We start from the raw sequence: 55,211 nt of genomic DNA on the forward strand, positions 1-55,211 counted from the left end.
TTCCATAGAAACTTTTTGAAAACCTTTGAGAGCCTCTGCAGCGACATTGTAAGCTCCAGCATGTTGCATCATCAGCCCTGTATATTTTCCAGAGCCATAAGTTTCTAAATTAGGATTTGCTATATAGGTTTTTACTCGTTGTTCAGCTTTTAATTGCTTTAAACGTTCATTGAGCAATTGGCGATGGCTAAATGCGGTGTTAATTAATGCCTCCCCATTGTTTTGTTTTTCAAAGACATTTGCAATAAGGCGAATTCCTTTTTTTAACCCTTCATTATAAGCATCGTCTTCATTTGACAAAGTTGGATTAAGTTTAGAAGCTTCTTGAGTATTATCTTTGCGTAGTGAGATTGCAATAACAGGAATACCAACAGAGGTGATTTTCTCTATATTATCTTGTGGAAAATAATTAGTTACAAAGACCACATCAGGTTTTAAGCTTAATAAGCTTTCTATATTGACGGTTTTTAAGTCTCCAGGTGTTGCGAGTTTTGTTAATTCTGGTGCTAATCTCGCAAATCCTTTGCCTAAAGCACTGTCCCATTTATCTAAAATACCTACAATTTGTTTAGTGGCATCTAGCTGAACCGCAATATTTAAGGTTTGATGTTGTAAGATGACGGCTCTCTCAATATGATCTGGAATGATGACTTGGCGATTTAATTGGTCGGTAATAGTGCGGTTTGCAAGAGTTACATTGCTTACTAAACAAGCGAGCAAACCTAAAATGAGTGAAGGTTTAAACATAGTGAATCCTTTGCGTTAGGAAGATGAAATTTCATTATATACTTGAATATATTTTGCTAAAAGAAATTTTTATTTATGGTTTATGAGCAAGCAGATATAGGGTGAAAGTCATATGTTCGAATACTGAAAAAGTGCGGGTTAATTTAATAAATTTTTGAAAAAATTGTATGGTAACTGTGATTATTAATTGTCATTCTTTCAGAAAGTAAGATAAAATGCGTAAGATTATTTTTTCATAATAAACATACACTAAGTGTTGTTCAGGATACTAAACCATGACAGAAATTCAAACAAACCTTCAATTTGAATCGCAAAAATTAACAAATAACAAAGATATCATTGCGTATTTAGCCGAAAAATTTCCGCTATGTTTTTCAGTTGAGGGGGAAGCGAAACCACTTAAAGTTGGTCTTTTTCAAGATTTAGCTGAAGCATTAAAAGATGATGAACGAGTAAGTAAAACACAACTTCGTCATGCATTACGTCAATATACGTCAAATTGGCGCTATTTACATGGCTGCCGTTTGGGGGTGGAACGTGTCGATTTACAAGGAAATCCAACAGGTGCATTAGAACAAGAACATGTGGATCACGCACAACAACAATTAGCTGAAGCAAAAGCTAAATTTGCAGAGAAACGTGCGGCAGAAAAAGCTGCGAGTCCTAAACCAACTAAAAAACGCCCAATGCGTAAACCTGCAGATAAAGCAGATAAAATGGCTCGTAAATCGGCGAAATCAAAAACTACCGAACGTCAACCTAAAGTGGAATTGAAAGCGCTTGATGTAGCAAGTTTACAAAAAGGTAAACAAGTAAAAGTAAAAGTTGGGGATTCTGCTAAATCAGCGGTGATCCTTGAAATTGTAAAAGAGAGTGCTCGTGTTGAATTAGATAATGGTCTAGTTTTAACGGTTACTGCAGATCGTTTATTTGCATAATTGATCTCAATTAGCGTCGCATATTTAATGCGACGCCATAAATACATCCCGAGTTTTACTCATGAGATGTTTTTCTTTTATTAGGAAAGTCTAAATGAAGTTGAATAAATCTAAAACTTATCTAGCCGCCTTGATTGTTGGTTCATTAATTGGCATCAGTGGGAATGCGTTAGCTGTACGTCCAACATTAAAAGCAACAGATATTGTGATACCAACCCCGACAGAAGAAAATAGTTTGGCAACTAAGCGAGCAACCACAAGGCTCACGCAATCACATTATCGAAAATTTCAGTTGGATGATGCATTTTCACAGAAGATCTTTGCGCGCTATTTAGATTTTTTAGATTATAGTCATAATTTATTTATTCAATCTGATATCGATGATATGCGTACTAAGTATGTGAATCTATTGGATGATGAATTCAATGAAGGTAAGTTAGATGTGGCATTTAGCATGTATCAATTAATGACAAAACGTCGTTATGAGCGTTATGAATATGCCCTTTCTTTATTAGACAAAGAACCTAGCTTAACTGGTGATGATCAAATTGAGATTGACCGTAAAAAAGCAGCTTGGCCTGTGACCACGGAAGATGCTAATAAGCTTTGGGAACAACGTGTCAAAAATGATATCATTGATTTAAAACTAAAAGATAAAAAATGGTCTGAAATTAAGAAAACATTGACGAAACGTTACAATTTAGCGATTCGTCGTTTAACACAGACTAAGCTTGATGATATTACTCAATTGTTCTTAAACGCATTTGCTCGTGAAATTGATCCTCATACAAGTTATTTAGCACCTCGTACGGCGAAAAGTTTTAATGAAAGTATGAATCTTTCATTAGAAGGGATTGGCGCAACTTTACAACAAGAAGATGATATTACTGTGATTAAATCCTTAGTCGCAGGTGCGCCAGCTGATCGCAGTAAAAAAATTAAAGCAGGTGATAAGATTATTGGTGTTGGTCAAGCTAAAGGTGAAATTGAAGATGTCGTTGGCTGGCGTTTAGAAGATGTGGTTGATAAGATCAAAGGTAAAAAAGGTTCAACAGTCCGTTTAGAAATTGAACCTGCTAAGGGCGGAAAAACAAAAATTATTACCTTAGTACGTGATAAGGTTCGTATTGAGGATAGTGCGGCTAAATTAACAGTAGAAAAAGTGAATGGAGAGAATGTTGCCGTTATTAAAATTCCTACTTTCTATATTGGTTTAACTGCGGATGTACGTAAATTGTTAGCTCAAATGAATGCTAAAAAGGCGACTTCATTGATTATTGATTTACGTGAAAATGGTGGTGGTGCATTAACTGAAGCTGTTGAATTAAGTGGTCTGTTTATTAAAGATGGTCCAGTGGTACAAGTACGTGATGCTTATAACCGTATTCGTGTACACGAAGATCCTGATAATGCTCAAGTCTATTCAGGTCCTTTATTAGTGATGATAAATCGTTATAGTGCTTCAGCATCAGAAATTTTCTCTGCCGCTATGCAAGACTATAACCGTGGTATCATTATTGGACAAAATACTTTCGGTAAAGGTACTGTACAACAAAGTCGTTCATTAAACTTTGTTTATGATCTTGATCAAAAACCTCTAGGCTTTATTCAATACACTATCCAAAAATTCTATCGTATTAATGGTGGTAGTACCCAATTAAAAGGCGTTGCAGCAGATATTGATTTTCCTGCGATTATTGATGCAAAAGAAAATGGTGAAGAGAAAGAGGATAATGCATTACCTTGGGATAAAATTCCTTCTGCAACCTATTCTCAAGTTGCTAATGCCCGCAATGCTGTTGCGTTATTAAAAGCTAAACATGAACAACGTATAGCAAAAGATCCTGAGTTTATTGCATTAGCTGAGGATTTAAAAGTTCGTGATGAGCGAAGAGAACGCAAGTTCTTATCGTTGAATTACGATAAACGCAAAGCAGAAAATGATAAAGATGATGCACGACGCTTAAAGGCATTAAATGAACGTTTTGCTCGCGAGGGTAAAAAATCATTAAAAGATATTAATGATTTACCTAAAGATTATGAAGCACCTGATTTTTTCTTAAAAGAAGCGGAAAAAATGGCTGTAGATTTAGTGAAATTTGAAGCTGAAAATGCGACAGAGACACCTAAATCTGAGGGGCAAGATAATCCTGAAAAAACAACAACGGATGTAAAAGCTGAAAAGGAAAACGCAGCAGATAAATCAACGGATGATAAACCTTCAGACAATAAATAATTTCTACCCGATTAATAGGAATGTTGGCTATGATTCCTATGAGTATTGTTATTGATCATACAAAGATCATTTAAAGGAACTCTAATGTATAGAAAATCTACGTTGAAATTAGCTCAGTTAGCAATTTTAATTTCAGGTTTATGTTCAAGTTGTGCAATTAATGACTATATCCATCCGAATATCTCTGATAAAGACAGTATCGATGTGGATTTAGCAAATAAACAAATTGAACAACAAAAAAAAGCAGAAGAAGCACTTATTGCAGCTGAAAAACAGCAGCAAGCTGAGGCTAAATTAACAGAGCTGTTATGGCCACGTGAAATTCAATTTAAGTCATCGGTAGCAAAGATTTACGCAGATAATGAATACGAATTGCTATGGGCTGATAAGGCGGCTGAGCAATATTTCTTAAAGGAATATGCGCTTATGGTGGCAAGTGGAATTTCTTCTCACTCAGCACGTTCCTTAGATACAATCAGTTTGACAGATCCAGCGGATAAACTTGCTTATGATGTTTTATTGACTGATGCTTTTTTAGATTATATGTACTATGCTCAGAATGTTTCTCATTCCGCGCAAAGCTGGCTCTATTCAGTTAATGCTTATAAGCCAAGTCAACCTAATGAAGAACAAATTATGGTATGGCTAAGTGCGGTTAAAAATAATCAAAATTTAAATTATTTGCATGGATTAAACACAGATAATTCGCTATATCGTCAAACTATAGATAAGCTTGTATCATTAGTTTCTACAAACAAAGCTTCATTAGGTACAGAAAATCTTTATAAATTAGCAATTAATGTACAACGGTTACGTATTATTCCTAATTTTAATAATGGTATTTTTGTTAATATTCCAAGCTATCAACTTAATTATTACCGTGACGGTAAATTAATTCTCAACTCACGTGTGGTGGTAGGAAAAAATGAACGTCGCACACCTGTAATGTATAGTAAATTAAGTAATGTAGTAGTGAATCCACCATGGAATGCACCGATACGTTTAATCAATGAAGATATTGTGCCTAAAATTAAACGTAATCCAGGCTATTTAGAAAGCCATGGCTATAGCATTATTGATAGTAATGGTAATAAGGTAAATCCAAGCAATATTAATTGGGCAAGTATTGGCAGTAAATTCCCTTATCATATTCGTCAAGATGCTGGTGATAATAGCGCTCTAGGGCGTTTTAAGTTTAATATGCCAAGTAGTGATGCTATTTATTTACACGATACCCCAAATCATAGTATTTTTGATAAAAAAGATCGTGCCTTAAGTTCTGGTTGTGTACGTGTTGATAAATCCAACCAATTAGCAAGTATTTTGCTAAAAGAAGCGGGCTGGTCAGAAGAGAAAAAACAAAGTGTATTAGATAGTAAGAAAACAACGTCAGCAACAATTCGATCGGATAACCCTGTTTATTTGTATTATGTAACTAGTTGGGTTGAGAATGGAAAAATAAATTTATTACCTGATATTTATGGCTATGATTCTATTCGACAACCAAGTTATGTGAATTGGAATACGTTGAAAAAATATCTTCATTAATATTTTAATCGCACTTTTTCATATTTAAAAAGTGCGATTATTTTTACCCTTTTATGAACTTATAAACGAGACTTTGGTCGAAATTTTGTTAAATAATAAATCAAAGAGAAATTTAAAATGAGCAATGTTAATCATAGTCGCCGTAAATGGCTATCTTTAGGTGGCGTTGTTATAGGGGCAACAATGTTACCAAATTCAGTGTTAGCGATTTCTTCTACGCCAGCTCCACGGCTTTTGCGTCTTAGAAATGTTAATACTGGAGAGGTTTTTAATTCTGAAATGGGTTCAGGAAGAGAGCTTTCTTCATCTGCATTGCATAAGTTAAATTGGTTTTTACGTGATAAATATACCTCTCAAGTTCATCCGATGGATCCCCAGTTATTTTCAAAACTTTATGATATCCAAAGTAATTTAGGATTACGGAATACCGAAATTCAAATTATTTGTGGTTATCGTTGTCCATCTACTAATGCTAAAATGCATCGTCGTAGCCGTGGTGTAGCGAGTAATAGTTATCATGTTAAAGGTCAAGCTATTGATTTCCGTATTGATGGCGTTTCCTTGGCTAAAGTAAAAACTGCTGCTCAAAGTCTTAATAATGGTGGGGTTGGTTATTACCCTGTCAGTAATTTTGTTCATATTGATACGGGACCAGTAAGAACTTGGTCTGGAAGTTAATCCAAAAAAATGGTGCCATAAGGCACCATTTTTATCTTCATCCATTTATTAATTGAATTGAGTTAATTACAATAGAGAAATAAATTTTAATTCGTTGAGCAACACATATATGAATATTGATATTATTCCTGTTACTACTTTCCAACAAAATTGTTCATTAATTTGGGATGATGATAAGAATGCCGCTATCATTGATCCTGGCGGTGAAGCGCAAAAATTAATTAAAAAAATTGAAGATGATGGCTTAAAACTGCAAAAAATTCTTCTGACTCATGGGCATTTAGATCATGTGGGAGCTGCATTATCTCTGAAGAAGCATTTTAATGTGGATATTATTGGTCCTCATGAAGATGATGTATTTTGGTTTGAAAGCTTACTGACTCAATCAGAACAATTTGGGCTGTTTGGATCAGAATCTTTTTTACCTGATAGATGGTTAAATCAAGAACATGAAATCATTGAAGTGGGTAGTTTACAGCTAGAGGTTATTCATTTACCAGGACATACACCAGGTCATATTGGTTTTCTAGAACATAGTAATACAGTTGCGTTTACAGGTGATGTACTGTTTCGTAATAGTATTGGTAGAACTGATTTTCCAGGCGGTAGTCATGAAGATTTGATGTCTTCTATTAAAGAAAAATTATTACCACTGGGAGATGATTGGATTATTATTGCAGGTCATGGTCCTTATACTACCATTGGGGCAGAAAGAAAAAGTAATCCATTTTTGAAATAAATAAGTTAATTTGAAGGCGACATAATAGTTGCCTTTTTCTTTATTATTATTTTGATCAATGATTGGAACTTAAGATAACTAATATAGTCTTATAGTTAAGCAATTTAGCTTGGTTCTCGAATAATTTCGAGATAGTTAATTATTATTATCAAGGATCTTCAATGAAAGCTCTTAAATCAATTTTAGCATTAAGTTTAGGTTTAGCCTTATCAACTTCAGTATTGGCAGCAGAGTCATCAAGCAATGTATTTTCTGATGCTAAAGATGTCGCTAAAACGACAAAAGAACAAGTCGTCTCTGTAAAGAAATCAGCAGCAGATAAATTAGCTTCATCAAAATCATCTACTGCAGATTCCACAATGGATAAAGTGAATTCGGCAAAAGAAAAAGCCAATTTAGCTAAAAATTCTGTTACAGATAAAGCATCTAGTGTAAAAGAGAAAGCAGGCTCTATGAAAGAGGCTAATGCAGAAAAAGTATCTGTAATTAAAGAAAAAGCAAGTTCTATGAAAGAATCTGCGACAGAGAAAATGAAAAACATGAAAGATAATGCGACTGAACATAAACATTCAAGTGTAGAAAAAGTGAGTAATCAGAAAGAAAAACTCACCTCAAGCACTAAAGTAAGCCCATCTTCTAAAATTAATATCAATACAGCAGATGCTGAAACTTTACAAAGCTTAACAGGTATTGGTGAAGTAAAAGCTCAAGCCATTATCGATTATCGTAAAAAAGTAGGTAAAATTAAAAATGCCTCCGAATTATCTAACATTAATGGGATTGGTGAGGTAACGGTAGAAAAAATCGCCCCTTATCTCAGTTTCTAATTTCTATTATGAATAATTAATTCATTAAAGCTCGCAAAGTGCGGGCTTTTTTTTATAAATTTTGCTAGATTTAGAATGGGATGAGATAGGGATATTATGTCAAAGTATTTTTACTTTTTTATGAATTGAAAAGTAAAGCTTTATTAAATTTGTGATGTATGTTGCATTTTTGTAAAAAAATCAATAAGAATAGGAAAAGTCTCTATTTTTTAAGTATGATGTTTAGTATGCTAAAAGAAAACATATTTCTTGGCTAATCCCATGTATAATAAATTATTCCGCTAAAAATACTTAATGAAGTGGAATTTGAAATTTGTATTGTTAAGTCTTTTTAGCATTTATAAAAAGTAAAAGCGTTAAAATAATTAACAGGTGTTTTATGCAACAGAATAGTCCATTTTATGAGTGGTTAGCGACAACAGCTTTAGGTGGCGCAAACCAGTCTTATATTGAAGAACTTTATGAAGATTATCTTCATGATCCTAACAGTGTCGAAGAAAGTTGGCGTAATACTTTCGATGCCTTACCCAAATCCTCCACAGCTGAACAATCCCATTCTCAAATCAGAAGTTATTTTCAAGAACTCGCTCGAGATAATTCTCAATTAGGTATTACGAGTGTTGTTGATCCTGATGTCAGTAAACGATTTGTTAAAGTATTACAGTGGGTGAATGCTCATCGTAATCGAGGTCATTTACATGCTAATCTTGACCCATTAAATTTATGGCAGCGTATGGATGCGCCTACTTTAGATTATAAATTTTATGGCTTTACGGATAATGATTTAGATGAAGAATTTGATTTGGGTCAGTATGTTTATAATAAAGAGAAAATAACGTTACGTGAATTAGCCTATGCATTAAAGAATACTTATTGTACAACTATTGGTCTAGAATTCATGCATGTTAATGATCTAGAAGCACGCACTTGGTTACAGCGTAAAGTTGAAAATTTATTAAATAAACCTTTATTTTCTAAGCATGAACAAGTTAAATTTCTTGAAGAACTTACCGCAGCAGATGGTTTAGAGCGTTATTTAGGCGCAAGATTTCCAGGAGCTAAACGTTTTTCTTTAGAAGGGAGTGATGCTTTTATTCCTTTAATGAAAGAAATTATTCGCCATGGTGCAAAAAATGGTGTGAAAGAAATAGTCATGGGAATGGCTCATCGTGGACGTTTGAATATGCTGGTAAATGTCCTAGGTAAGAAACCCGCTAATTTATTTGATGAATTTGCAGGAAAACATCATGGTAATGGTACTGGCGATGTGAAATATCACCAAGGTTATTCCTCTGAATTTATGACTGAAAATGGTTTGGTACATTTAGCTTTAGCTTTCAACCCTTCTCATCTTGAAATTGTTAGTCCTGTAGTAGCAGGCTCAGTGCGAGCAAGGCAAAAACGTATTGGTGACGATAAATTTACAAAAGTATTACCAATAACCGTACATGGAGATTCTGCGGTTGTGGGACAAGGTGTGGTACAAGAGACTTTAAATATGTCATCCACACGAGGTTATACTGTAGGTGGCACGATTCGCATTGTAATTAATAACCAAATTGGATTTACCACTTCAAATACAAGAGACACTCGTTCTACAGAATATTGTACTGATATTGCTAAAATGATTGAAGCTCCAGTGATTCACGTGAATGGTGATGATCCTGAGGCTGTAGCTTATGCTGCACGTATGGCGGTGGAATATCGAACCTTATTTAAACGGGATATTTTCATTGATTTAGTTTCTTATCGTCGTCATGGACACAATGAAGCCGATGAGCCTTTGGTGACACAACCTGTAATGTATAAATTGATCAAACAACACCCAACACCTCGAGAAGTTTATGCAGAGCGTTTAGTCACTGAAGGTATTATTGATCAAGCTAAAGCTACAGAGTTAATGAATAATTATCGTGATGCTCTAGATCGAGGAGAATGTGTTGTACCCGAATGGCATCCATCAAATATAGAACGTTCAGATTGGAATCATTTCTTAACACAAGAATGGACAGCATATGAGGGGCATTTTGATCCAAAACGTTTCAAAGATCTTGCCAATAAAGTATGTGAATATCCTGAAACTCATCCCGTACATGCTCGGGTTGAAAAAATTTATGCAGATCGTTTATTAATGGCCAGTGGTGAAAAATTATTTGACTGGGGAATGGCTGAAACCATGGCTTATGCTACTTTACTCGATGAAGGGCATAGCATTCGTCTTTCAGGGGAAGATTCTGGACGGGGGACATTCTTTCACCGATTAGCTGTTTTGCATAATATTAATGAGCGTAAAGCCTATATTCCATTAATGAATTTACATAAAGCTCAAGGGCATTTTGAAGTATGGGATTCTGTTCTTTCTGAAGAAGCGGTATTAGCCTTTGAATATGGTTATGCCACCTCAGCACCAAAAACCTTAACGATTTGGGAGGCACAATTTGGTGATTTTGCAAATGGTGCACAAGTAGTTATAGACCAATTTATTAGTTCTGGAGAACAAAAATGGGGCAGAATGTGCGGACTTGTTTTATTATTACCCCATGGTTATGAAGGGCAAGGTCCAGAACATTCATCTGCTCGTGTTGAGCGTTATTTACAATTATGTGCACAACAGAATATGCAAGTTTGTGTACCTTCTACACCGGCGCAGATTTATCACTTACTGCGTCGCCAAATGTTACGAACTGTACGTCGTCCACTAATTGTGATTACACCAAAATCATTGTTACGTTACCCATTAGCGGTGTCTTCAATGGAAGAACTGGTCAATGGCACTTTCCAAAATGTCATTCCAGAAATAGATAATTTAGATCCAAAACAAGTCAAACGAGTGGTGTTCTGTGCAGGTAAAGTTTATTACGATTTGTTAGAACAACGCCGTAAAAATAATCAAGTAGATGTAGCGATTATTCGTATTGAACAGCTTTATCCTTATCCGCATGAAGAGATGCAAGAAATCTTAAAGGATTATGCTCATGTGACTGATTATATTTGGTGTCAAGAAGAGCCATTAAATCAGGGTGCTTGGTATTGTAGTCAACATAACTTTATTGCTAATTTGCCTGCGACAGGTAAATTACGTTATGTTGGACGTCCTGCTTCGGCATCTCCAGCGGTTGGCTATATTACATTACATAATGAACAACAAAAAGCGTTAGTGGCAGAAGCATTAGCGATCGAATAAAAATAAAGAATAAGGAATATAAAATGAGTAATTTTGAGATTATCACACCAGATTTACCAGAATCTGTAGCTGATGCTACGGTTGTGAAATGGCATAAATCAGTTGGGGATAAAGTACAACGTGATGAAGTATTAGTTGAAATAGAAACTGATAAAGTGGTGTTAGAAGTGCCAGCTTTGGCGGATGGCATTGTCGAATCAATCTCTGAAGCGGAAGGTGCAACAGTGGTAAGTAAGCAACTATTAGGTCGAGTAAGTGCTTTACCCGTAGGAGAGGTAACCGTGTCAGCAACTTCTCCTAAAGTGACTGAATCTAAAGAAGTAAGCCTTGATGATGTAGTCGCTTCAACAGATACCATCGGGCCCTCTATTCGTCGCTTATTAGCTGAACATGATTTAAAAGCAACGGATATTAAAGGTACAGGCCCTAATGGACGAATTACACGTGAAGATGTTGAGGCTGTACTTGCTAAGGATCATCAAACTACGCAAACTGCGGTACGAAAAACAGAAATTTCTGCGCCAAGCACAAGTGATATGGTAGGGAGAACAGAAAAACGAGTTCCAATGACGCGTTTACGTAAACGTATTGCGGAACGTCTTTTAGAAGTAAAAAATACAACGGCAATGCTCACAACTTTTAATGAAGTTGATATGCAACCAATTATGAGCTTACGTAAGAAATATGGCGAGAAATTCGAAAAACAACATGGTGTTCGTTTAGGATTTATGTCTTTTTATGTTAAGGCGGTTGTAGAAGCCTTAAAACGTTACGCCCAAATCAATGCGTCAATTGATGGAGACGATATTATTTATCATAATTATTTTGATATTAGTATTGCTGTTTCAACACCTAGAGGTTTAGTTACTCCAGTTATTCGTAATTGCGATAAACTTAGCATGGCTGAGATTGAGAAGGAAATTAAACTACTGGCAGAAAAAGGTCGTGATGGTAAATTGACAGTAGAAGATCTTACTGGTGGAAATTTCACTATCACTAATGGTGGTGTATTTGGTTCCTTAATGTCCACTCCAATTATCAATCCTCCACAAAGTGCAATTTTAGGAATGCATGCAATTAAAGACCGTCCTGTGGCAGTTGATGGGCAAGTCGTGATTCGACCGATGATGTATCTTGCGCTTTCTTATGATCATCGATTAATTGATGGTAAAGAGTCAGTAGGATTTTTAGTGGCGGTAAAAGAGTTACTTGAAGATCCAACGCGTTTATTATTAGAAATTTAATATTAGTATTTAATAAAGCAATCACATGTAAATGATGATTGCTTTTCGCTATCTACAAAAGTTTATAAAAACTTAATTTAAGCGTAAAAAAACTGGCGTATAGAATAAAAAAGCAAAAGGACGTTAAATGAATTTACATGAATACCAAGCAAAACAGATTTTTGCACAATATGGACTCCCTGTTAGCGAAGGCTATGCTTGTGATACCGTAGATGATGCAGTGCGTGCAACTCAGCGATTGGGTGGCGAACAGTGGGTGGCTAAATGTCAAGTTCATGCAGGTGGACGAGGAAAAGCTGGTGGGGTTAAAGTGGTCAAATCTGTAGATGAAGTGCGGTCTTTTTGTGAAAAATTTTTAGACCAACGCTTAGTCACATTTCAGACCGATAGCCATGGACAGCCTGTAAATTGTATTTATATAGAAGCCTGTGCCAATGTAAAAAAAGAACTTTACTTAGGTGCGGTGCTTGATCGTAGTTCGCAACGAGTAATATTCATGGTGTCTACGGAAGGTGGCATGAATATTGAAGAAGTTGCTGATAAAACTCCACATTTGCTACATAAAGTTGCTATTGATCCATTAGTGGGCGCTATGCCATATCAAGGTCGTGAACTCGCTTTCAAATTAGGTTTGCAAGGAAAACAAATTCAACAGTTCTCTCAAATTTTTTGTCAGTTAGGCAAACTATTTGTAGAAAAAGATCTCGCTTTACTGGAAATTAATCCATTAGTCATTCTTGATAATGACCAACTTCATTGTTTAGATGCTAAAATTGTCGTAGATAGTAATGCCTTATATCGCCAGCCAGAATTAAATGCTATGCGTGATATGAGTCAAGAAGATCCTCGTGAAGCCGCAGCAGAAGCATGGAATTTAAACTATGTTGCTTTAACAGGAAATATTGGTTGTATGGTGAATGGCGCAGGTCTTGCAATGGGAACCATGGATATTGTTAAATTGCATGGTGGGCAACCTGCTAATTTCCTTGATGTTGGCGGTGGAGCAACGAAAGAACGAGTCTCCGAAGCATTTAAAATTATTCTTTCTGATCAATCTGTTAAAGCCATTCTAGTGAATATTTTTGGTGGGATAGTTCGTTGTGACTTAATTGCAGAAGGTATAATTTCCGCAGTAAATGAAGTTGGCGTGAATGTTCCTGTTGTGGTTCGTTTAGAAGGAAATAATTCAGTATTAGGACGTGAAATATTGGTGAAAAGTAGCTTAAATATTATTGCTGCAACCAGTTTAACAGATGCTGCTATACAGGCAGTTAAGGCAGCAGAGGGTAAATAATATGGCGATTTTAATTAATAAAGATACGAAAGTCATTTGCCAAGGGTTTACAGGGGGACAAGGTACTTTTCATAGTGAACAAGCACTTGCCTATGGAACAAAATTAGTGGGTGGTGTTTCACCAGGTAAAGGCGGTACAACACATTTAGGTTTGCCAGTGTTTAATACTGTACGTGAGGCGGTTGAAAATACAGGCGCAACAGCTACAGTTATTTATGTGCCAGCACCTTTCTGTAAAGATGCGATTTTAGAAGCCATTGATGCAGGTATAGAATTAATTGTTTGTATTACAGAAGGCATACCTACTTTAGATATGTTACAAGTTAAACAAAAACTCAATCAAAGCAAGGTTGTTATGATTGGTCCAAATTGCCCTGGTATTATTGTCCCTGAACAGTGCAAAATCGGTATTATGCCTGGTAATATTCATCGAAAAGGTCGAGTAGGAATTGTTTCTCGTTCTGGCACGTTAACCTACGAAGCAGTAAAACAAACTACAGATCAATGTTTGGGGCAATCGGCTTGTGTTGGTATCGGTGGTGATCCGATTCCAGGTTCAAGTTTTATTGATATTTTAAAATTATATCAAGAGGATCCAGAAACTGAAGCAATAGTGATGATTGGAGAAATTGGTGGTTCGGCAGAAGAAGAGGCGGCTGAATTTATTAAAGCGCATATCACTAAACCGGTTGTTAGCTATATTGCTGGGATTACTGCGCCAAAAGGTAAACGTATGGGACATGCAGGCGCCATTATTAGCGGAGGAAAAGGTACTGCTGATGAGAAAATTGCGGCATTATCTTCAGCGGGAGTAACCTGTGTGAAAAGCCTTGCGGATATAGGCTCAACACTGAGTAAATTGCTGAAATAACTGAGAGTGTTCATATGTGCGGGTGAAATTTTTCAAATTTTGCCCGCACTTTATTTTGGTGAATTTCTCAATTACTGTTATGATAACAAAATTTTTAGTACTAGCTGTAACAAGTAGAAAAGGGAAGATATGTTAAAAAAAGTACTGTTAATGAGTTTTGTCATGGCTGCTGTGAGCTGTAGTTCTATTCAACAAGCACCTATTCCTGCTCAATTTGCTGGGGCAGATTATCAACTAGAAGATGTTGATGCAAAAAAATGGGTGGTTTTAGGTAATCAGGCTGAAAGTTGTATTTATCCAAATCTTACTCGTATTCAGCAGGAGCATTTTGCCAAAGAAGATGCTTATATTTATTCTCAATATGTGTTCTTCTATCCGCTTGAAGAGATTATCGGTAAGGATAATGTGAAAATTATCCAAGATGATACTAAATCAATGGATTATGTGACTTATCAATTTAAGAAATTTAGAGATAGTAAAGATTTACCGACAATAGATAAATTAACATCAGCACAATGTGAGGTGTTAAGAACTAAAGCTCGTAATGATCTTGCTGTGGTGAAAGGTCAGCACATTTCAGCTATGGTGGAAGAGCCGAAAACGACGACAGAAGGTAAATCGGGAGCCAAAGTGGGTACCGATGATAATAAATTCTTTTTTGATATCATTAAATGGGGTTCTGCCTTATTGCTTTAATGAAAAAGTATAAAGAAAAATGCGGTAAAAATTTTTAAAATTTCTACCGCACTTTTTTAGTTTATAAAGCGAGATAAGTTTATTCAACCCATTGAATGACATCTTCTGCCGGTTTTCGATATTTTTTCTTAAGCTCTTTGCTACGATAACCAAAAGTTACCATACAAGATACGCCATATTCTTTGGCATCAAACACGCCCTCTTCCGCTAAAATACGATTAACTTCATCATAATCAAAGCCTTCAATTGGGCAGGAATCAATGCCAATCATTGCCGCACCTGTCATCATATTTGCCAAGGCAATATAGGTTTGCTTGCTACACCAATCGAATAAGGTACGTTCACTTTCTAAGATTTTAATATCATGTTGTTGGAAATTTTTATAACGGGCTACGGTAGCTTGCAATTGTTCTTCCGTTAATCCTCGTTTTAGCAAGGAATCCCGTAAAAATGCTGAATCATAACGTGCATTTTTTTTCGCAAGAATAATTACTAAATGGCTGAGTTCATTCATTGGGTGCTTGATTCCCCAAGTCACAGGATGGAGTTTTTCTTGAATTTCATGATTTTGTAAAACCACAAATTTCCAAGGTTCAGACCCCACCGAACTTGGAGACAAACGACCTAATTCTAAAATATATTCCATATCCTGTTTAGAAATCTTTTTATTTGGATCGTAATAACGACATGCACAGCGGAATTTAAATGCATCTAAAACTTGTTGTTTTGTAATATTAGCCATAATGTTCTCTTTTTATTAACTTGTTCTTGCATAGGGCAAGAAAATGAATATTGCTTATAATTATAGCAAACTGCGGTGATTTTTTCGTAAATTTTATTGATAAAAAGGGTACATATTGTACCCTAAAATTATTTCATCCGATTCAAAATGAGGTTTGCTAAACATTCGATATGTTCAGGTGAATCATTTAATGCTGGAATATATTGATAACTTTCACCACCATGAGATAAGAAGGTTTCTTTATTTTCTTGTTCGATCTCTTCTAAGGTTTCTAAACAGTCTGAAGCAAAACCAGGGCAGATAATCGTAATTTTTTTGATGCCTTGTGAAGCTGCATTTTCTAGAAACTCATCAGTATAAGGTTGTAACCAAGGTTCTGAACCAAAACGAGATTGGAAAGTTTGTTTATATTGCTGCTCATTTAGATCCAGTTGTTTAACTACCGCTTGAACCGTTTCTTCACAATGTTGGCGATAGAAATCGCCTTGTCTTTCATAGCGTTCAGGAATTCCATGGAATGAAAAGAGTAGGGTTTCATCTGCTTGTAATTTTGGTTTAATGCTATTGGCTAAAGCATTAATATAAGCAGGATCAAGATGATAAGAATGAATAAATTCAAATGGCACAAGATAACGATGTGCTTTTAATGCATGAGCAAAAACATCTAATACGGGTGCTGTGGTCGTGCTACTATATTGAGGATAAAGTGGTAGTACGATAATTTTATCGACTTGTTGATTGAGCAAATTATCCACTGCACTTTGCATTGATGGATTACCGTAGGTCATGCCTAGTTCTACAACCACATTATCATAACGCTGTTGAATATATTCGGTAATTAATGCTTTTTGTTTTAATGAAATATCCAGTAATGGTGAACCTTGCTTAGTCCAAATTGCACGATAATTTTTTGCAATACGTTTTGAACGTAGTGGCAGAATAATGCTATTTAGTAAAGGCAACCATTTCCAACGGGGTAAATCTACCACCCGAATATCGCTTAAGAATTCCTTTAAATAACGACTTATCGCTTTTGGTGAAGGGCTATCTGGTGTTCCTAAATTAGCGAGTAAAATTCCAATTTTTGCTGATTTCATTATGATTTATTTATAATTGATAGGGTTAAACGAGTTGTACAACAAAGTTTATTTTCATCATTACTGATATCGATCTGCCATACTTGTAACGTTTTTCCTAATTTAATCGGAGTTGCTCGTGCTGTCACTAACCCAGAATAAGTAGGTCTTAAATGGCTTGCATTAATTTCACTCCCCACAGCAACTTGATGAGGCTCAAGACAGAGATTGCCAGCTAATGAACCTAGGCTTTCTGCTAAAGCGACGGAAAGCCCGCCATTGAGCAAGCCAAAAGGCTGTTTTGTTCGTTGATCTACAGGCATTGTTGCTTCAATCCAATTATCTCCGAATGCAGAGATTTTGATCCCCAAATGAGAGAGTGAATTATTTTCTCCAATTTGGTTAAGTTGCTTAAGGGAATAATCTGTTGTCCAAATACCCATAGTTATCCTTTTATAATGTGGCTAACACAATTTGTTCTGGATCTATATATAACCAGCGTGTTTCATTTAATTTTACATTTTCAGATTTTAAACAAGTTGCACAGAAATCCATTTCATTGTTTAGAGATAATTCAATTTCTTCCACATCGCCTTTATCTAGAATAGATGAAACGGTCGATTTGAAGTGATTTAATTTATCTTCAGGCTCTTCACGTTGTGTTTTTACCCAAGGTGCTTTAATCATCACCATCACTTCTTTGCCTAAAAATAATTTTAAACGAACCGCACTTTTTTCAGTAATAGAAGCGACTAATGGCTGACCTAAACCATTAATTTGGATTTCTACCCAACAGCGCACACCATCAATAGTTAATTTGCTGACTTTACCAAACAATTGATTACGTGCACTACTTTGTAATGAAAAACGTGCTGTTGCGGTTAACAAATTATCAAGTGGAATAGATTCATCTTTGAGAATAGCAAACGCCTTATCTTGGGTCTGTTCGAGCAAATCATAAAGTTGTAGTAAGCGTTCAGCATAAGTAGTTAACACGGTACCTCCGCCATTTTTCCCTCCGACATTACGTTCAAGTAATGGTTTAGGGCTAATTTGATTCATGGCTTCTAAGTGATCCCATGCACTTTTATAGCTTACTTTGGCATTTTTAGCGGCTTGGTTAATGGAATTGCATTTTTGAATTTCTTTAAGTAAGCGAACACGTTTAGGATCCACAAATAAGGTTTGATTTAATTTGATGGTCAATAAGATTTCAGTATTTAGCATATGAGTATTCTCTAGTGTGCCTAAATAAATAGAGGTAGTTTAACCATTTTAATAGAAAGTTAAATATTTATGTAGCTTTTATTTTTTTATTCATTATATAATAAATTAAATAGCGTTAACTTAAGGGGAGATTTTCCAATGCTAAAATTAAAAAATATTGTTGTGGGACTTGCACTTAGCTGTGCTGCGATTTCATTTTCTGTTCAAGCAAAAGTGACTGTTTTTGCGGCAGCTTCAATGACTAATGCTTTACAAGAAGTAGCCACTGAGTATAAAAAAGTAAAACCGACTGAAGATGTGGTATTTTCTTTTGCTTCATCTTCAGTTTTAGCTCGTCAAATTACCGAAGGTGCACCAGCAGATATGTTTATTTCTGCAGACCAAAAATGGATGGACTTTTTAGCAGAGAAGAATGCGATTGTTCCTGAAACTCGAGTTGACCTCGTAGGCAATAAATTAGTGATGATTGCACCTAAAGATAGCAAAACCGATAAAGTCGATTTAACCAATGATAAATGGCAAACTGCTTTAAATAACACCTATTTATCCGTGGGAGATCCTGAACATGTGCCCGCAGGGATTTATGCAAAAACAGCATTCACTTATTTAAAACAATGGGATGCATTAGAAAATAAATTAGCCCGTGCTAAAAACGTACGTGATGCATTGCGTTTAGTTGAGCAAGGTGAATCACCATTAGGTGTGGTTTATGCAACTGATGCAGCGATTAGTGAAAAAGTGAAAGTTGTAGCAACATTCCCAGCAGAATCTCATCCACCTGTTGAATATCCAATGGCATTAATCAAAGAACACGATAATCAAGATACACGTGCATTTTTAGATTATTTAAAATCAGATACTGCGAAAGCCGTATTCAAAAAATTTGGTTTTTCAACAAAATAATCATTAAACTAATATAAGTGGGTTTTAATCGCCCACTTTGTGTTTAAAAATTTTTATTAAAATGACCGCACTTTTAAGTGATTTTCATCTATGTTCGAATCAATTATTAATTATTTCCAATTTTCTCAGTCTGAGCTTAATGCTATTTCATTAAGTATTAAAGTCGCTGTAGTGGCAATAATTAGTAGTTTGCCATTTGCGATTTTCATTGCTTGGTTATTGGCTCGTAAAGAATTTTGGGGAAAATCCATTCTTAATGGTATCGTTCATTTACCTTTAGTTTTACCCCCCGTAGTGATTGGTTATTTACTTTTAGCAAGTATGGGGCGTAACGGAATTATTGGTAAGCATTTATTGGAATGGTTCGGTTTCACTTTTGGATTTAGTTGGTATGGCGCTGCGTTAGCTTCAGCTGTGGTGGCTTTTCCATTAGTCATGCGCTCAATTCGTTTAGCACTAGAAAGTGTCGATTTTAAACTTGAACAGGCAGCACGAACGTTAGGCGCTTCTTCTGTTCGGGTATTTTTCACGATTACTTTACCCTTGTCTTTACCAGGCATTTTAGCGGGTGTAATTCTTGGGTTTGCTCGTTCATTAGGTGAGTTTGGCTCAACCATTACGTTTGTATCTAATATTCCAAATGTCACTCAAACTATTCCGCTGGCTATGTATTCCTATATAGAAACACCAGGAGCGGAAGATTCAGCCGCACGATTATGTATTATTGCTATCATTATTTCGTTAATTTCTTTATTGTTATCAGAATGGCTAGCAAAACGAACACAACAAAAATTGGGGCAAACCGCAAAGTAATATCGTAACAAAAAAGGACGCATCAGGCGTCCTTTGAGTTTTAGTGCTGATTAGGCTAGTTTTTTAGCCAACATAGTGACAAATTTCATTTTATAGCGATTACCATGTTCATCAGTTTTATGTAATTCACCCATATCTTCATTATATTCAATAAATTCCCAACCTGCATAATAGTCTTTCAATTCATTTTCAGCGAAAGTAAATGAGAACGGAATCGGGCAAGGCACTTCAGGTGTGGACATAGCTGCCACAATAAGATTATAACCACCAACATTGGTATGTTGTTGCATATTGGCAAGAATATTTGGCACTGCTTTACGATCTAAGAACATAAATACTACAGTAGATAGGATAAAATCATAGTTTTCTTGAATATTAGCACTGTTAATATCATAAACTGCGGTTTGAATTGACAAATTTTCTTTTTGTGCGGTATCAATCAGAAAACCAATACTATCAGTATTATGATCCCAAGAGGTCACATCATAGCCTTTTAGCGCTAAATAAAGTGAGTTACGACCTTGTCCACAGCCTAAATCTAATACTTTACAAGGTGCGATGAGCTTAGCTGCATCTACCACATCACCATGTGTCGCAGTCATGTTATATTTTTTACTGAAATAATCTTCTTGAGTACAGTAAAATTCTAAATAGCATTCTAAGTCATCGGATAATGCTTCTACACGATGCCATACTTGAGGTTCAACAAAGGGTGTTTGATTGTTTGCTGTGAAAATATGTTCACTGACTACTGAGCCATCTTCTTTAAGCACATAAAATTTTAATTTACCCTTTAATACAGTAAGTTTTCCCCAAGTACCAACTTTAGTATTGTGTTTTTCTTGAAACATTTTAGGAAGAGAATCTTTTGTCCAAATGGGCATTTTTTTGTAACAAATAAGTTCTTGTGGCATAACGGCATATCCTTAATTAAGACAAGTAGAAATAGTTGATTAATATAGTAAGGTATTTGGTTGGGGATAGCAATACTGAAATAAATTGAAAAATAGTTTGGAAAAGTTTGTTTCATTATCATGATAGTGGGCGAGATTCAGCTAAAGTCTACTTTTAATAAATGATATCTTTTTGATATAGAATGATTTTTTATCTATGATCAGAGATGAAATCAAAATTTTTATTTTAAAAATGTGATCTGAATCACTAAATGAGGATATAAAAATTTAAATTCTATTGACTCATATTTTTTTCTTTGGCAAGATACGTGTGCTTCAAAGCGAGTTTTGACCTTTCTATGATGAGAAAGTTCAATCTAAATAATTAAACAAATTCTCAAAAGGAATTAAATTATGAAAAAGACATTAGTAGCATTAGCAGTAGCTGCAACAACTATCGCAGCAACAGCACCAGCAAGCGCATTCACCGTTTATGAACAAGACGGTGCTAAAGTTGAATTAAGCGGTTCATTCCGTGCGTTTTTAGGTCGTGTTGGTGACGATAATCGTGGCGACTTAAAAAATGACGGTTCACGTATCGTAATTAAAGCTAGCCAAGATTTAGGAAATGGCTTATCAGGTTTCGCAGGTTACCAAATCCGTTTCGAAGATAAAACGAATACAAAAACCAATAAAGAAGCAAGCTCAGCTAGCAGCTTCGGGAGCCCAACTACTCGTGAATTATATGCAGGTTTAGCACATAAAGATATCGGTGCATTAAGCTTTGGTCGTCAAGCAACAAGTGCTGACGGTATGGTGTTAACAGACCAATATTACTACCGTTCAGGTGAATTCAACCCATTAACAACTCGTGCTGATAAATCAATTAAATTTAAATCAGCAGATTGGAATGGTTTCGGTTTCAGCGTTGATTACTTATTTGGTAATGAATATAAAGATAATGCTTCAGCTGATTACAAACATGGTTATGCTGCTGGCTTAACATATACTTATGACATCAGTGACGTGACAGCATTAAACTTTGCTGCAGGTTATAGCTATGATGCAAAAGATAAAGCGACTGGTAGTGCAACTGGTGCAGAAAAAGATGCATGGGTTGTTTCTACAGAATTAGCTCATGGTCCATTTAGCTTATCAGCTGCTTATGGTCAAACAACAGACGAAGGTTATGAATATGCTGATGCTGATGGTCGTTATATCAGTGTAGGTGCTCATTACCAAGTGATTGAACCATCAAAAATCTACTTACAATGGGAACGTTTAAGTGTTAAAGATAACAATACTGGTGATAAAGATATTAGCAATCGTTATTTAGCTGGTGTTGATTATAAATTCCACAAAAACGTAGTAACTTACGTTCAATATGAACATGTAACTGATAAAACTGAAGGTGAACGCACTAAAGATAACGTGTTCGGCGTTGGTTTACGTGTATACTTCTAATTTTAGTTAGTGTTTTTATAAAACCCGGCCTTTGGTCGGGTTTTTTTATTCTATTAAACTATATTGAGTTTTTTTAACCAGTTTCATGGTAAATAAATTTCTCTTTATTTTTATAAAGATTGATTTAAACCTTAATTTATTAGGGCAAGAGCCTATTTTCTGTACTGAAATAATAATTTTTACTATCTTTTAATCAAAAAATTTAATAAAATTTACATCATTTGTTAAAAAAATGTAAAGTTTGCTTCGGGCTATTTTGTGTTTTTTTAATTTACTTGTTTTCGATATGTCACATGGTTATTGTGTTACTATATTAATTTAAAACCATTTATCGAAAGCAGTTATCTCGGGTTATATTGGCTTTTAGATGTTAAAGGCAGATATAAGCATCACTATCCACTAACTTAAAAGGAAAAGACTATGTCACAGATGATTAATGACGTAGATCCAATCGAAACTAATGATTGGCTGTTAGCAATCGATTCTATTATTCGTGAAGAAGGTGTAGAAAGAGCTCAATTTATTATTCAAGAGTTAATGCAACATGCTCGTAATAAAGCAGTATCTTTACCAACAGGAACTACTACAGAATACATTAATACTATTCCTGTGTCTGAACAACCAACCTATCCTGGTAATCTTGAAATTGAGAATCGTATTACTTCAGCTATTCGTTGGAATGCGATTATGGCAGTTCTACGTGGTCAGAAAAAAGACTTAGAGTTAGGTGGACATTTATCGACGTTCCAGTCTGCTGCTACTATGTATGACATGTGTTTTAACCACTTCTTTAAAGCAGCTACAGAAAAAGATGGTGGTGACTTAGTATTTTTCCAAGGTCATGCTGCACCAGGTATCTATGCTCGAGCATTTATTGAAGGGCGTATTACCGAAGAACAAATGAATAACTTCCGTCAAGAAGCCTTTGCTAATGGGCTTTCTTCATATCCGCATCCAAAATTAATGCCTGAATTCTGGCAATTCTCAACAGTATCTATGGGGCTAGGTCCTGTTAATGCCATTTATAATGCACGTTTCTTAAAATATTTAGATAACCGTGGTTTAAAAGAGACTAAAGATCAGAAAGTCTATGCATTCTTAGGCGATGGTGAGATGGATGAAATCGAATCTAAAGGTGCATTAACATTCGCAGCTCGTGAAGGCTTAGATAACTTAATCTTTGTGATTTCTTGTAATTTACAACGCTTAGATGGACCAGTAAATGGTAACGGTAAAATTGTTCAAGAATTAGAGGGCTTGTTTAATGGGGCTGGTTGGGAAGTGATTAAAGTCCTTTGGGGTACAACTTGGGATAAATTATTTGAAAAAGATACTTCAGGTAAATTAATTCAGTTAATGATGGAAGTGGTTGATGGTGACTACTTAACATTTAAATCTAAAGATGGTGCTTATGTTCGTGAACACTTCTTTGGTCGTTACCCTGAAACCGCAGCGTTAGTTGCCGATATGACAGATGATGAAATCTGGGCATTAAAACGTGGTGGTCATGATACACAAAAAATGTTTGCAGCCTTCAGTAAAGCACAAAAAGCAGGCAAACCAGTGGTATTATTAATTCAATCTGTAAAAGGTTATAAAATTCCAGAAGCAGAAAGTAAAAATACTGCACACCAATCTAAAAAAATGTCACAAGACAGTCTTAAAGGTTTCCGTGATCACTTCAAACTTCCATTAACAGATGAACAAGTGGAACATTACGAATACATTAAATTCGAGGAAGGCTCTGAAGAACACAAATATTTACATGAACGTCGTAAAGCATTAAATGGCTATCTTCCACAACGTTTAGCGAAATTCACTACCGAATTTAAAGTGCCTGCATTAGAAGATTTCTCTCAATTATTAGAGGCGCAACCTCGTGCAATTTCAACGACAATGGCATTTGTTCGCGTATTAAATACTTTATTAAAAAATAAAGATATTGGTAAAAATATTGTGCCAATTATTGCGGATGAAGCTCGTACATTTGGTATGGAAGGTTTATTCCGTCAAGTGGGTATTTATAATCCACACGGTCAACAATATGTACCATCAGATAAAGATTTAGTTGCATACTATCGTGAAGCTAAAGATGGTCAAGTATTACAAGAAGGTATCAATGAGTTAGGTGCGACTGCATCATGGTTAGCCGCTGCAACTTCATATTCTGTAAATAATTTACCAATGATTCCATTCTTTGTTTATTACTCAATGTTTGGTTTCCAACGTGTAGGCGATATGATGTGGGCTGCGGGTGACCAGTTAGCTCGTGGTTTCATGATTGGTGGTACTTCTGGACGTACAACATTAAATGGTGAAGGTTTACAACATGAAGATGGACACAGCCATATTCAAGCAGGTGTTATTCCTAACTGTGTGACTTATGATCCAGCTTATGCTTATGAAGTTGCAGTAATCATGCAAGATGGTATTAACCGCATGTATGGTGAAAAACAAGAAAATGTATTTTATTACATCACCACATTAAACGAAACTTACGATCAACCAGCAATGCCTGTCGGTGCTGAAGAAGGTATTCGTAAAGGTATCTACAAATTTGAAACTGTGGGTGATGGTGAAACAGCTATCCAATTATTAGGTTCAGGTGCAATTTTCCGCCATGTACGTGAAGCTGCACAAATTCTTGCTAATGAATATGGTATTGCTTCTGATGTGTATAGTGTGCCTTCATTTAATGAAGTTGCTCGTGAAGGTGCAGATGCAATTCGTTGGAATATGTTACATCCAACTGAAACGCCTCGTGTACCTTATGCATCTCAAGTAATGAATGATAAACCAGCAGTAGCGGCAACAGATTATATGAAACTTTATGCAGATCAAATTCGTGCATTTATCCCAACACAAAGCTATCACGTATTAGGAACTGACGGTTTTGGTCGTTCAGATAGCCGTGAAAACTTACGTAGTTTCTTTGAAGTGGATGCTCACCACGTTGTAGTTGCTGCACTTTCTGAATTAGCAAATCAAGGTAAAGTGACTAAACAAGTGGTTGCAGATGCGATTGCTAAATATGCTTTAGATGCAGATCGTATTAACCCATTATATGCATAATTAACCCTGAAAAGTGCGGTGTTTTTTCAGAAAATTTTCTAAAATTTGACCGCACTTTTAAGTAGTTTATTTGATGGGTGGAAGCCTATCTTAAAAGGAATATAACATGTCGAAACAAATTCAAATTCCAGATATTGGTAGTGATGAAGTTACAGTAACCGAAGTCATGGTGAAAGTTGGTGATACTGTAGAAGTTGATCAAAGTATTATTAATGTGGAAGGTGACAAAGCCTCAATGGAAGTGCCTTCACCAGAAGCTGGCGTAGTAAAAGAATTATTAGTGAAAGTCGGTGATAAAGTTTCAACTGGCACACCAATGTTTGTATTAGAAGCAGCAGGTTCAACGCCTGTTGCTGAGGCTCCAGCAGCACCATCTGCTACACCAGCAGCAACTGCATCAAGTGCACTCGTTGAAATTCATGTTCCAGATATTGGTAGCGATGAAGTTAATGTTACTGAAATTATGGTTAAGGTCGGTGATTCAGTTGCTGAAGAACAATCTATCATTAATGTGGAAGGTGACAAAGCTTCAATGGAAGTGCCTGCTCCACAAGCTGGTATTGTAAAAGAAATTCTGATTAAAGCGGGCGATAAAGTTTCAACAGGTTCATTGATCATGAAGTTTGAAATTGCATGTTCTGCTCCAGCGGTTACTGCTCCTGCTTCAGCTCCAGCTCAAGCACCTGTCGCAGCGACAAGTGCAGTGAAAGATGTGAACGTACCTGACATTGGTGGTGATGAAGTAAATGTGACTGAAATCATGGTCAAAGTAGGTGATACTATTTCAGAAGAACAATCATTGATTACAGTTGAAGGCGACAAAGCTTCAATGGAAGTACCTGCACCATTCGGCGGTGTAGTAAAAGAAATTCTAGTGAAATCAGGCGATAAAGTTTCAACAGGTTCATTGATTATGCGCTTTGAAGTCGCGGGTAGCACTCCAGTATCCGCACCAGTAGCAAGTGCTCCAGCGCCAGCGACAACACCAGCACCACAAGTCGCGGCACCTGCTGCGCAATCTGTAGTGCCAGTTAATCAAGATAGCATTGCTTCAACAACCAGTTATGCTCATGCAACTCCTGTTGTTCGTCGCTTAGCTCGTGAATTTGGTGTGAACTTAGATAAAGTGAAAGGTACGGGTCGTAAAGGTCGTATCTTAAAAGAAGATGTTCAAGAATATGTTAAAAATGCACTTAAAGCTTTAGAAAGTGGTGCAACAGCTTCAACTGGTGCTGCAAATGGTGCAGGTTTAGGCTTATTACCATGGCCAAAAGTGGATTTCAGCAAATTTGGTGAAGTAGAAGAAGTTGAATTAAGTCGTATCAATAAAATTTCTGGCGCTAACTTACATCGTAACTGGGTGATGATCCCTCATGTAACTCATTTCGATCGCACGGATATCACAGACTTAGAAGCATTCCGTAAAGAACAAAATGCTTTAGCTGAAAAACAAAAACTTGGCGTGAAGATTACGCCTGTAGTATTTATCATGAAAGCAGTAGCGAAAGCATTAGAAGCCTATCCTCGTTTCAACAGTTCAATTACTGAAGATGCACAACGCTTAATCTTGAAAAAATATATTAATGTTGGTGTGGCAGTAGATACGCCAAATGGTTTAGTTGTGCCAGTATTTAAGGATGTTAACAAAAAAGGCATTATTGAACTTTCTCGTGAATTAGCTGAAGTTTCTAAGAAAGCTCGTGATGGCAAGTTAACAGCTTCTGATATGCAAGGTGGTTGTTTTACAATTTCAAGTATTGGTGGCTTAGGAACAACTCACTTCGCACCAATTGTGAATGCACCTGAAGTGGCTATTTTAGGGGTTTCTAAATCAGAAATGGCACCTGTATGGAATGGTAAAGAATTTACACCACGTTTAATGCTTCCATTATCATTATCGTTTGACCATCGTGTGATTGATGGTGCTGATGGTGCACGTTTCATTACCTTTATTAACGGTGTATTATCTGATTTACGCCGTTTAGTCATGTAATAAGTGCGGTGAGATTTTTTTAAATTTCAATCGAAACGATATTTAATAAGGTGGTGCTTTCGCCCACCTTTTACCAAAGCATAGGTAAAAATATGAGCAAAGAAATTAAAACACAAGTTGTGGTATTAGGTGCCGGTCCTGCTGGCTATTCAGCTGCATTCCGTTGTGCTGACTTAGGTTTAGAAACTGTATTGGTTGAGCGTTATTCAACTTTAGGTGGTGTATGTTTGAACGTGGGTTGTATTCCTTCTAAAGCATTATTGCATGTTGCTAAAGTGATTGAAGATGCAAAACATGTTGAACATCATGGTGTCGTATTTGGTGAACCAACTATTGATTTAGATAAAGTACGTGAAGGCAAAGAAGCTGTAGTAAGCCGTTTAACTGGTGGCTTAGCGGGTATGGCGAAAATGCGGAAAGTGACAGTGGTTGAAGGTCAAGCAGAATTTGCAGATAGTCATACTCTTGTTGCCAAAGATCGTGAAGGTAATCCAACAACGATTAAATTTGATAATGCGATTATCGCTGCGGGTTCTCGTCCTGTACAATTACCATTTATTCCTCATGAAGATCCACGCATTTGGGATTCTACCGATGCTTTAGCATTACGTGAAGTTCCAAAACGCTTATTATTGATGGGCGGTGGTATTATCGGTTTAGAAATGGGGACAGTATATAGTGCATTAGGTTCGCAAATTGATGTGGTTGAAATGTTCGACCAAGTCATTCCAGCAGCAGATAAAGATATTGTTAAAATCTTTACTAAACGCATTGAGAAAAAATTCAACTTATTGCTAGAAACCAAGGTGACTGCAGTAGAAGCAAAAGACGATGGTATTCATGTTTCTATGGAAGCCAAAGATGGCAAAGTAACCACTCAAGTTTATGATGTGGTATTAGTGGCGATTGGTCGTACACCAAATGGTAAGCTTATTGGTGCAGAAAAAGCGGGTGTAGAAGTGACAGAGCGTGGTTTTATCAATGTAGATAAACAAATGCGCACGAATGTACCGCACATTTATGCGATTGGTGATATTGTTGGTCAACCAATGTTAGCTCATAAAGGTGTGCATGAAGGTCACGTAGCGGCAGAAGTGATTGCAGGGAAAAAACATTACTTCGATCCTAAAGTTATTCCTTCTATTGCCTATACAGAGCCTGAAGTTGCTTGGGTAGGTAAAACAGAAAAAGAATGTAAAGCTGAAAACTTGAACTTTGAAGTAGCAACATTCCCTTGGGCGGCTTCAGGTCGTGCAATCGCATCAGACTGTGCAGATGGTATGACTAAATTGATCTTTGATAAAGAAACTCGCCGTATTTTAGGTGGTGCTATTGTAGGTACTAATGCGGGAGAATTATTAGGTGAAATTGGTCTTGCTATTGAAATGGGTTGTGATGCAGAAGATATTGCATTAACTATCCATGCGCATCCAACTTTACATGAGTCTGTGGGCTTGGCCGCAGAAGTTTTTGAAGGTTCGGTAACAGATTTACCTAATCCAAAAGCGAAGAAAAAATAAATTGAGATAAAATAAATAAAAGCCTTTTTGCTTAATGTTTGCTGCTTAATTAGTTAGTATTTCAATCCAACTTTTTTAGTATGCGCATTACTTAAAAAGGCTTTTTTATTGCATAAATCTAATAAAAATGTGATTTTATTCACATAAAATAAATAGAAAGTGCATAAAAAGTGAATTAGTGATGGTAATTTACACAGAAATCATGTAGGATTTAGCTCGTTTATATTTTGATGTTTAGATTTTAATATGATGATTAAAAAATTATTAGTAATTGCGGGAGCATTATTTTTAGCCGCTTGTTCAAGTGCTCCTAGGCAGAGTTCGATGATTTATCCTTCAGCAGATGAAAGAGATGATACTCAATTGACTGCTTTAATTGGTTCATTAAAAACCAATAAACCCCAATATGGAGCTCGCTCAAATTTCAATTCAGCTCAACATGCACAAATTAATAATAAGCAACTTATGAAAGTGTATAATGAATGGGCTGGAACGCGTTATCGTTTTGGTGGTACTACGAGTCGTGGTATTGATTGTTCAGCATTTATGCAAGAAGCATTTGCAAGTGCATTTGGTATTAGTTTACCTCGCTCAACTTCTGAACAACAATCAGTAGGTAGAAGAATTCAAAAAAATGAACTTCAACAAGGTGATTTAGTATTCTTCCGTGGTAACCGTCATGTGGGTGTTTATTTAGGTGGAAACCGTTTCATGCACTCAAGTACTACTGAAGGCGTAACCATTAGTTCGTTGGATGAAGCATATTGGTCAAGAACTTATACCCAATCACGCCGAGTTTTATAATTTTAAAATTTGATAAAAAAGAGCGATATTTTTATCGCTCTTTTTTTATAGTTTTTATTCTCTATTCTCTATAAAAGCCTGTTTGTATTCGCACACTTAGTTGTTTTCTAAGTTTATGTTTATTCGTCTTATTTTGTATAGCTTTGAGTAATATATTGATGGAGAAATATTATCACAGTATAAACTGCGGTTAATTTTTGAAAAATTTATTTGATTGAGTATTGTAGTTAGCATGATTAGCTTTATATAAAAAGTGGAAAAGGACGCAATTAAGCGCCCTTTGAAAATTTTGTACAAAATTAGTTATGCAGCAAAACGTATACTGTTTTTCTTTGGTTTCATTTGATGAATCGAGTTAGTTACTGTGCCAACAATGGAAAGCATTGTCCAATTATCAGTTCTAATATTTTCAACTTTTGAACTTAAGCTAAAGAAAACAAATTTACCATTATCATGAGCAATAAATTCAAATATTTCTAATTTATGATTTACTTCAATAACGACTAGATCGCCAATTGATAAGCTGTCATTTTTTTCAACAACTAACATATCACCTTCTTCGATACCCCAAGCAAGCATATCTGGATTTTGTACACGAATAAAACAAGTTTGTTGTGGACGTTTAATGCAATATAAGTTGAGATCTAATCTTTTGCTAAAAGTAGATGATTGTTGCAAATCTTCGTATAGTGGCATTGGATGATAAGAGAATACATTGCTGTTTGCCGGCTGTGCATTGTCGTTTGCGAAAGTTACATAATTCATCATCGTTTTCCTTAGGATATAACCCTGTTTTTTTATACATGCATAATATACTGTATAATTAAACAGTGAGTCAAATATTTTTTTGTATAATAGAATAAATTCTAAATTTAGTATTTCCTTTATATAAAAATTGCGATAATCTCTAAAAACTATTCTTTTTTATTGATTAAACGTTGTCTTATCGTTTGGAAGAATAGTGATACAGGAAGATCTTATTTGATCTATTCGTAGTTCATTCGCAAGTTCTGCTTGCATAACCTAAGTTATCAATTTATGAATATTTCACGTTTATTTGCATTTTTTTTCCAAGGAAATTTGGTAAAAAGAATTTTCATTGGTTTAATACTCGGTATTATTGTGGCGTTGATTGCACCTTCTTTAGAAGCAATGTTAGGGTTTAATATTGCTGAGAAGGTCGGTGTGCTAGGACAAATATTTGTTAAAGCACTACGTGGCGTTGCCCCAATTCTAATTTTCGTATTAGTGATGGCTGCACTTGCAAGTCGCAAAGTAGGCTCAAAAAGTAATATGAAAGAGATTATTGTGCTTTATCTGATTGCAACTTTCTTAGCAGCAGTTGCCGCAGTAATTGCCGCATTTCTATTCCCGACAGAAGTCGCACTTGCTAAAGCAGAAGATACCAGTACTGCACCGCAAGGGGTTTCTCAAGTTTTATTAACGCTTGTGCTAAATGTAGTGGATAACCCTCTAAATGCGATTTTTAAAGCAAACTTTATTGGCGTATTAGCTTGGTCAATTGGTTTAGGTTTAGCATTCCGTCATGCTTCAGATGCGACTAAAAATGTCCTTTCTGATTTTGCCGAAGGTGTTTCTAAAATCGTTCATGTGATTATTGCCTTTGCCCCATTTGGTGTATTTGGTTTAGTAGCTGAAACATTAGCAGCAAAAGGATTAGAAGCATTAGCAGGTTATAGCCAATTATTAGTAGTGTTAATTGGCACAATGTTATTCTCTGCATTTGTTATTAATCCAATTCTGGTGTATTGGAAAATTCGTAAAAATCCATACCCATTGGTTTGGATGTGTACTCGTGAGAGTGGATTAACGGCTTTCTTTACTCGTAGTTCTGCAGCCAATATTCCAGTGAATATTAGTTTAGCAAAACGTTTAAATCTTGATGAAGAAACTTATTCTGTGTCTATTCCATTGGGTGCGAATATTAATATGGCGGGTGCGGCAATTACCATTACGATTTTAACCCTAGCAGCGGTTCATACCCTAGGAATTGAAGTTTCGTTCACAAGTGCTATTTTACTCAGTGTGGTAGCTTCATTATGTGCTTGTGGTGCATCTGGTGTTGCTGGTGGCTCATTATTATTGGTTCCGTTAGCTTGTAGTTTATTTGGTATTACTGATGATGTTGCGGCACAAATGATTGGTGTTGGTTTTGTGATTAGTATTTTACAGGATTCTACTGAAACAGCACTTAACTCTTCAACTGATGTATTATTTACAGCTGCAGTTTGTATGGAACAAGAACGTAAAAATAGTTAATTTTTGCGTTAATTGATTAAAATTATGAAAGCGCTTTCTTTAGCAATAGAGAAAGCGCTTTATTTCATTTAAATATGCATAAATTATGTGATCAATAAATTAAATAAATAGAAAGGTTAAGCAGTTTTATTAAGTAACTCATATTAATTATTTATTTTTAAAATAGGCTAAATGGAATTAAGCATCTATGTTAATTTGTTTCTGAGAATCATGGTTATTCTTATGTACAAAGTGCGGTGTAATTTGTTATATTTTTGTAAATTAGTCAGTCTTTAGTATTTATAAGGAGAAAATAGTATGGATATTCTTGAAGGACTTCCAATTGCGGTGATTGTTTTTATTGTGCTTGTAGTACTTGTTGTTTCTTCAGCACTTAAAACTGTACCACAAGGTTTCAATTGGACCATTGAACGTTTTGGTCGTTATATTAAAACCTTGAGTCCAGGCTTAAACTTTATTATACCTTTCGTAGATCGTGTCGGTCGTAAAATTAATATGATGGAACAAGTCATCGATATTCCATCACAAGAAGTGATTTCAAAAGATAATGCTAATGTATCTATTGATGCAGTATGTTTCGTGCAGGTTGTTGATGCCCGTAGTGCGGCTTATGAAGTGAATCATTTAGAGCAAGCCATTGTCAATTTAGTCATGACTAATATACGTACTGTATTAGGCTCAATGGAATTAGATGAAATGCTTTCACAACGTGATAATATCAATGGTCGTTTACTTTCTATTGTCGATGAAGCAACCAATCCTTGGGGGGTAAAAGTGACACGTATTGAAATTCGTGATGTTCGCCCACCTCGTGAACTAAGCGAAGCGATGAATGCACAAATGAAGGCTGAAAGAAATAAACGAGCAGAAATTTTAGAAGCTGAAGGGATTCGTCAAGCTCAAATCTTACGAGCTGAAGGTGAGAAACAATCTAAGATTCTCAAAGCTGAAGGTGAACGTCAAGAAGCGTTCTTGCAAGCTGAAGCACGGGAACGTGCTGCTGAAGCAGAGGCAAAAGCAACACAAATGGTATCTGAGGCTATTGTTGGCGGAGATACCAAAGCGATTAATTACTTTATTGCTCAAAAATATACAGAAGCTCTTAAAGAGATTGGTGGTTCAAGTAATAGTAAAGTGGTGTTAATGCCACTTGAAGCAGGTAACTTAATTAGTTCTGTGGCAGGGATTGCGGAATTATTAAAAGGCGATAAAAAGTCATAATATGAATAATTAGGCAGGATTTTTCCTGCTTAATTTCTCTTATTGAAGGAGTCGAAATGGATTGGTTAACAACTTGGTCAGTATGGCATTGGATGATTTTAGGATTCATATTATTAATTGGTGAAATAATACTTCCTGGCATTTTTCTGTTATGGTGGGGGATTGCGGCTATTATTACTGCGGCAATAATGGCGTTAGTACCTAGTATAAGTTTGACGATATTAGGCATTTTTTATGCTATTTTGGCATTTATATTAAGTCTTGTTTGGTGGAAATACCAACATCGAAAAGATGCTTATGATGAAGCCCAAACTGTTTTAAATCAACGTCAACATGCAATGTTAGGAGCAACAGGTATTGTGCAAGAATTTGCAGATACTGGTGTTGGGCGTGGTTATTTTGGTGATACCACTTGGCGAATTCAAGGAGTTGAGTTGCAAGTCGGTGATCGTATTGAAGTTGTTAGTGTACAAGGAATTACACTAAAAGTACGTAAGTTAGGGAAAATTTAATGAAGCATTTAGTTATTTTTGCTCATCCAAATACAAAAAATAGTTTTAATAAAGCCATTCTAGAGCGTGTTTTACAGGCGAGTAAAAAAGCCAATGTAGAAACTGTTGTCAGAGATCTTTATAGCATGGAATTTAACCCAGTGATTTCATGGGAAGAATTATCAGGCACATTTCAAGGGATCATTGCATCTGAAATTAAATATGAACAAAAACTGATTTCAGAGGCAGATTTAATTACTCTAGTTTATCCATTATGGTGGATGGGATATCCTGCGATCTTAAAAGGTTATTTAGAGCGGGTATTAACAGCTGGATTTGCTTATCAAAGTAATGAAAATGGCACAGTAGGACTACTCACAGGTAAGCAAATGCAGCAATTTATTACTCTTGGTAATGGTGTTGAACGTTATCAAAAAATTGGCTTTGCAAAATCATTAGATGATACTTTGGTCAATGGTTTATTTAATTATGTTGGAATTAATGATATTGAGCATAGCTTTTTAGGGGATATTCATATTATTGATGCTCAAGCTCGTCATAAGATGTTAGATGAAGTTGAGGCAAAAATTTTTGAAAAATTGACCGCACTTTTAGGAGCTAAAGTTAATGTCTGAGTTACAAATTAATAACTTTTCTCTTATTAGTCGTTTATTTGGAAATCTATTCTATCGTTCTCCCGAGGAGCCAGTTCTAGAAGCGGTATTTCATTGGTTACAACAAAAAGGTTTAGAACAAGTTTGGGCATTAGATGCTGATGATGAAGTTTTACAAGCACTTGAAAACATACAAATGCCTATTGCAAAAGAGGTTTTAGCTGAAGAATATTATCGCTTATTTTTAACGGATATGCCGAAAGTTGATAGTAAACTTTCTTCTTATGGCATTGATGTAAATGAATTTATGAGTTTTCGACAAGAACGTGGCATGCCAGCTGTAGAATCTGCGGATCATTTTGCTTTACTTTTACTCACAGCCTCTTGGATTGAGGATAATCTAGATTCTATTAATGCACAACGAACTCTATTTGAAACCTTTTTATTGCCTTGTGCCAGCAAATTCTTAACAAAAGTAGAAAGCCACGCATCGCTACCTTTCTATCGTTCTTTGGCATTATTGACGAGAGAAATTTTAGCTGCCATGGCAGATGAGCTAGAAGAAAGCTAAAATAAGCCTAGCAAAAGATAAGCCTCAAACTCTGTTGAGGCTTTTTTCTATGCATTACGTTGATTTTCAAATTCTTTTTCTGCTCTATGCTGACGGGCTAATTGAGCCATCTCTTTGGGCACGACACGTTGACCTACAGGAAATAAAGAAATGCCTGCGAGTTTAAAATGGGCTAACCCAGTTGGAATCCCAATGATCGTAATACATTGTGCAATACCAGTCAGAATATGCAATAAGCACAACCACCAGCCAAAAAGAATAAACCAAAGTAAATTTAAAACAGAACCTAAAGAATTTGCTAATGAACTTTTAGGTTCAAGATATTTTACATGGATAATATCATTACCAAATGGCATAAGGGACATTTTAGTAATTTCCCAACAGCTACGTGAATAGGGAAGTGTGATAATTAATATTGCACTTATGAGAGTCGCAATTAACCAGCCAATAGTTGTTGCAAAACCCCCGAGTACAAAATTAAGAATATTGAGAATGAATGCCATTGTTTTTAACCTCTATTTCAAACGTTCTTGCAAATATCCTTGGTAATCAGGAATGCGAATTTTAATATCTTGATTAAAGAGGCTAGAATTAATTAAGAAATCAGCTGTAGCAATATTCATTGCATGAGGAATATTCCACACAGTAGCAATGCGTAGTAAAGCTTTTACATCAGGATCATGAGGTACGGCATCCATTGGATCCCAAAAGAAAATCATCATATCTATTTTATTTTCAGCGATCAATGCACCTAGTTGTTGATCGCCTCCCATTGGACCACTTAATAAGCTATTTACCGATAATCCAGTTGCATCAGCGATCAAATGCCCAGTCGTGCCAGTAGCATATAATTCATGAGGGGTTAATTGTGCTACATGCTGGCTACACCAACTGATTAAATCCTTTTTGCAGTGATCATGAGCGACTAAAGCAATATGTTTGCGGACGGTAACGTTACGAAAAATGTTATTCATCGTTTTTTCCTTCTATCAAATGTTAATATTATATTGCTATATGAAAAAAGTGCGGTAAAGATACCGCACTTTTGGAATAGTAAGCATAAATTAAAAGCTTCCTTATTGTTTTTTAGCCCAATTTAAGAAGCGGGTTTGAGTTTCTTTATCAGCTTGTTGGAACCAGTATTGCAACATTTGTTCTGCAGCATTTTCACCTTGTACAACGACTTTTGATTTTGCTACTTTTCCTGCAGTTGTTCCCATTGCAGTAGTCATTGTTGTACTTGCTAAGGCTGGAACTGCTGCTTTAGCGCCTGAAGTATTGTAGCTCGATAGATTATCTACCAAGTTTACGCTAGGTAAGAACCCTTCTTGCATTAAATATTCTTGTTGATTAGCAACGTCGGCACCAGCGCTAGTTTTTACAATAATTTTTGGTGATGCTTTAAAGTTTTCAATATCACGTTTATTTTTTAATGATGGAGCACTAAGTTGAATATCTTCGCTTCTGCCATCAAATGTCACAACAATAGGATCTGATTCAAATAAACCTGATTCTGCACCACGAAGAATTTCAGATACACGCACAACCACTTGATGTTTTTTGGTATCATTAATTTCAAATGATTTTGCTTGTTTTAAAAGTGATTTATTTGCTTTTTGACCATCAATTGCAACAAATTCAACATTTGATGAGGTGGTTACAACACCAGCAATCGTTGCTGTAGAAGTTAATAAAGCGGTCATTGCTAATGCAGTAAGACGAAGTTTCATATGAGCTCCTTTCTGTTAAGAAGTATATTAATAGATTTTGTTCTTTTTCACGTTGCGAATAGAATAACTCCCAATGAAAAGAGTAAATCTATTTCAAGTGCTTTTTCTATCCTATGCTAATTTCACTAAAATGGAAATAGGTAATATGAAAAAAATCTATTTATATAAATTAAATCAAGGAGTAAGGGAGATTTTTCAATGCAAAAAAGACAATTTCTGATTTATGGTATTGTACAGGGAGTTGGCTTTCGTTACTTCACTTGGAGAAAGGCGAAAGAAATTGGTTTGAAAGGAATGGTAAGGAATTTACATGATGGATCCGTTGAAGCAATTATTTATGGTAATGAACAACAATTATCTGTTTTCCGTACTTGGATAGCACAAGGCCCCGCGCATGCTAAAGTTGATAAAGTGATTGAACAGACTTATCTTGGTGAGCAGGATTTTACTGATTTTTATGTACATCACTACAGATGATGGTTTAAAAGTGCGGTATAAATTTAAAAAAATTACCGCACTTTTAATTTATTGTAAGCTAATGCAAAACTGAAGAACACAACTTGTACAATAATAATACAAGGACCAATATCGGCATTGATGTGATAGCTTACTAAGGTTCCCATAAAGCTTGAAATAATAGAGCTTATGATGGCGAACAATAGCATGTAGTCGAATCGTTTGGTTAGTAAGTATGCGGTAATACCTGGAGAGATTAACATTGCTACCACTAAAATAACACCGACCACTTGCATTGCTGTAATAATGGTCAAGGACAAGAGAATTAGCAAACCATAATATAGTAGTTTAGGAGAGAGTCCTACAATTCTTGCTTGGCTAGGATCAAAGCAATATAGCAATAAATCACGTCTTTTGAGGAGAACAATAAAAAACACAATACAAGAAATGATTGCTGTTTGAATCAATTCTGAATGACTAACTCCTAATAAATTCCCGAATAAAATATGTAATAAATGTTGGTCTGTTTCAACCTTGGTAAATAATACTAAACCCAAAGCAAACATACCTGAAAAAACGATTCCCATCACCGTATCTTCTTTGATACGACTATTTTCTTTGAGATAACCAACGCCTAAAGAACAGCAAAGACCAGAAAAAAAAGCACCGATCATAAGAGGTAAACCCAACATATAGGCAATCACAATGCCAGGTAAAACGGCATGAGAAATGGCATCGCCCATTAATGACCAACCCTTTAGCACTAAGTAACAAGATAGAAGGGCACAGATTGTTGCCACAATGATTGCTGTAAAAAGAGCATTTTGCATAAAGGGAAAACTTAGCGGAACAGTAAACCATGCGATTAATGTATTCATTTTGCTTCCCTTGAAATTTTTTCAATATCTACCGCACTTTTTAATGCAGTAACTCGTTTTTGGTTGATTAAGCCATATTTAGGTGAGAAGAAAAATGCACATAAAAATATCAGTGTTTGCAGGCAAACAATTAAGCCTCCTGTTGCGCCATCTAAGAAATAACTGATATAGGCACCTATTGAGCTGGTTAGTGTTCCTAATATCATCGCAATAATGAGCATTTTACTAAAACGATCCGTCAGTAAATAAGCTGTAGCACCAGGAGTAATAACCATTGCAATAACGAGAATGGCACCAACAGTTTGTAGTGCGGCGACAATACAAGCACTTAGTAAGGTAAAAAAGAGAATTTTATATTTTGTTGGAGATAATCCGACGGCTACCGCTTGAGTTTCATCAAAGAACACAAGTAATAGATCTTTCCAAAAGAAAAATAAAAAAATCAAACAGATAATAATGATTAGTGCCACTTGTATGACATCTTCATCAGCAATACCAAGGATATTCCCCAAGATAATTTCTTGCACATTCACTGAAGTTGGATTCAGCGAAATAATGAGTAAACCAATAGCAAAAAATGTGGTGAAAATAAAACCAATAACAGCATCTTCTTTTAATGTTGTCATAGATTTCACCCATAAAATAGAAAGTGCGGCGAGAATGCCTGAAAAGAATGCACCTATAGCATAGGGAAGTGATAGAGCATAGGCGATGGCGACGCCAGGTACAACAGAATGCGACAATGCATCACCAATTAATGACCAGCCTTTTAACATTAAATAGCAAGAAAGAAAAGCACTAACGCCTCCCACTGCCGCACTGATCACAATTGCCTTCAACATATAATTATAGCTAAAAGGTTCTAGTAAAAGTTCTAACATGATGAGATTAGCCTTTTGATAAATAGTCTTTTACAATTGGTGCGGGTGGATCATTTTTTGTTTGTCCATAGAACACCGCTGGGCGTTCGTCATGATCCGTTAATACGGTGACGGTACGTTCATCTTCATCATCATGCAGATCTCGTCCTAATAATTTAATATGGCGAAGTACTCCACCAAAGACAGCTTCAAGATTTTGTTGAGTAAAGGTAGTTTCGGTTTTACCTGAAGCAATTATCGTACGATTAATCATAACTACTTGATCACAATAATCAGGCACACTGCCTAAATTATGGGTAGACACAAGAATTAAGTGACCTTCTTGACGCAATTGGCTTAGCAATTCAACGATGGCATTTTCAGTTTTAACATCTACACCAGTAAAAGGCTCGTCTAATAAAATCACTTGGCTTTGTTGTGCTAATGCTCTAGCTAGAAATACTCGTTTTTTTTGACCGCCAGATAGTTCACCAATTTGTCTGTCTAGCAAATGTTCAATATTAACACGAGCCATCGCTTCTTGGACTTTTTGTTTGTCTTTTTGGCTAGGAATACGTAAGAAATTCATATAGCCATAACGACCTTGCATTACAACATCATATACAGAAACAGGAAATTGCCAGTCTACATCTTCACTTTGTGGGACATAAGAAATTAGATTTTGTTTGAGGGCTTTTTCGATAGTAAAACCACAGAGGCGAATATCGCCTTGCTGTGGTTGTATTAAGCCCATCAGACTTTTAAATAATGTTGACTTACCACTGCCATTCACACCGACTAGTGCACAAGTTGTGCCACCTTCTAAATGAAAAGACACATCATGAATAGCCGTATGTCCATTGTTATATCGAACAGTAACGCCTTCGACATAGATTGAGGCAGGGTAAGTTGAGTTCATTATTTTTTAAATCCTTTTACAATAGTTGAAACAGTTGTTTGTAATAAATCAATATAAGTTGGAACTGGACCATTTTTTGCAGAAAGTGCATCTACATAAAGTACGCCACCGTATTTTGCACCTGTTTCTTTTGCCACTTGTTGAGCAGGTTTTGGTGAAATAGTACTTTCACTAAATACTACTGGAATATGATTTTTACGAACCACATCAATAACATGGCGAACTTGTTTTGGAGTACCTTGTTGTTCTGCATTAATTGGCCATAAATAAGCTTCTTTAAAACCATAATCTTTAATCAGATAACTAAATGCCCCTTCACTTGTGACTAACCAACGTTTGTCTTCAGGAATTTGATTAATTTTTTCACGTAATGGTTTATCAAGTGCTTTGATCTTGTCTGCATAAACTGCGGCATTTTTTTGATAAATTTCGCTGTTTGCTGGATCGTATTTAATAAACGCATTTTTGATGTTTTCAATATAGATTAAGGCGTTACTGGTAGACATCCAAGCATGAGGATTTGGCATATCTTTATAAGGACCTTCATAAATTGACATTGGCGTAATACCTTCAGTCACGACAACTGCTGGTTTATCTTTCATATTTTGGAAGAATTTTTCAAACCAACGTTCTAAGTTTAAGCCATTCCATAAAATTAAATCTGCGGATTGAGCTTGTGCAACGTCTTTTGGGGTAGGTTGATAATCGTGGATTTCAGCTCCAGGTTTGGTAATTGATTGTACATCAGCCGCATCGCCTGCAACATTTTGAGCAATATCTTGAATAATTGTAAAAGTGGTGACCACTTTCATTTTGGCGGAAGCTGAAATTGATACTGTACCAATTGCAGCAGCCATGATGGCTACTAAAAATTTACGCATAAACGTCTCCTTGTTGTTATGTTGATTAATAGCGAATATATACTAAACGTAAATGCTTAAATCATCAAGTGATAATCATTCGTATTATCAAAATTTATTTATAGACATTTAGCAGGTTTGGGTAATCCTGCTAATTTTGTTGCTTGTTTTGCTGGCCCATCAGGAAATAAACGTTGTAAATATCGACTGTTACCTTTTTCTTCACCTAATTTCTGTGCCATTGCTTTTACCAGCATACGGATAGCAGGTGAAGTTTTATATTCTTGATAGAATTGACGGACAAAATAAATAACTTCCCAATGAGCATCAGTTAGGGTTAAATTTTCTTTTTCTGCGATAGCCACAGCAACATTTTCATTCCATTGGGTTAAATCTAGTAGATAACCCGCAGGATCGGTTTCAATTGTAATATTATTTACTTTAATCATAATTTACCTATATCAACTTTTATCGCTTATTATACAAAAAACGCTCCTAACAAAGTAGGAGCGTTTGGCTATTTATTTGATAGATAATTAATCATCACTAGCGAAGCCTAATAATTGTAATAGGCTTAAGAATAGATTATAAATTGAAACGAATAAACTGGTAGTTGCTCGAATATAGTTAGTTTCACCGCCATGAATGATATTGCTAGTTTCAAATAGAATCGCTGCACTTGAGAAAATGACAAATAATGCACTTAGTGCTAACTGTAATGCTGGCGTTTGGAAAAAGAAACTTGCTACCATTCCTAATAATAACACGATAAATAATGCAAAAATCATACCTGAAAGGAATGACATATCTTTGCGTGTTGTTAATACATAAGCAGAGCAGGCGAAAAATACTGCGGCAGTACCTGCTAATGCAAGTGCTACAGTTTCACTTAATCCAGCGCCTATGTAACGATTAAGAATTGGGCCTAAGGTGTAACCTAAAAATCCAGTAAATGCAAAAGTAGATAAAATCCCCCAGCCACTATTTGCTGTTGCATTGGTGAGGAATAATAAACCATAGAAACCCACCAATGTCACAATGATACCTGGATGAGGCAAACCAAGTGACATTGAAAAATAGGCTACTATTGCAGAGAATGCGAGAGTTAAACCTAATAAGAAATAAGTATTACGCAATACTTTATGTGTACTTAATAATGAAGTTGATTGTTCGCGAGTATCAAAAACAATGCGAGAATCTGCCATAAGAATCTTCCTTATAAAGAATGGATAATCATCAATGAATACGTTACTAATAAGTAATAATAATGTCAAAATTTTTTTAACCATAATGATAGCTAAATAGGCGAGCTGTGTAAATAATAGTCTATTAAACAATGAAATTGTAAATAGTAGTTTACTTAACGAGATAACTATATTATATTTCACTCCGCTTAAATCACGGAGGAATGGTCGAGTGGTTGAAGGCACCGGTCTTGAAAACCGGCGAGGGTTTATGCCCTCCGTGAGTTCGAATCTCACTTCCTCCGCCATATTTAGGGGAAAAACTGTAAGTTTTAGCTATAAAATTGATTACTTATGGCTTTTTTATTTTTTGAAAAATTATCTATATATTCATTTTTAGCAACTAATTTTGTCGTGTCTAAATAAGACTTTCACGAGCCTTCGACTTGATTTTCCAACCATTAATAAATTGTTTGGAATTAAATCAGCACTGCTCTGTACCATCTCTATTGTTTCCCAATTCCAGTAACGAAATCGGTTGTAAGTAAGCACTGTACCAGTCCATTAGGTTGGCAAACGGCATAGCTGGTTTGGTATTGCCACTTGTATGTGTTACCTTCGTAGCTTTGGTGTAGCTCTTGGTAGCTATCCTGTTGAGCGATAAGTTGCAAGCCGTGGAAGACGCTGTGCCGTTCGTTGTTTTTGAACATCTGCGTATAGGCAACTTGGTCGCCATCCCACAGATATTGGATTTTCAGGCGTTGGTGCGGACATACTTTTGAAATACGTCTGCCGAGTGCCTCGTATTTATAATATCACACTTCGCCTTGTACTGTGGTAATGCTGGTCAGTTGATTACAGGCATTCAAGCGATAATAAGTGTTTTTTTGTCTGAAGCCGTCTCGAATTTCTGTTTTCTCGGTGACCCTGCCGATTTTATCATAAGTGCAAAGAAAGTTGTCATTCTCCGTCATCAGGCGGATGAGGTTGTAAGCATTGTCGTATTCATAATGGGTAATCCCAACACCTACCCATTCGGTTGGCAGATGACGTAGCTGGATTATGTAATTTTAAAAGAGTGGATATCAGGTAAAATTGCCCGACCTACGTTACTAAATTTATCATTTGTACACATTATAAAGTTTGCTTAAACAAATCTTCAAAATCAGAATAAAGTATTTTCAATACTATAATCATCATGGTAAAAAATATAAATCTCTCCATTAGTGTGCATTAAAATTGGATTGCCTGCTCCATCATCAGAAATGACATAAAGCTTTTTTAGAAAATTATCTCCTTGAGAGAACTCTTTCCAAAAAGACTTGGTTTTTTCTATAACATTTTCATTGCCAATAATATTAGAATTACAGGATGAGCTTATTGAATAAATATCAATACCTGCACTCGCTCCGCCATATTTTTTAATAAAGAATACATAGTCTTTATTAAACAATACTCCTAAATCTTTTTGAGCAAGTACAATATCACTTTCTTTGATTGGAGTACCTTTTAAATTAGGATTTTTTTTAAAATAATAATCTAAAGCACTTATTGTTTCTAAGTTCATAAAATTTCTCCTCGTCTTGCTAACTCTTCTTTTGCTTGGTTGTACCAAAATTCTCTTTTCCATTGATTAAATTCCTGCCTATTATCAATACCACCTTTATTTCCTAAGGGATGTAAATCTTTAGTGTTTGCCCTATGCCATTTATCAGGCATTGCAATTATTGGACCTTTAGAATTTTGTTTGTAATGATGAAGGATAATAGTATTACCACACTTATTTATTGGTGATTTACCAAATGGTCTAGAACTATTAGGACTATTTAAATACATCAAAGATTTTAAATCCGAGGTTTTATAATGACTCAAATTAGTATATCCCCCTACAGATAATTCTAAACCACTTGAACTTTTGAATTTAACAGAACACTCAGCCAATCCAAACGGATCTACCCAATCCTGTGGATTGCCAACATACCCAAACGGTCGTTCGCCACCTAATAACCCAATCGGATCACTCGAGATATAATTCCCACTTTCAGGGTCATAGTATCTAAATCGGTTATAAGCCAATCCCGATTCTTCGTCGTAGTGTTGCCCAGCAAATAAAAGCTGTGGGTTGAGCGGGCTGGTTGGGTAGTAGCTATTCGGGAAACATAATCCCCACAGCGTTTGCTTTTCCTTACGCCAAACTGTTCTGCCTTTCGGGTTGAGTAGGGCAAGTACTTGTCCGTTGGGCTGGCAAACAGCATAGCTGGTTTGGTATTGCCACTTGTATGTGTTACCCTCGTAGCTTTGGTGTAGCTCTTGGTAGCTATCCTGTTGGGCGATAAGTTACCAGCCGTTAAATATACTGTGGCGTTGGCTTTCTAACTTGCCGTTTTTAAACGTCTGCGTGTAGGCAAGCTGGTCGCCGTCCCAAAGATATGTGATTTTCGGCCGTTGTTGCGGGCAAGCTTTTGATATTCTCCGTCCAAGTGCATCGTATTGATAATACCACACTTCGCCGTTGTTATTGGTAATACTGGTCAGTTTATTGCAGGCATTCCAGCGATAGTAGGTGGTTTTTTGTCTAAAACCGTCTCGGATTTCCGTTTTCTTGGTGAGTCTGCCTGTCTTGTCGTAGGTGTAGTAATCGTTGTTGATTCGGTTAAGTTTATGCCCTTTTTGATAAATATCCTGATGTTGAATAAGTCGTTCATCTTCTGTGGAGCCTCGCCCAAGGGTAACGCCTTGAGCTTGTTGGGTTAAGTAGCCACATTCATCATAGGCATAACGCTCTTGTTGCCCGTTTTGATTATACACGGCGGTGATTTGGTTGTTGCGGTTTAAATGGAACGTGCATTTTTCACTTTTGGCTTGGGTAGCCGTGGTATTCAGTGCTTTGTCGTATTGATAGCGTTGGCTCACCTCGGCAAAACTTGGGGCATCAATGCCGGTGGCTCGCAGTTCGTCTTTGTCAAAAAATTGCTCTGGCTCCCAATCGGCACGTTGCTGAATCAGGCAATCCATTTCATCAAAGCGTTGATTTAAGATAAAGCCTTGATTTGAAATACGTTGGATTTCATTGCCGTTTGAGTCGTATTTGCAAAAGAGTTGCTGTTTTTGACCACTTGTCTCTTGGGCAGGCAGGTCTAATTGTACTAATTCACCGACCTGATTGTATTTAAAGATGGTAATAATAGGTGATATAGTGTTGAGATGACCGTGTTCGTCTTTAATAAAGAGCGTACGAGTGACCGTCTGGTTTTCATCGTCATAAGCGCGGTAGATTTCACCGTAGTTTTGGGTTTCTTTGATGATACGGTCTTTTAGGTCGTATTCAAAGCTTAAGTGCTGGTAAATGCTTTGAATATGGGTGACTCTGCCAATTTTATCGTAAGTGTAAAGAAAGTTGTCATCCACGGTCATCAGGCGGATGAGGTGGTAAGCATTGTCGTATTCATAATGGGTAACATTGCCTTCGCCGTCTGTGAGGGTACGAAGAGTGCCGTTTTCGTTGTAGCTATAAAGCCAGCGGTTATCGGTAAAATCGATTTCTTCTAGCACTTGCCCGTTTTCGTTGAAGACATAGCGGTAGGTTTCGCCTTTCGGGTTGGTGACTTGGCTGAGTTTCAAACTGTCTTTGTCGTAATCGTACTGCCAGCGGTTACCCTCTCCATCGACTTTTTCGGTCAGTAAATCAAACGCCCCGTATTTTAGCTGCCAATCCACACCGTTGGCATCGGTATAACGAATGAGATTACCGTGTCGGTCATAGTGCTGTTTTTCTTCGCTTTGGTTTGGGCGGACAATGTGTGTCAGTTTATGACTGTCATAGTCATACACGGTGGCACGTTGGTGGCTGTCTAAAACCGTTGTTTGGTTATCCTCATACTGAAACCAAACAGGGTAGAAACCGTCAGCCCCGATACTGTGAATGACCCGACCTTTTTCATCATAGTGATAATCCACTCGGGTTTTGTCATTATCTGTCCAGAGAGTGAGATTAAATTGTTCGTCATAGTGGTAGAACAGGCGGAAGTCGAGTAGAGCATCACTCTCAATTAATGCCCCTCGTGCATCTTGCGTATAGGTTGCCAGCACTTCGGGCTGCTGCGTATCAGTACGGATGATTTGATGTAGCCAGTCGCCTTGGTAGGTAAAGGTGAGGCTAATGCCATCAGTGTGCGAGACGGCTTCCAGCCACGAATGTTCGTTATAGTGGAACTGTATGGCATTATCGAAAGTATCTAACCAGGCAGAAATCAGGTAACGCCCATCGGTAAGTGGTGGATAGGTTAAATCGGATTTTGATTCTATCTCTTCATCAACAATGGAATCATTTGTTTCCGGTGTTTTAATAAAATAGAACAGTTTAGAAAGCTGCGTATCACGGTTGAATAATTCCAGGTATTCACGGTGACGGATTAGGGTATATTCGGGGTGGTCTGGATTAAATGAACCGGTACTACCTTGCGGTAAAGCAAAGCGTAAATAAGTACCTTCAAAGGTGGCAATTTTAATGTGTTGCCCATTGTCGGAGATGTCGGCATATTCGGAGAAATTGTCCGTCCAAAATCGTCCGCACAACCCCTCGGATTGTTGTTCATCCTTATAGCGGGACCAAGTGCGAATGAATGATAAAGGGATAGTTTGCCCAAGGGTGAAATCTACCCGTTGTTCAACGAGTTGACCGGTTAGTACATCAATAGGGTCGCCTTTTCTTTCATATGGAGACTATCATGCAACTACATATCCACTAAAAGATATGGGATTATATCAAGGTAATAACATTGGACCTTATGTGGAAAGCACTTATTTAAAACTTTTACAATTTAGATATTTACCTGCTATCATGAATGGTTTAATGATTAAACTTGAAGATGCTCCAAATGCTAGTGAGGAAAAATTAGAAATTCTTCGAGTAATGAGGATGCTTGATGATAAAAGTGGTCGAGATAACCTTTTTGTTGAAGATTACATGCGTAAATATTGGAGTGAAATTTTTAGTGGTCAAAAAGCCTTACAAGTAAATTTACTGCAACATTTAAATTATGCTCTTAACCATACTGATTGGTATGGAGGCCGACTAAAAGATAATGAAGAGTTAATTAAGGCATATAAACCTTATGAATTATCTATACAAACAGCTCAAAGAGAGCTTAGTCAACTGTCTATTTATGATCGTGTATATCAAAATTTGAAGATTCGTGCAAATTCAGTATTACCTTCACCATTAGATTATAGAGATGAAATTGGAGCCGGCTTTGATTCAGTATTTGTAGCTAATAACCAAGAGTATTTATTTATTCCTCGCTTTTTTACTGAGAGCGGATTAAAAAATTATTTTGTAAAACAAAAAGATCAATTGGTTGAATTTACGGCTATTGATAGCTGGGTGCTAAATCTGAAAGATAATTTAGAATATAGTGATGCAGATAAAGAAAAAATTAGTGAGAGAATTTCTGAGCAATATCTGAATGATTATATTTCTGCTTGGCGTTCTGTAATTAATAATTTAGATATTAAAAATTTTAATTCTATTGATGAGGCTATTCTTGCTTTAGAGAAAATTACAGGGGGGGAGCAAACTTTTAAGCGAGCATTACAAGTACTTGCTGAAAATACAGCTTCACCAAGCTTACCCTCTAAGGAGGGAAAAGAACTTAATAGTATACTTGAAAGTCTAGATTATCGTTTAATGAGCCAAATAGACAAGAACTTTGCGGATGAAAAATCAGTATTAGTTGAATCAAATAATAAAGATAGTCTGTTAAATAATGTTTATCAGAAGATATCTAATTTACATCGTTACTTGCTGTCAATAAAAAATGCTCCGGTTCCAGGAAAATCAGCGTTAAAGGCTGTTCAGATAAGAATTAATCAAGAATCTACAGATCCGATTCTTGAATTACAGCAATTAGCAAAAACGATGCCTCAGCCAATGAATAGCTAGTTAGATCAGCTTGCAGATTACTCTTGGCGTTCAGTATTAAAATCTGCAATCGCTTCATTAGAAATAGAATGGAAAGAGAAGGTTGTGAATGAATTTAAGTCAAATCTTGCTGGGCGTTATCCATTTAATAAAAATGCAACCAAAGAGGTTTCATTAAGTGATTTTAGCAGATTCTTTGGACCGGGAGGAACAATAGATAGTTTCTATGAAAATAACCTTAAAGCATTTATTGAAAATGATCTAGGTCAATCAGAAGATGATATCCCAGCATTAATTAGAGAAGATGTGCTACTTCAGCTATATCAAGCTGAGCATATTAGGGAGATCTTCTTTAGTAAAGAAAATGGTCTAGGAGTTCAATATATTATAGAGCCAGTAGATTTATCATCAAATAATCGAAGAAGTATTCTAAATTTAGATGGGCAAATAATTGATTTTTCTCACGGTAGTAAGAGGAAAGCTAATATTGTGTGGCCTAATTCTATGAGTGCAAATGTAGAAAGTAAACTAACACTTGTTTCTACACAAAATGAAAGATCTCCAAGAAGTTTAATATTTAAGGGACCTTGGCCTCAGTTACGAATGTTGAATTCAGGTAAGGTAATAACTTCAAATAATGGTTCATTTACTGTCCGTTATGACTTTAATAATGGATACGCTATATATAATATCCACATTGATGAGTCAGCAAATCCATTTGAGCATAATGTATTTGAAAAATTCAAACTTCCAGATACTTTATTAAAATATTGAAAATGAGTTACTTAAAATTTTTAAGTAACTCATTAATAATAAATAAGGGAAAATATGTCTATATTTACCTTAACTAAAATAAATCAACTTATATCATAAACTAAAAGTATATTTGATATAACTTCTTTAAATAATAAAAAATTTATAAATACCATAACTCAAGAGAGTCAAGCCATAAGTTTAGTAGAAAGTTTAACAAGCGGGACATCGATAAGTCGTTTGCTGTCGGTATTTAACATTCAAAGTGACCCGAGAGGTCTTCAATTTACCTTAGAAGTTCCCAATTTACCCGTCACCGCGTTAGGCGTCTTATCCTTTAAACTTACTGAAAAATACAGTGAACTATATTGTTTAGAACTGATGTTAACGAGTCAGGATTCGGCGATAGATTTTAAAGCCGTAGTAGATAACAAAGTGATATTTAAGATTTGGCAAAATGGAGAATTACTTCGTCAAGTAAGCGGAATGGTAGTGAGCTTTGAACAAGGAGACAGAGGTTCAAGTCAGACCTATTATGGTATGGAAGTTTACCCGGATTTATGGCGAACGACGTTAAGACGAAATTCTCGGATATTCCAACAACAAGATATAAAAAGTATTTTAAGCACATTACTGAGTGAACATGGTATTGTGGATTATGCTTTTGCCTTACGCCATGAGCATTCTATTCGAGAATTCTGTGTTCAGTACCAAGAAAGTGATTTTGCATTTATTCAGAGGCTGACGTCGGAAGAAGGTATATTTTATTATTTTGAACAAGGAGAAGGGCAGCATACGGTGGTATTTAGTGATAGTGCGGAGACATTATCAGAGAAAATAGCCTTACCATATAACATGAGCCGTAATGCACAGTTACAAGAAAAGGTAGTGAGTTGTTTCCGGAAAAGTGAGCAGGTAAGGGCTTCAAGTGTAGAATTAAAGGATTACACGTTTAAGAATCCGAGTTGGAATGCGCAATTTAGCGAGTTAGCAACAGATATAGAGAATCAGCGCCAAAGTTATGATTACCCGGGACGTTTTAAAGATGAAGTTCAGGGGAAAGCGTTTACCCAATATCGATTAGAGAGTTTACGTCATGATGCCCATTTGGGTCATGGGGAGAGTAATGGTGCAGAGCTTCAAGTGGGTAGTTTATTATTGTTAAACAATCATCCGGTAGAGGAAACCAATACGAGTTGGCAATTAATTCATATTATACATGAAGGTAAGCAACCGCAATCGGGAGAGGAAGAATCAGGAGAGAAAGGGACTTATTACATAAATCGTTTCGAAGTGGTACCGAGACATCAGACATGGAGACCGCTTCAACCCCTATGGTTAAGGGGAACATATCCACACTCGTAGTTGGAAACATATCCAACATTGGCTCTCGTTTGTGGGAAGATATCAACGGTTTTGTCTGTTCGTGAGAACATATCAACTCAAATCATTTCATGGTTAATCCCTTATCAATGGCTTCCTGAATAATCTTATGACAACATACCCCCAAAGGATTGTTTTCCTTACAAAGCGAATTTTTCATTGCTCCAGTTATGGCATTTACTTCTTTAACGGTTTTCGCACCATGCTTTACAACTGCTTCAATTACCTGATCTTCTGTGACTTTGCTGCAATAACAAGCATACTTAGGATCTGCATCTTTCTTAAACCAGATAGGAACCCTAACTTGGTCTTTTAAGAATTTTATTTCTTTATCTAAGTTATAGTAAATAACGTCGCAGTCCTCATTCATGCATATCTTATATTGATCTCCATCAACGGCATTACGATAATCATCTGTCACCAAGTGTTCAACGGTTATCCTACTAACTGTTACTCCTTAATTATTACAGACAGGGCAACTCTCCTTTGTTCTATTTAAATTTTGTGTGATACATTCACAGCAACATTCATCAATAACTTTCAATTACATAACCTCCATATCTTTAAAACCATTTAATTCAAGGTAAATCCCAACCAATTTTCATTTATAGTTTTTAAATTAAAAAATACCCCTTGATTGTATCGTCAATTATCGGTATCATTCAAGGGGTGAATAGGAAAAATAGTTTATAGATTCTTTACATTCAAAGCTCTAAAAGCATTTAATACTGCGATGATAGTTACACCTACATCTGCAAATATAGCTGCCCACATAGTAGTTATTCCAAAAGCACTCAAAATAAGAACAATTATTTTTATTACAATTGCAAATACTATGTTTTGATGTGCAATTTTTAGTGTCTTTTTAGAAATCTTCATTGCAGTAGCAATTTTCGATGGCTCATCAGTCATAATTACAACATCAGCAGCTTCAATGGCCGCATCAGAACCTAAACCACCCATTGCTATTCCAATGTCTGCACGAGCTAATACAGGTGCATCATTGATTCCGTCACCAACAAAGGCAAGTTTACCTTTTTTAGATTTTTGCGAAAATAATTCTTCTAGTTTTTCAACTTTGTCTGCTGGCAACAGTTCTGCATAAACCTTATCAAGACCAAGCTCTTTAGCAACTTTTGAACCAATACTTTTATTATCACCTGTCAACATAACTGTTTGTTTAATATTAGCTGCCTTAAGTTCCTTGATTGCTTGTGCTGAATCTTCCTTTACCTCATCGGCAATTACAATGTAACCTATATATTTGTTATTAACAGCAACATGTACAATAGTACCGATCAGCTCTCCCTTGAAATAAGGGATATCCATCATTTTCATAAGTTTGATATTTCCTGCCATAACCTTTTTGCCATCTACTGTTGCAATAACACCATGACCTGATATCTCTTCTACATCTGAAATACGTCCATTGTCTATTTCTTTGCTATATGCACGTTTCAGTGAAAGTGAAATCGGATGATTGGAATAGCTTTCCGCATGTGCAGTTAATTCTAGTAGCTCTTCTTTGGAAACTCCTTCTGGATGAATTTCCTGTACATTAAATACACCTTTCGTTAGTGTTCCAGTTTTATCAAAAACAACAATTTCAGTTTCTGCTAATGCCTCTAAATAATTACTACCCTTGACTAAAACACCTTTTTTTGAGGCTCCACCTATTCCACCGAAGAAACTCAAAGGAATTGAAATAACTAAAGCACACGGACAGGATACCACAAGGAATGCTAGTGCTCTATATATCCAATCACTAAAAGTCGCCCCGTCTATAACAAGAGGTGGTATAATAGCTAGAAAAACTGCAATTATAACCACAACCGGTGTATAATATCTCGCAAACTTCGTAATAAATTGTTCTGAATTGGATTTTTTACTACTTGCATTTTCAACTAAATCAAGAATTTTACTTACAGTAGATTCTCCAAATTCCTTGGTAACCTCTGCTGTAATAACCCCATTAATGTTGATGCACCCACTTAGGATATCACTTCCAACTTCTACTTCACGAGGAACAGATTCGCCTGTTAGTGCCGATGTATCAATCATTGAACTTCCCTCAATTACCTTGCCATCAAGAGGAATTTTTTCTCCTGCTTTAATTACAATAATATCTCCAATTTGTACTTCATCTGGGTCAACTTTGACAAGTTCATCACCTTTTTTAACATTTGCATAATCTGGTCGAATATCCATAAGGCTTGCAATTGACTTTCTCGACTTGCCAACTGCATAGCTTTGAAACAGTTCTCCAACTTGATAAAACAGCATAACTGCAACACCTTCAGGATACTCACCAATAAAAAATGCACCAATTGTTGCAATACTCATTAAAAAATTTTCATCGAAAACTTGACCTTTAAAAATATTTTTGACAGCTCTTTTTACAACATCTCCACCTACAATAATGTAACTTATTATAAAGAGAGCAATCTGTAACCATTCGTTATTTAAACTAAGCAATACTGCTGTAGCTAACACGGCTGCACCAATAATTATTCGCCATAGTCGTTTTGTCATACTAAATAGCCTTCTTTAAGCCTTTTTCATAGTTGTATCGGGTTCGATTTTTTTAACTATTTTTTCGGCCTCTGCTATTATTGTTGGCATTTTTTCATCCTCACCATCAATAACGAGTTTTGTGGTCATAAAGTTAACAGTAGCTTCTTTCACTCCATCAAGCTCATTAATAGCCTTTTCCATTTTTGCCGCGCAATTTGCACAATCTAAACCTTCAAGTATAAATTTCTTTTTCATTATTAAATCCTCCTAAATATTATTTGTAATTTTATTTTGAATACTACAAGTCTTTTTCAAATTTTCTTGAAGCATTGCTCATTTGAAATGAAGACTTAAATATATGTCCAAATATCTTCAAAAAATATTCTATTCTACCGCATTACTACTTCTCGTTGATATGAATTAGACCTTGGTCAAATATTTCTCTTACATGATCATCAACTAATGAATAATATACTACTTTGCCTTCTTTTCTGTTTTTCACTAAATTAGCTTGTTTTAAGACTCTCAGCTGATGGGAAATTGCTGATTGTGTCATGTTAAGTAATACAGCGATATCACAAACACACATTTCAGCTTCATGTAAAGCCCATAATATCCTGATTCGTGTTGAATCTCCAAATACTTTAAATAATTCTGCTAGATCATAAAGGCTTTCTTCTTGAGGCATTTTATCTCTAACTTGATTTACAATATCCTCATGAATTACATTGCAGTCACATCTTTCAATTGAATTAAATTTTTTAGTCATATTATCACCTCTTTTTAAATCATTTCATCTGAATACTTGGACAAGCATTCATATGTTGTATATTTATACTTTACAGTTTAACAATATTGAGCCATTAAAATGGGGACAAACCTATTGGCAAGGCTTTGCTTCGTTGGATTGGTTGCGTATGCAAGCGCTCAATCTAGGTCGTGGCTATGATGGCAATGCCCCTGTTATTTTAGATGGCAAGTTAATGAATTATGCGGAAATGCGTAAAAAAGTGAATAACAATCGGGAAGAATGGATGGTGCGTTTGGGGTTAGATATGCAAATACCTGATTTAGACTTAACTTGGTCGAATAAATGGTATATCAAAGCACCAATTAAAGGCGCAAATCAATATGGAGAGTTGAAAGATATTCCATTGTATCGCAGTTATGACTATGGCACGCATACACAATGGGACACCAGCTTGCGTTGGTCGCCTAAAGTTTGGAATGACCAACGTATCGTGATGAAAGTTGATGTGTTAAATGTGCTTAATAAAACCCGTAAAGGTATCAGTAGCCAATCTGGTGCTGATTATGGTTTTTATACTGCAGGTAGAGAGTTTTGGTTAGAACTCGGCTACGAATTTTAATTTTTACACCAACAGTGGGCTGTTATGCCCACTTTTTTTGTTATGATGAAAACGCTTATTTTTTTATTTCAAATCCTATTGCTGATGGCTTGCCAAGGGGCAATACCTACAACAACCACAACATCGACCTTGTTACCGTTCAATCCGAATATTCATCACGGCGTATTAGCCAATGGGCTAAATTATTATATTTTATCAAACAAGGAACCTGAAAATCGGGTTTATATGCGATTGGTGGTGAATGCAGGTTCTATGAATGAAGATGATGATCAAAAAGGTGTCGCCCATATCGTGGAACATATGGCGTTTAATGGTTCACAAAAATACCCCAAAAACCAGATTATTAATGCACTTGAGCAGTTAGGAATGAAGTTTGCTCGTGATATTAATGCTTTTACAGATTTTGAAAATACTGTTTATACTCTAAATATTGCTAAAAATGATGATGAAACCTTGCTTCTTGCCTTGGATGTTATAAATGAATGGATGAATCATCTCACCATTTTACCAGAAGATTTAGATAGTGAACGTGGTGTGGTGTTGGAAGAATGGCGTGCTCGTTTAAGTCCAATGCTGCGTTTAGGAGATAAAAAAAGTGCGGTGGAAATGCAAGGTTCTCGTTACGTGTTGCGAGATCCTATTGGCGATGTGGCGGTGATCAAAGGCGTGACGACGCAACGAGTTCGTGACTTTTATCAAAAATGGTATCGACCTGACAATATGGCATTGATTGTGGTGGGTGATATTAACAAATCTTCCCTTGAAAACTTGATTGCGCAGAAGCTGTCCAATTCTACGCATGATACTCAGGCTCCGTTGCCAAAAATTGATTATGGCATTCCGTTAATCAAGCAATGGCGTGTGGCATCCGTGTCTGAGCCTGAAATGACTACGTCAAGTCTTGAATTGAGTTTCTTTTCAGACGCAGTCAATAAAGAAACTGAAGCGGATTATCGCAAAGATTTATTGCAACAAATTGTGCAGCGTTTAATTAATTTACGTTTGCAGCAATGGGAAAATCAGCAAAGTGCAGTGATAAATTCAGCTAATTTTTATCATAGCTATTTAGGTAAACAAACCTTACAAACTATTTTTTCTTTGCAGTTAAATAGTCCGAAATATGATAAAGCGCTTGATGTATTGTTCCACTTTATTAGCGAGTTAAAACAGCAAGGCTTTTCACAGGCAGAATTAAAGGCTGAACTTGAGCGCTTAACTCAGCGCAATGAAAAAGAAAGCCAAATTCAAGTAGGAAGTTTAAAACTAGCAAACGATTTAATCCCAATTATTGCAAATGGACAAGTGAGCTTATCAGCAAAAGACCGTTATCAGCTTAATCGCCGTTTGCTAAAAAGTATAAATTTGGCTGAAATTGACCGCACTTTTGAGGAGATGATAGCAAGCCAAGCACGGTTGGTATTGGTTACACAACCTTCGTCAGCCAAATCATTGCCGTTTTCTGCAGATACAGTTGCACAACGTTGGCAGCAAGCAATGAATGATCGCTCTCACCATTGGAAAGATGAAGCTATTCCCGCAGCTATGCCAGAGTTACATTTCAAGGCGGGGACGCTTATGCGTGAAAAATATTGGGATAAAGGTAATATCACTGAATATTGTGGGGTAGTGACAATATTTGCATAAGGAAAAAGAAAAAATTTGGTGGGAAAAAATTGGCTGGAGCCCCTGTTTGTAGGG

General features: G+C 36.0%; 52 protein-coding genes, 1 tRNA gene and 1 pseudogene (1 of these 54 only partly in view). 30 read left to right on the forward strand and 24 right to left on the reverse strand.

Annotated elements, in window-relative coordinates:
- A protein-coding gene (locus tag HMPREF1052_RS07330; RefSeq protein WP_005761086.1) for an ABC transporter substrate-binding protein crosses the window boundary here: on the reverse strand, positions 1-747 show its 5' portion. The gene continues 306 nt to the left of window position 1, outside the view; 747 of the gene's 1,053 nt are visible here — the first part of the coding sequence; the start codon lies at positions 745-747; the stop codon falls past the left edge of the window.
- 275 nt (positions 748-1,022) lie between these two features.
- Here HMPREF1052_RS07330 and proQ point away from each other — a divergent pair, with 275 nt between their 5' ends.
- From proQ to HMPREF1052_RS07385, 11 genes are all read left to right on the forward strand, one after another.
- Entirely contained in the window at positions 1,023-1,685 is a 663-nt protein-coding gene (gene proQ, locus HMPREF1052_RS07335) for an RNA chaperone ProQ (protein ID WP_005761076.1), read from the forward strand.
- Positions 1,686-1,779: 94 nt separating this feature from the next.
- Positions 1,780-3,921 (forward strand): carboxy terminal-processing peptidase, encoded by a 2,142-nt coding sequence (gene prc, locus HMPREF1052_RS07340; RefSeq protein WP_005760990.1) that lies wholly within the window; start codon positions 1,780-1,782, stop codon positions 3,919-3,921.
- A gap of 84 nt (positions 3,922-4,005) precedes the next feature.
- Positions 4,006-5,469 (forward strand): L,D-transpeptidase family protein, encoded by a 1,464-nt coding sequence (locus HMPREF1052_RS07345; RefSeq protein ID WP_005761030.1) that lies wholly within the window; start codon positions 4,006-4,008, stop codon positions 5,467-5,469.
- 117 nt (positions 5,470-5,586) lie between these two features.
- The gene (locus tag HMPREF1052_RS07350; RefSeq protein ID WP_005761062.1) at positions 5,587-6,147 is read left to right on the forward strand and encodes a YcbK family protein; all 561 of its coding nucleotides are present in this window, start codon (positions 5,587-5,589) and stop codon (positions 6,145-6,147) included.
- Between the two features lie 109 nt (positions 6,148-6,256).
- The gene (locus HMPREF1052_RS07355; protein ID WP_005761057.1) at positions 6,257-6,886 is read left to right on the forward strand and encodes an MBL fold metallo-hydrolase; all 630 of its coding nucleotides are present in this window, start codon (positions 6,257-6,259) and stop codon (positions 6,884-6,886) included.
- A 161-nt stretch (positions 6,887-7,047) separates the two neighbouring features.
- Positions 7,048-7,713 carry a ComEA family DNA-binding protein gene (locus tag HMPREF1052_RS07360; protein ID WP_005760986.1) on the forward strand — a complete coding sequence of 222 codons (666 nt, stop codon included), beginning with the start codon at positions 7,048-7,050 and terminating at the stop codon, positions 7,711-7,713.
- A 379-nt stretch (positions 7,714-8,092) separates the two neighbouring features.
- Positions 8,093-10,897 (forward strand): 2-oxoglutarate dehydrogenase E1 component, encoded by a 2,805-nt coding sequence (sucA, locus tag HMPREF1052_RS07365; RefSeq protein ID WP_005761046.1) that lies wholly within the window; start codon positions 8,093-8,095, stop codon positions 10,895-10,897.
- Positions 10,898-10,920: 23 nt separating this feature from the next.
- Positions 10,921-12,141, forward strand: coding sequence for a 2-oxoglutarate dehydrogenase complex dihydrolipoyllysine-residue succinyltransferase (gene odhB / locus HMPREF1052_RS07370; RefSeq protein WP_005760975.1), 1,221 nt, complete (start codon positions 10,921-10,923; stop codon positions 12,139-12,141).
- Between the two features lie 127 nt (positions 12,142-12,268).
- Positions 12,269-13,435, forward strand: a complete 1,167-nt coding sequence (gene sucC / locus HMPREF1052_RS07375; RefSeq protein ID WP_005760988.1) for an ADP-forming succinate--CoA ligase subunit beta — start codon at positions 12,269-12,271, stop codon at positions 13,433-13,435.
- Between the two features lies 1 nt (position 13,436).
- Positions 13,437-14,306, forward strand: coding sequence for a succinate--CoA ligase subunit alpha (gene sucD / locus HMPREF1052_RS07380; protein WP_005760983.1), 870 nt, complete (start codon positions 13,437-13,439; stop codon positions 14,304-14,306).
- 129 nt (positions 14,307-14,435) lie between these two features.
- Complete coding sequence (locus HMPREF1052_RS07385; protein ID WP_005761009.1) at positions 14,436-15,002, forward strand: DUF5358 domain-containing protein; 567 nt, start codon at positions 14,436-14,438, stop codon at positions 15,000-15,002.
- A 79-nt stretch (positions 15,003-15,081) separates the two neighbouring features.
- Here HMPREF1052_RS07385 and HMPREF1052_RS07390 read toward each other — a convergent pair whose 3' ends face one another.
- From HMPREF1052_RS07390 to HMPREF1052_RS07405, 4 genes are all read right to left on the reverse strand, one after another.
- Entirely contained in the window at positions 15,082-15,744 is a 663-nt protein-coding gene (locus tag HMPREF1052_RS07390; RefSeq protein ID WP_005761050.1) for an NAD(P)H-dependent oxidoreductase, read from the reverse strand.
- Between the two features lie 128 nt (positions 15,745-15,872).
- Positions 15,873-16,844 carry a ferrochelatase gene (gene hemH / locus HMPREF1052_RS07395; RefSeq protein ID WP_040596424.1) on the reverse strand — a complete coding sequence of 324 codons (972 nt, stop codon included), beginning with the start codon at positions 16,842-16,844 and terminating at the stop codon, positions 15,873-15,875.
- Entirely contained in the window at positions 16,841-17,263 is a 423-nt protein-coding gene (locus tag HMPREF1052_RS07400) for a hotdog fold thioesterase (protein ID WP_005761026.1), read from the reverse strand. The genes hemH and HMPREF1052_RS07400 overlap by 4 nt, the downstream gene beginning before the upstream one ends.
- A 10-nt stretch (positions 17,264-17,273) precedes the next feature.
- Positions 17,274-18,047 carry a TOBE domain-containing protein gene (locus HMPREF1052_RS07405; protein WP_005761041.1) on the reverse strand — a complete coding sequence of 258 codons (774 nt, stop codon included), beginning with the start codon at positions 18,045-18,047 and terminating at the stop codon, positions 17,274-17,276.
- 138 nt (positions 18,048-18,185) lie between these two features.
- Here HMPREF1052_RS07405 and modA point away from each other — a divergent pair, with 138 nt between their 5' ends.
- Together modA and modB are read left to right on the forward strand one after the other, a co-directional pair.
- Positions 18,186-18,950 carry a molybdate ABC transporter substrate-binding protein gene (gene modA, locus HMPREF1052_RS07410; RefSeq protein ID WP_005761043.1) on the forward strand — a complete coding sequence of 255 codons (765 nt, stop codon included), beginning with the start codon at positions 18,186-18,188 and terminating at the stop codon, positions 18,948-18,950.
- A 90-nt stretch (positions 18,951-19,040) separates the two neighbouring features.
- The gene (gene modB / locus HMPREF1052_RS07415) at positions 19,041-19,763 is read left to right on the forward strand and encodes a molybdate ABC transporter permease subunit (RefSeq protein ID WP_005761075.1); all 723 of its coding nucleotides are present in this window, start codon (positions 19,041-19,043) and stop codon (positions 19,761-19,763) included.
- Positions 19,764-19,813: 50 nt separating this feature from the next.
- Here the strand turns inward: modB and tehB are convergent, their stop codons facing one another.
- On the reverse strand, positions 19,814-20,677 hold the full coding sequence (gene tehB, locus HMPREF1052_RS07420) for an SAM-dependent methyltransferase TehB (RefSeq protein WP_005761032.1): 864 nt from the start codon (positions 20,675-20,677) through the stop codon (positions 19,814-19,816).
- 393 nt (positions 20,678-21,070) lie between these two features.
- On the opposite strand from tehB, the gene HMPREF1052_RS07425 reads away from it, so the two are divergent.
- The 5 genes from HMPREF1052_RS07425 to HMPREF1052_RS07445 all read left to right on the forward strand — a co-directional run bounded on the left by HMPREF1052_RS07425 (position 21,071) and on the right by HMPREF1052_RS07445 (position 29,509).
- Positions 21,071-22,120, forward strand: a complete 1,050-nt coding sequence (locus HMPREF1052_RS07425) for a porin (RefSeq protein WP_005761004.1) — start codon at positions 21,071-21,073, stop codon at positions 22,118-22,120.
- Positions 22,121-22,540: 420 nt separating this feature from the next.
- The gene (gene aceE / locus HMPREF1052_RS07430; protein WP_005760973.1) at positions 22,541-25,192 is read left to right on the forward strand and encodes a pyruvate dehydrogenase (acetyl-transferring), homodimeric type; all 2,652 of its coding nucleotides are present in this window, start codon (positions 22,541-22,543) and stop codon (positions 25,190-25,192) included.
- A 106-nt stretch (positions 25,193-25,298) separates the two neighbouring features.
- Positions 25,299-27,185, forward strand: coding sequence for a pyruvate dehydrogenase complex dihydrolipoyllysine-residue acetyltransferase (gene aceF, locus HMPREF1052_RS07435; protein ID WP_005761059.1), 1,887 nt, complete (start codon positions 25,299-25,301; stop codon positions 27,183-27,185).
- A gap of 92 nt (positions 27,186-27,277) precedes the next feature.
- Positions 27,278-28,705: a dihydrolipoyl dehydrogenase gene (gene lpdA, locus HMPREF1052_RS07440; protein WP_005760963.1), complete on the forward strand. Its 1,428-nt coding sequence runs from the start codon at positions 27,278-27,280 to the stop codon at positions 28,703-28,705.
- A 249-nt stretch (positions 28,706-28,954) separates the two neighbouring features.
- Positions 28,955-29,509, forward strand: a complete 555-nt coding sequence (locus tag HMPREF1052_RS07445; protein ID WP_040596436.1) for an NlpC/P60 family protein — start codon at positions 28,955-28,957, stop codon at positions 29,507-29,509.
- 303 nt (positions 29,510-29,812) lie between these two features.
- On the opposite strand, the gene HMPREF1052_RS07450 is transcribed toward HMPREF1052_RS07445, so the two are convergent.
- A complete protein-coding gene (locus HMPREF1052_RS07450; protein ID WP_005760995.1) occupies positions 29,813-30,277 on the reverse strand; it encodes a LexA family protein in 465 nt (154 codons plus the stop codon).
- Between the two features lie 270 nt (positions 30,278-30,547).
- Here HMPREF1052_RS07450 and sstT point away from each other — a divergent pair, with 270 nt between their 5' ends.
- The 5 genes from sstT to HMPREF1052_RS07475 all read left to right on the forward strand — a co-directional run bounded on the left by sstT (position 30,548) and on the right by HMPREF1052_RS07475 (position 34,686).
- Positions 30,548-31,789: a serine/threonine transporter SstT gene (gene sstT, locus HMPREF1052_RS07455; protein ID WP_005760978.1), complete on the forward strand. Its 1,242-nt coding sequence runs from the start codon at positions 30,548-30,550 to the stop codon at positions 31,787-31,789.
- 297 nt (positions 31,790-32,086) lie between these two features.
- Entirely contained in the window at positions 32,087-33,010 is a 924-nt protein-coding gene (locus HMPREF1052_RS07460) for an SPFH domain-containing protein (RefSeq protein ID WP_005760967.1), read from the forward strand.
- Positions 33,011-33,066: 56 nt separating this feature from the next.
- A complete protein-coding gene (locus tag HMPREF1052_RS07465; protein ID WP_005761081.1) occupies positions 33,067-33,522 on the forward strand; it encodes an NfeD family protein in 456 nt (151 codons plus the stop codon).
- Positions 33,522-34,136: an NAD(P)H-dependent oxidoreductase gene (locus tag HMPREF1052_RS07470; RefSeq protein WP_005760993.1), complete on the forward strand. Its 615-nt coding sequence runs from the start codon at positions 33,522-33,524 to the stop codon at positions 34,134-34,136. The genes HMPREF1052_RS07465 and HMPREF1052_RS07470 overlap by 1 nt, the downstream gene beginning before the upstream one ends.
- A complete protein-coding gene (locus HMPREF1052_RS07475) occupies positions 34,129-34,686 on the forward strand; it encodes a TorD/DmsD family molecular chaperone (RefSeq protein ID WP_005761088.1) in 558 nt (185 codons plus the stop codon). The genes HMPREF1052_RS07470 and HMPREF1052_RS07475 overlap by 8 nt, the downstream gene beginning before the upstream one ends.
- A gap of 47 nt (positions 34,687-34,733) precedes the next feature.
- Here the strand turns inward: HMPREF1052_RS07475 and HMPREF1052_RS07480 are convergent, their stop codons facing one another.
- The 3 genes from HMPREF1052_RS07480 to HMPREF1052_RS07490 all read right to left on the reverse strand — a co-directional run bounded on the left by HMPREF1052_RS07480 (position 34,734) and on the right by HMPREF1052_RS07490 (position 36,416).
- Entirely contained in the window at positions 34,734-35,189 is a 456-nt protein-coding gene (locus HMPREF1052_RS07480) for a YccF domain-containing protein (RefSeq protein ID WP_005761069.1), read from the reverse strand.
- A 12-nt stretch (positions 35,190-35,201) separates the two neighbouring features.
- Complete coding sequence (locus tag HMPREF1052_RS07485; RefSeq protein WP_005761068.1) at positions 35,202-35,660, reverse strand: methylglyoxal synthase; 459 nt, start codon at positions 35,658-35,660, stop codon at positions 35,202-35,204.
- 102 nt (positions 35,661-35,762) lie between these two features.
- The gene (locus HMPREF1052_RS07490) at positions 35,763-36,416 is read right to left on the reverse strand and encodes a curli polymerization inhibitor CsgI-related protein (RefSeq protein WP_005761033.1); all 654 of its coding nucleotides are present in this window, start codon (positions 36,414-36,416) and stop codon (positions 35,763-35,765) included.
- A 198-nt stretch (positions 36,417-36,614) separates the two neighbouring features.
- On the opposite strand from HMPREF1052_RS07490, the gene HMPREF1052_RS07495 reads away from it, so the two are divergent.
- Complete coding sequence (locus tag HMPREF1052_RS07495) at positions 36,615-36,893, forward strand: acylphosphatase (RefSeq protein WP_005761015.1); 279 nt, start codon at positions 36,615-36,617, stop codon at positions 36,891-36,893.
- 32 nt (positions 36,894-36,925) lie between these two features.
- Here HMPREF1052_RS07495 and HMPREF1052_RS07500 read toward each other — a convergent pair whose 3' ends face one another.
- The 6 genes from HMPREF1052_RS07500 to HMPREF1052_RS07525 form a co-directional block, all read right to left on the reverse strand.
- Complete coding sequence (locus HMPREF1052_RS07500; protein ID WP_005761074.1) at positions 36,926-37,750, reverse strand: metal ABC transporter permease; 825 nt, start codon at positions 37,748-37,750, stop codon at positions 36,926-36,928.
- A complete protein-coding gene (locus tag HMPREF1052_RS07505; protein WP_005760971.1) occupies positions 37,747-38,631 on the reverse strand; it encodes a metal ABC transporter permease in 885 nt (294 codons plus the stop codon). Before HMPREF1052_RS07505 ends, HMPREF1052_RS07500 begins: the two co-directional genes overlap by 4 nt.
- A gap of 7 nt (positions 38,632-38,638) precedes the next feature.
- Complete coding sequence (locus tag HMPREF1052_RS07510) at positions 38,639-39,529, reverse strand: ATP-binding cassette domain-containing protein (RefSeq protein WP_005760981.1); 891 nt, start codon at positions 39,527-39,529, stop codon at positions 38,639-38,641.
- Positions 39,529-40,410, reverse strand: coding sequence for a metal ABC transporter substrate-binding protein (locus tag HMPREF1052_RS07515; RefSeq protein ID WP_005761061.1), 882 nt, complete (start codon positions 40,408-40,410; stop codon positions 39,529-39,531). The genes HMPREF1052_RS07510 and HMPREF1052_RS07515 overlap by 1 nt, the downstream gene beginning before the upstream one ends.
- A gap of 98 nt (positions 40,411-40,508) precedes the next feature.
- Positions 40,509-40,838 (reverse strand): TusE/DsrC/DsvC family sulfur relay protein, encoded by a 330-nt coding sequence (locus HMPREF1052_RS07520; protein ID WP_005761071.1) that lies wholly within the window; start codon positions 40,836-40,838, stop codon positions 40,509-40,511.
- Between the two features lie 87 nt (positions 40,839-40,925).
- Positions 40,926-41,594, reverse strand: a complete 669-nt coding sequence (locus HMPREF1052_RS07525; protein WP_005761055.1) for a Bax inhibitor-1 family protein — start codon at positions 41,592-41,594, stop codon at positions 40,926-40,928.
- A 197-nt stretch (positions 41,595-41,791) separates the two neighbouring features.
- Between HMPREF1052_RS07525 and HMPREF1052_RS07530 the strand changes: the two genes are divergently transcribed.
- Positions 41,792-41,881: transfer RNA gene (locus HMPREF1052_RS07530), tRNA-Ser, on the forward strand.
- Between the two features lie 337 nt (positions 41,882-42,218).
- Here HMPREF1052_RS07530 and HMPREF1052_RS11590 read toward each other — a convergent pair.
- From HMPREF1052_RS11590 to HMPREF1052_RS07545, 4 genes are all read right to left on the reverse strand, one after another.
- Positions 42,219-42,347 (reverse strand): hypothetical protein, encoded by a 129-nt coding sequence (locus HMPREF1052_RS11590; protein WP_256593570.1) that lies wholly within the window; start codon positions 42,345-42,347, stop codon positions 42,219-42,221.
- Between the two features lie 391 nt (positions 42,348-42,738).
- The gene (locus HMPREF1052_RS07535; protein WP_005761042.1) at positions 42,739-43,140 is read right to left on the reverse strand and encodes an SMI1/KNR4 family protein; all 402 of its coding nucleotides are present in this window, start codon (positions 43,138-43,140) and stop codon (positions 42,739-42,741) included.
- On the reverse strand, positions 43,137-43,907 hold the full coding sequence (locus HMPREF1052_RS11595) for an RHS repeat-associated core domain-containing protein (RefSeq protein WP_331271010.1): 771 nt from the start codon (positions 43,905-43,907) through the stop codon (positions 43,137-43,139). Before HMPREF1052_RS11595 ends, HMPREF1052_RS07535 begins: the two co-directional genes overlap by 4 nt.
- A gap of 3 nt (positions 43,908-43,910) precedes the next feature.
- Complete coding sequence (locus HMPREF1052_RS07545; protein WP_231284625.1) at positions 43,911-46,268, reverse strand: DUF6531 domain-containing protein; 2,358 nt, start codon at positions 46,266-46,268, stop codon at positions 43,911-43,913.
- Here HMPREF1052_RS07545 and HMPREF1052_RS10955 point away from each other — a divergent pair.
- From HMPREF1052_RS10955 to tssI, 3 genes are all read left to right on the forward strand, one after another.
- The gene (locus HMPREF1052_RS10955; protein ID WP_256593614.1) at positions 46,267-47,514 is read left to right on the forward strand and encodes an ImcF-related family protein; all 1,248 of its coding nucleotides are present in this window, start codon (positions 46,267-46,269) and stop codon (positions 47,512-47,514) included. The two genes, HMPREF1052_RS07545 and HMPREF1052_RS10955, sit on opposite strands and share 2 nt — an antisense overlap.
- 48 nt (positions 47,515-47,562) lie before the next feature.
- Complete coding sequence (locus HMPREF1052_RS10960; protein WP_081484405.1) at positions 47,563-48,267, forward strand: type VI secretion IcmF C-terminal domain-containing protein; 705 nt, start codon at positions 47,563-47,565, stop codon at positions 48,265-48,267.
- Positions 48,268-48,486: 219 nt separating this feature from the next.
- Complete coding sequence (gene tssI, locus HMPREF1052_RS07555; protein ID WP_005761058.1) at positions 48,487-49,611, forward strand: type VI secretion system tip protein TssI/VgrG; 1,125 nt, start codon at positions 48,487-48,489, stop codon at positions 49,609-49,611.
- Positions 49,612-49,693: 82 nt separating this feature from the next.
- Here the strand turns inward: tssI and HMPREF1052_RS07560 are convergent.
- The 4 genes and pseudogenes from HMPREF1052_RS07560 to HMPREF1052_RS07575 all read right to left on the reverse strand — a co-directional run bounded on the left by HMPREF1052_RS07560 (position 49,694) and on the right by HMPREF1052_RS07575 (position 52,912).
- Positions 49,694-50,164 (reverse strand): annotated as a pseudogene (locus HMPREF1052_RS07560) (Csac_0668 family 2Fe-2S cluster-binding (seleno)protein).
- Between the two features lie 152 nt (positions 50,165-50,316).
- Positions 50,317-52,161 carry a heavy metal translocating P-type ATPase gene (locus HMPREF1052_RS07565; protein ID WP_005761060.1) on the reverse strand — a complete coding sequence of 615 codons (1,845 nt, stop codon included), beginning with the start codon at positions 52,159-52,161 and terminating at the stop codon, positions 50,317-50,319.
- 15 nt (positions 52,162-52,176) lie between these two features.
- Positions 52,177-52,398 carry a cation transporter gene (locus tag HMPREF1052_RS11370; RefSeq protein WP_003145146.1) on the reverse strand — a complete coding sequence of 74 codons (222 nt, stop codon included), beginning with the start codon at positions 52,396-52,398 and terminating at the stop codon, positions 52,177-52,179.
- Between the two features lie 145 nt (positions 52,399-52,543).
- Positions 52,544-52,912, reverse strand: a complete 369-nt coding sequence (locus HMPREF1052_RS07575) for an ArsR/SmtB family transcription factor (RefSeq protein ID WP_003145044.1) — start codon at positions 52,910-52,912, stop codon at positions 52,544-52,546.
- Between the two features lie 52 nt (positions 52,913-52,964).
- On the opposite strand from HMPREF1052_RS07575, the gene HMPREF1052_RS07580 reads away from it, so the two are divergent.
- On the forward strand, positions 52,965-53,513 hold the full coding sequence (locus HMPREF1052_RS07580; protein ID WP_005761087.1) for a porin family protein: 549 nt from the start codon (positions 52,965-52,967) through the stop codon (positions 53,511-53,513).
- Positions 53,514-53,558: 45 nt separating this feature from the next.
- Positions 53,559-55,157 (forward strand): M16 family metallopeptidase, encoded by a 1,599-nt coding sequence (locus HMPREF1052_RS07585; protein WP_081484407.1) that lies wholly within the window; start codon positions 53,559-53,561, stop codon positions 55,155-55,157.
- Positions 55,158-55,211: the final 54 nt, after the last annotated feature.

The organism is Pasteurella bettyae CCUG 2042 (genome assembly GCF_000262245.1).
GTDB classification, from domain to species: Bacteria; Pseudomonadota; Gammaproteobacteria; order Enterobacterales; family Pasteurellaceae; genus Basfia; species Basfia bettyae.

Excerpts from the sequence above, each read along its gene's own strand:
- HMPREF1052_RS07535 (WP_005761042.1), bottom strand. The coding sequence starts at position 43,140 with ATGAACTTAGAAACAATAAGTGCTTTAGATTATTATTTTAAAAAAAAT.
- HMPREF1052_RS11370 (WP_003145146.1), bottom strand. The coding sequence starts at position 52,398 with ATGAAAAAGAAATTTATACTTGAAGGTTTAGATTGTGCAAATTGCGCG.
- aceF (WP_005761059.1), top strand. The coding sequence starts at position 25,299 with ATGTCGAAACAAATTCAAATTCCAGATATTGGTAGTGATGAAGTTACA.
- odhB (WP_005760975.1), top strand. The coding sequence starts at position 10,921 with ATGAGTAATTTTGAGATTATCACACCAGATTTACCAGAATCTGTAGCT.
- HMPREF1052_RS07490 (WP_005761033.1), bottom strand. The coding sequence starts at position 36,416 with ATGAAACTTCGTCTTACTGCATTAGCAATGACCGCTTTATTAACTTCT.
- HMPREF1052_RS07480 (WP_005761069.1), bottom strand. The coding sequence starts at position 35,189 with ATGGCATTCATTCTCAATATTCTTAATTTTGTACTCGGGGGTTTTGCA.
- sstT (WP_005760978.1), top strand. The coding sequence starts at position 30,548 with ATGAATATTTCACGTTTATTTGCATTTTTTTTCCAAGGAAATTTGGTA.
- HMPREF1052_RS07575 (WP_003145044.1), bottom strand. The coding sequence starts at position 52,912 with ATGACTAAAAAATTTAATTCAATTGAAAGATGTGACTGCAATGTAATT.
- HMPREF1052_RS07355 (WP_005761057.1), top strand. The coding sequence starts at position 6,257 with ATGAATATTGATATTATTCCTGTTACTACTTTCCAACAAAATTGTTCA.
- HMPREF1052_RS07345 (WP_005761030.1), top strand. The coding sequence starts at position 4,006 with ATGTATAGAAAATCTACGTTGAAATTAGCTCAGTTAGCAATTTTAATT.
- HMPREF1052_RS07405 (WP_005761041.1), bottom strand. The coding sequence starts at position 18,047 with ATGCTAAATACTGAAATCTTATTGACCATCAAATTAAATCAAACCTTA.
- HMPREF1052_RS07390 (WP_005761050.1), bottom strand. The coding sequence starts at position 15,744 with ATGGCTAATATTACAAAACAACAAGTTTTAGATGCATTTAAATTCCGC.
- HMPREF1052_RS07475 (WP_005761088.1), top strand. The coding sequence starts at position 34,129 with ATGTCTGAGTTACAAATTAATAACTTTTCTCTTATTAGTCGTTTATTT.
- HMPREF1052_RS07350 (WP_005761062.1), top strand. The coding sequence starts at position 5,587 with ATGAGCAATGTTAATCATAGTCGCCGTAAATGGCTATCTTTAGGTGGC.
- lpdA (WP_005760963.1), top strand. The coding sequence starts at position 27,278 with ATGAGCAAAGAAATTAAAACACAAGTTGTGGTATTAGGTGCCGGTCCT.
- HMPREF1052_RS07585 (WP_081484407.1), top strand. The coding sequence starts at position 53,559 with ATGAAAACGCTTATTTTTTTATTTCAAATCCTATTGCTGATGGCTTGC.
- HMPREF1052_RS07460 (WP_005760967.1), top strand. The coding sequence starts at position 32,087 with ATGGATATTCTTGAAGGACTTCCAATTGCGGTGATTGTTTTTATTGTG.
- HMPREF1052_RS07500 (WP_005761074.1), bottom strand. The coding sequence starts at position 37,750 with ATGAATACATTAATCGCATGGTTTACTGTTCCGCTAAGTTTTCCCTTT.
- prc (WP_005760990.1), top strand. The coding sequence starts at position 1,780 with ATGAAGTTGAATAAATCTAAAACTTATCTAGCCGCCTTGATTGTTGGT.
- HMPREF1052_RS07485 (WP_005761068.1), bottom strand. The coding sequence starts at position 35,660 with ATGAATAACATTTTTCGTAACGTTACCGTCCGCAAACATATTGCTTTA.
- sucC (WP_005760988.1), top strand. The coding sequence starts at position 12,269 with ATGAATTTACATGAATACCAAGCAAAACAGATTTTTGCACAATATGGA.
- HMPREF1052_RS07505 (WP_005760971.1), bottom strand. The coding sequence starts at position 38,631 with ATGTTAGAACTTTTACTAGAACCTTTTAGCTATAATTATATGTTGAAG.
- sucA (WP_005761046.1), top strand. The coding sequence starts at position 8,093 with ATGCAACAGAATAGTCCATTTTATGAGTGGTTAGCGACAACAGCTTTA.
- HMPREF1052_RS07470 (WP_005760993.1), top strand. The coding sequence starts at position 33,522 with ATGAAGCATTTAGTTATTTTTGCTCATCCAAATACAAAAAATAGTTTT.
- modA (WP_005761043.1), top strand. The coding sequence starts at position 18,186 with ATGCTAAAATTAAAAAATATTGTTGTGGGACTTGCACTTAGCTGTGCT.
- HMPREF1052_RS07565 (WP_005761060.1), bottom strand. The coding sequence starts at position 52,161 with ATGACAAAACGACTATGGCGAATAATTATTGGTGCAGCCGTGTTAGCT.
- HMPREF1052_RS07525 (WP_005761055.1), bottom strand. The coding sequence starts at position 41,594 with ATGGCAGATTCTCGCATTGTTTTTGATACTCGCGAACAATCAACTTCA.
- HMPREF1052_RS11590 (WP_256593570.1), bottom strand. The coding sequence starts at position 42,347 with ATGTCCGCACCAACGCCTGAAAATCCAATATCTGTGGGATGGCGACCA.
- HMPREF1052_RS07510 (WP_005760981.1), bottom strand. The coding sequence starts at position 39,529 with ATGAACTCAACTTACCCTGCCTCAATCTATGTCGAAGGCGTTACTGTT.
- HMPREF1052_RS07495 (WP_005761015.1), top strand. The coding sequence starts at position 36,615 with ATGCAAAAAAGACAATTTCTGATTTATGGTATTGTACAGGGAGTTGGC.
- HMPREF1052_RS07580 (WP_005761087.1), top strand. The coding sequence starts at position 52,965 with ATGTTGTATATTTATACTTTACAGTTTAACAATATTGAGCCATTAAAA.
- HMPREF1052_RS07400 (WP_005761026.1), bottom strand. The coding sequence starts at position 17,263 with ATGGGTATTTGGACAACAGATTATTCCCTTAAGCAACTTAACCAAATT.
- tehB (WP_005761032.1), bottom strand. The coding sequence starts at position 20,677 with ATGCCACAAGAACTTATTTGTTACAAAAAAATGCCCATTTGGACAAAA.
- HMPREF1052_RS07450 (WP_005760995.1), bottom strand. The coding sequence starts at position 30,277 with ATGATGAATTATGTAACTTTCGCAAACGACAATGCACAGCCGGCAAAC.
- HMPREF1052_RS07465 (WP_005761081.1), top strand. The coding sequence starts at position 33,067 with ATGGATTGGTTAACAACTTGGTCAGTATGGCATTGGATGATTTTAGGA.
- sucD (WP_005760983.1), top strand. The coding sequence starts at position 13,437 with ATGGCGATTTTAATTAATAAAGATACGAAAGTCATTTGCCAAGGGTTT.
- HMPREF1052_RS07515 (WP_005761061.1), bottom strand. The coding sequence starts at position 40,410 with ATGCGTAAATTTTTAGTAGCCATCATGGCTGCTGCAATTGGTACAGTA.
- aceE (WP_005760973.1), top strand. The coding sequence starts at position 22,541 with ATGTCACAGATGATTAATGACGTAGATCCAATCGAAACTAATGATTGG.
- HMPREF1052_RS07445 (WP_040596436.1), top strand. The coding sequence starts at position 28,955 with ATGATTAAAAAATTATTAGTAATTGCGGGAGCATTATTTTTAGCCGCT.
- HMPREF1052_RS07520 (WP_005761071.1), bottom strand. The coding sequence starts at position 40,838 with ATGATTAAAGTAAATAATATTACAATTGAAACCGATCCTGCGGGTTAT.
- modB (WP_005761075.1), top strand. The coding sequence starts at position 19,041 with ATGTTCGAATCAATTATTAATTATTTCCAATTTTCTCAGTCTGAGCTT.
- HMPREF1052_RS07360 (WP_005760986.1), top strand. The coding sequence starts at position 7,048 with ATGAAAGCTCTTAAATCAATTTTAGCATTAAGTTTAGGTTTAGCCTTA.
- HMPREF1052_RS07385 (WP_005761009.1), top strand. The coding sequence starts at position 14,436 with ATGTTAAAAAAAGTACTGTTAATGAGTTTTGTCATGGCTGCTGTGAGC.
- proQ (WP_005761076.1), top strand. The coding sequence starts at position 1,023 with ATGACAGAAATTCAAACAAACCTTCAATTTGAATCGCAAAAATTAACA.
- HMPREF1052_RS07425 (WP_005761004.1), top strand. The coding sequence starts at position 21,071 with ATGAAAAAGACATTAGTAGCATTAGCAGTAGCTGCAACAACTATCGCA.